Source organism: Pseudomonas sp. MWU15-20650, from assembly GCF_023242475.1.
Taxonomy (GTDB): Bacteria; Pseudomonadota; Gammaproteobacteria; order Pseudomonadales; family Pseudomonadaceae; genus Aquipseudomonas.
Genome location: NZ_JALJFG010000021.1, coordinates 55,606 through 97,531, shown reverse-complemented (window position 1 = coordinate 97,531; position 41,926 = coordinate 55,606). Strand labels below are relative to the sequence as shown.

At 58.4% G+C, this 41,926-nt stretch carries 35 protein-coding genes, 1 tRNA gene and 1 pseudogene (1 of these 37 cut by a window edge); 25 read left to right on the top strand and 12 right to left on the bottom strand.

Going from position 1 to position 41,926, the window contains the following annotated elements:
- Nucleotides 1-70: 70 nt before the first annotated feature.
- On the bottom strand, nucleotides 71-1,462 hold the full coding sequence (gabP, locus tag M5B43_RS17050) for a GABA permease (RefSeq protein WP_248751181.1): 1,392 nt from the start codon (nucleotides 1,460-1,462) through the stop codon (nucleotides 71-73).
- A 556-nt stretch (nucleotides 1,463-2,018) separates the two neighbouring features.
- Here gabP and M5B43_RS17045 point away from each other — a divergent pair.
- The 5 genes from M5B43_RS17045 to M5B43_RS17025 all read left to right on the top strand — a co-directional run bounded on the left by M5B43_RS17045 (nucleotide 2,019) and on the right by M5B43_RS17025 (nucleotide 6,224).
- Nucleotides 2,019-2,792: an ABC transporter ATP-binding protein gene (locus tag M5B43_RS17045; protein WP_248751180.1), complete on the top strand. Its 774-nt coding sequence runs from the start codon at nucleotides 2,019-2,021 to the stop codon at nucleotides 2,790-2,792.
- Between the two features lie 13 nt (nucleotides 2,793-2,805).
- Complete coding sequence (locus M5B43_RS17040) at nucleotides 2,806-3,558, top strand: ABC transporter substrate-binding protein (RefSeq protein ID WP_017138657.1); 753 nt, start codon at nucleotides 2,806-2,808, stop codon at nucleotides 3,556-3,558.
- 74 nt (nucleotides 3,559-3,632) lie between these two features.
- Nucleotides 3,633-4,328, top strand: coding sequence for an ABC transporter permease (locus M5B43_RS17035; protein WP_248751179.1), 696 nt, complete (start codon nucleotides 3,633-3,635; stop codon nucleotides 4,326-4,328).
- Nucleotides 4,329-4,366: 38 nt separating this feature from the next.
- Nucleotides 4,367-5,056 carry an ABC transporter permease gene (locus M5B43_RS17030; protein ID WP_248751183.1) on the top strand — a complete coding sequence of 230 codons (690 nt, stop codon included), beginning with the start codon at nucleotides 4,367-4,369 and terminating at the stop codon, nucleotides 5,054-5,056.
- Nucleotides 5,037-6,224 carry a methyltransferase gene (locus tag M5B43_RS17025; protein WP_248751178.1) on the top strand — a complete coding sequence of 396 codons (1,188 nt, stop codon included), beginning with the start codon at nucleotides 5,037-5,039 and terminating at the stop codon, nucleotides 6,222-6,224. Before M5B43_RS17030 ends, M5B43_RS17025 begins: the two co-directional genes overlap by 20 nt.
- 241 nt (nucleotides 6,225-6,465) lie before the next feature.
- Here M5B43_RS17025 and bcsQ read toward each other — a convergent pair whose 3' ends face one another.
- Complete coding sequence (bcsQ, locus tag M5B43_RS17020; RefSeq protein WP_248751177.1) at nucleotides 6,466-7,365, bottom strand: cellulose biosynthesis protein BcsQ; 900 nt, start codon at nucleotides 7,363-7,365, stop codon at nucleotides 6,466-6,468.
- Nucleotides 7,366-7,799: 434 nt separating this feature from the next.
- Between bcsQ and M5B43_RS17015 the strand changes: the two genes are divergently transcribed.
- The 7 genes from M5B43_RS17015 to M5B43_RS16985 all read left to right on the top strand — a co-directional run bounded on the left by M5B43_RS17015 (nucleotide 7,800) and on the right by M5B43_RS16985 (nucleotide 13,468).
- Nucleotides 7,800-7,875: transfer RNA gene (locus tag M5B43_RS17015), tRNA-Thr, on the top strand.
- 172 nt (nucleotides 7,876-8,047) lie between these two features.
- Nucleotides 8,048-9,382, top strand: a complete 1,335-nt coding sequence (locus M5B43_RS17010; RefSeq protein WP_248751176.1) for an integrase arm-type DNA-binding domain-containing protein — start codon at nucleotides 8,048-8,050, stop codon at nucleotides 9,380-9,382.
- A 1-nt stretch (nucleotide 9,383) separates the two neighbouring features.
- Complete coding sequence (locus M5B43_RS17005; protein WP_099602149.1) at nucleotides 9,384-9,713, top strand: hypothetical protein; 330 nt, start codon at nucleotides 9,384-9,386, stop codon at nucleotides 9,711-9,713.
- A gap of 894 nt (nucleotides 9,714-10,607) precedes the next feature.
- Nucleotides 10,608-11,591 carry an integrase domain-containing protein gene (locus M5B43_RS17000; protein ID WP_248751175.1) on the top strand — a complete coding sequence of 328 codons (984 nt, stop codon included), beginning with the start codon at nucleotides 10,608-10,610 and terminating at the stop codon, nucleotides 11,589-11,591.
- A complete protein-coding gene (locus M5B43_RS16995) occupies nucleotides 11,584-11,859 on the top strand; it encodes a hypothetical protein (RefSeq protein ID WP_223481381.1) in 276 nt (91 codons plus the stop codon). The genes M5B43_RS17000 and M5B43_RS16995 overlap by 8 nt, the downstream gene beginning before the upstream one ends.
- Nucleotides 11,860-12,039: 180 nt before the next feature.
- On the top strand, nucleotides 12,040-12,594 hold the full coding sequence (locus tag M5B43_RS16990; RefSeq protein ID WP_223481382.1) for a hypothetical protein: 555 nt from the start codon (nucleotides 12,040-12,042) through the stop codon (nucleotides 12,592-12,594).
- A 37-nt stretch (nucleotides 12,595-12,631) separates the two neighbouring features.
- On the top strand, nucleotides 12,632-13,468 hold the full coding sequence (locus M5B43_RS16985; RefSeq protein WP_248751174.1) for a macro domain-containing protein: 837 nt from the start codon (nucleotides 12,632-12,634) through the stop codon (nucleotides 13,466-13,468).
- Nucleotides 13,469-13,578: 110 nt separating this feature from the next.
- Here the strand turns inward: M5B43_RS16985 and M5B43_RS16980 are convergent, their stop codons facing one another.
- Nucleotides 13,579-14,517, bottom strand: a complete 939-nt coding sequence (locus M5B43_RS16980; RefSeq protein WP_283099511.1) for a toll/interleukin-1 receptor domain-containing protein — start codon at nucleotides 14,515-14,517, stop codon at nucleotides 13,579-13,581.
- Nucleotides 14,518-15,064: 547 nt separating this feature from the next.
- Between M5B43_RS16980 and M5B43_RS16975 the strand changes: the two genes are divergently transcribed.
- A complete protein-coding gene (locus M5B43_RS16975) occupies nucleotides 15,065-17,194 on the top strand; it encodes a M48 family metallopeptidase (protein ID WP_248751172.1) in 2,130 nt (709 codons plus the stop codon).
- 72 nt (nucleotides 17,195-17,266) lie between these two features.
- Here the strand turns inward: M5B43_RS16975 and M5B43_RS16970 are convergent, their stop codons facing one another.
- Nucleotides 17,267-18,553, bottom strand: a complete 1,287-nt coding sequence (locus M5B43_RS16970; RefSeq protein ID WP_248751171.1) for an OprD family porin — start codon at nucleotides 18,551-18,553, stop codon at nucleotides 17,267-17,269.
- A 411-nt stretch (nucleotides 18,554-18,964) separates the two neighbouring features.
- Here M5B43_RS16970 and M5B43_RS16965 point away from each other — a divergent pair, with 411 nt between their 5' ends.
- Nucleotides 18,965-21,052 carry a TonB-dependent siderophore receptor gene (locus tag M5B43_RS16965; protein ID WP_248751170.1) on the top strand — a complete coding sequence of 696 codons (2,088 nt, stop codon included), beginning with the start codon at nucleotides 18,965-18,967 and terminating at the stop codon, nucleotides 21,050-21,052.
- Nucleotides 21,053-21,072: 20 nt separating this feature from the next.
- On the opposite strand, the gene M5B43_RS16960 is transcribed toward M5B43_RS16965, so the two are convergent.
- The 3 genes from M5B43_RS16960 to M5B43_RS16950 all read right to left on the bottom strand — a co-directional run bounded on the left by M5B43_RS16960 (nucleotide 21,073) and on the right by M5B43_RS16950 (nucleotide 25,657).
- Entirely contained in the window at nucleotides 21,073-21,285 is a 213-nt protein-coding gene (locus M5B43_RS16960) for a hypothetical protein (RefSeq protein WP_248751169.1), read from the bottom strand.
- Nucleotides 21,286-21,519: 234 nt separating this feature from the next.
- Nucleotides 21,520-22,626 carry an agmatine deiminase gene (gene aguA, locus M5B43_RS16955; RefSeq protein WP_248751168.1) on the bottom strand — a complete coding sequence of 369 codons (1,107 nt, stop codon included), beginning with the start codon at nucleotides 22,624-22,626 and terminating at the stop codon, nucleotides 21,520-21,522.
- A 121-nt stretch (nucleotides 22,627-22,747) separates the two neighbouring features.
- Complete coding sequence (locus tag M5B43_RS16950) at nucleotides 22,748-25,657, bottom strand: aminotransferase (RefSeq protein ID WP_248751167.1); 2,910 nt, start codon at nucleotides 25,655-25,657, stop codon at nucleotides 22,748-22,750.
- Between the two features lie 151 nt (nucleotides 25,658-25,808).
- Between M5B43_RS16950 and rfbB the strand changes: the two genes are divergently transcribed.
- The 7 genes from rfbB to M5B43_RS16915 are packed head-to-tail and all read left to right on the top strand — an operon-like array spanning nucleotide 25,809 to nucleotide 32,892.
- Entirely contained in the window at nucleotides 25,809-26,891 is a 1,083-nt protein-coding gene (gene rfbB, locus M5B43_RS16945) for a dTDP-glucose 4,6-dehydratase (protein WP_248751166.1), read from the top strand.
- Nucleotides 26,888-27,763, top strand: coding sequence for a glucose-1-phosphate thymidylyltransferase RfbA (gene rfbA / locus M5B43_RS16940; protein ID WP_248751165.1), 876 nt, complete (start codon nucleotides 26,888-26,890; stop codon nucleotides 27,761-27,763). The genes rfbB and rfbA overlap by 4 nt, the downstream gene beginning before the upstream one ends.
- Nucleotides 27,760-28,305, top strand: coding sequence for a dTDP-4-dehydrorhamnose 3,5-epimerase (rfbC, locus tag M5B43_RS16935; RefSeq protein WP_248751164.1), 546 nt, complete (start codon nucleotides 27,760-27,762; stop codon nucleotides 28,303-28,305). Before rfbA ends, rfbC begins: the two co-directional genes overlap by 4 nt.
- Entirely contained in the window at nucleotides 28,302-29,183 is an 882-nt protein-coding gene (gene rfbD, locus M5B43_RS16930; RefSeq protein ID WP_248751163.1) for a dTDP-4-dehydrorhamnose reductase, read from the top strand. The genes rfbC and rfbD overlap by 4 nt, the downstream gene beginning before the upstream one ends.
- A 36-nt stretch (nucleotides 29,184-29,219) precedes the next feature.
- Nucleotides 29,220-31,028 carry an ATP-binding protein gene (locus tag M5B43_RS16925; RefSeq protein WP_248751162.1) on the top strand — a complete coding sequence of 603 codons (1,809 nt, stop codon included), beginning with the start codon at nucleotides 29,220-29,222 and terminating at the stop codon, nucleotides 31,026-31,028.
- Nucleotides 31,025-32,410, top strand: coding sequence for a sigma-54 dependent transcriptional regulator (locus M5B43_RS16920; protein WP_248751161.1), 1,386 nt, complete (start codon nucleotides 31,025-31,027; stop codon nucleotides 32,408-32,410). The genes M5B43_RS16925 and M5B43_RS16920 overlap by 4 nt, the downstream gene beginning before the upstream one ends.
- Nucleotides 32,411-32,436: 26 nt before the next feature.
- Nucleotides 32,437-32,892, top strand: a complete 456-nt coding sequence (locus M5B43_RS16915) for a thioesterase domain-containing protein (protein WP_248751160.1) — start codon at nucleotides 32,437-32,439, stop codon at nucleotides 32,890-32,892.
- A 755-nt stretch (nucleotides 32,893-33,647) separates the two neighbouring features.
- On the opposite strand, the gene cysQ is transcribed toward M5B43_RS16915, so the two are convergent.
- Both cysQ and nudE read right to left on the bottom strand, forming a co-directional pair.
- Entirely contained in the window at nucleotides 33,648-34,484 is an 837-nt protein-coding gene (gene cysQ / locus M5B43_RS16910) for a 3'(2'),5'-bisphosphate nucleotidase CysQ (protein WP_248751159.1), read from the bottom strand.
- The gene (gene nudE / locus M5B43_RS16905; protein ID WP_248751158.1) at nucleotides 34,481-35,047 is read right to left on the bottom strand and encodes an ADP compounds hydrolase NudE; all 567 of its coding nucleotides are present in this window, start codon (nucleotides 35,045-35,047) and stop codon (nucleotides 34,481-34,483) included. The genes cysQ and nudE overlap by 4 nt, the downstream gene beginning before the upstream one ends.
- Before the next feature lie 87 nt (nucleotides 35,048-35,134).
- Between nudE and yrfG the strand changes: the two genes are divergently transcribed.
- Nucleotides 35,135-35,797: a GMP/IMP nucleotidase gene (yrfG, locus tag M5B43_RS16900; protein WP_248751157.1), complete on the top strand. Its 663-nt coding sequence runs from the start codon at nucleotides 35,135-35,137 to the stop codon at nucleotides 35,795-35,797.
- A gap of 49 nt (nucleotides 35,798-35,846) precedes the next feature.
- Here yrfG and lysM read toward each other — a convergent pair whose 3' ends face one another.
- The gene (gene lysM, locus M5B43_RS16895; protein ID WP_248751156.1) at nucleotides 35,847-36,287 is read right to left on the bottom strand and encodes a peptidoglycan-binding protein LysM; all 441 of its coding nucleotides are present in this window, start codon (nucleotides 36,285-36,287) and stop codon (nucleotides 35,847-35,849) included.
- 277 nt (nucleotides 36,288-36,564) lie between these two features.
- Here lysM and M5B43_RS16890 point away from each other — a divergent pair.
- The 3 genes and pseudogenes from M5B43_RS16890 to M5B43_RS16880 form a co-directional block, all read left to right on the top strand.
- Nucleotides 36,565-36,756: pseudogene (locus M5B43_RS16890) on the top strand (sulfurtransferase FdhD); the annotation flags it as partial.
- Nucleotides 36,753-39,101, top strand: coding sequence for an FdhF/YdeP family oxidoreductase (locus M5B43_RS16885; protein WP_248751155.1), 2,349 nt, complete (start codon nucleotides 36,753-36,755; stop codon nucleotides 39,099-39,101). The pseudogene M5B43_RS16890 and the gene M5B43_RS16885, both read left to right, overlap by 4 nt.
- 203 nt (nucleotides 39,102-39,304) lie before the next feature.
- Nucleotides 39,305-39,784: a YMGG-like glycine zipper-containing protein gene (locus tag M5B43_RS16880; protein WP_248751154.1), complete on the top strand. Its 480-nt coding sequence runs from the start codon at nucleotides 39,305-39,307 to the stop codon at nucleotides 39,782-39,784.
- A gap of 40 nt (nucleotides 39,785-39,824) precedes the next feature.
- Here M5B43_RS16880 and M5B43_RS16875 read toward each other — a convergent pair whose 3' ends face one another.
- Both M5B43_RS16875 and M5B43_RS16870 read right to left on the bottom strand, forming a co-directional pair.
- On the bottom strand, nucleotides 39,825-40,256 hold the full coding sequence (locus M5B43_RS16875; RefSeq protein WP_248751153.1) for a thioesterase family protein: 432 nt from the start codon (nucleotides 40,254-40,256) through the stop codon (nucleotides 39,825-39,827).
- Between the two features lie 24 nt (nucleotides 40,257-40,280).
- Nucleotides 40,281-41,926, bottom strand: partial view of a RecQ family ATP-dependent DNA helicase gene (locus tag M5B43_RS16870; RefSeq protein WP_248751152.1) — the 3' portion only. 292 nt of this gene lie beyond the right edge of the window; the window shows 1,646 of its 1,938 coding nt (coding positions 293-1,938); the start codon falls outside the window, past its right edge; its stop codon occupies nucleotides 40,281-40,283.

Sequence of the window (41,926 nt, the reverse complement as noted above, 5' to 3'; positions counted from 1 at the left end):
CACATTGCCATCGGGAGCAAGCCCCCCCCACATTTGAACTGCAGCGCATTCAGCACTGCCTTCCATCACATCAGTTCAGCACTGCAGCGCCTAGCTTCTGGGCCTTGCGACGGCTCGCCACAAACAACCCCGCCAGCACCACCAGCAAGCTCAGGATCCCGGTCGCAATGATCTCGACCCGGTGCGCTTCCTGGAACAGCATGATGGTCAACGTCCCCACGATAAACACCATCACTGCATAGGTCAGGCCCGGGAACAGCCACATCTTGAAGACGATTTTCTCGCCCGCGGCCGTGCGCTTCTGGCGCATGCGCAGTTGCGACACCGCAATCACCAGGTACACCAGCAATGCAATGGCGCCGGAGCTGGCCAGCAGGAACTCGAACACCGCCGCAGGTGCCACGTAGTTGGCAAACACCGCCAGGAACGCTGCACCGGTGGACAGCAGTACCGCCCAGTAAGGCGTGCCGCTCTTGTTGGTGCGCTTGGACACGGCCGGTGCATCACCGCGTCGCCCCAGGGAGAACAGCATGCGCGACGCCGTGTACAGCGCCGAGTTGAGGCAGCTGGTCACGGCAACCAGGACCACCAGGTCGACGATCAGCTTGGCATTCGGAATGCCCATGCGTTCCAGCACTGTCTGGTAGGAGCCTACGGCGGCCAGGGTCGGATCGTTCCAAGGCACCAGGGACACTACGATGAAGATCGACAACAGATAGAACAAACCAATCCGCCAGATCACCGAATTGGTGGCCTTGGTGATTTGCTGGCCCGGGTTCTTCGATTCAGCCGCCGCGATGGTGACGATCTCAGTGCCCATGAACGAGAACATGGTGGTCAGGATCGCTGCCAATACCGCGCCCATGCCATTGGGCATGAAACCCTGGGTGTCGAACAGGTGCGAAACGCCGCTGACCTGGCTGGTGGGCAAGAAGCCGAAAATAGCCGCCAGGCCGAGGATGACAAAGCCCACAATCGCCACGACTTTGATCAGTGCAAACCAGAACTCGAATTCACCGTAGTTCTTCACACTGAACAAGTTAGTCGCCGTCAGCAGCAACGTAATGATCAGGGTAAAGGCCCAGATCGCCACGTCGGGAAACCAGGCATGCAGGATGGTTGCCGCAGCGTTGGCTTCCAACGGAATCACCAGCACCCAGAACCACCAGTACAACCAGCCGATGGTGAAACCGGCCCAGTGGCCAATCGCTCGGTCGGCATAAGTGGAGAACGAGCCCGTGTCCGGTGACGCAACGGCCATTTCGGCCAGCATCCGCATCACCAACACCACCAGCGTACCGGCAGCCGCATAGGCCAGCAGTACCGCAGGGCCGGCGGCAGCAATCGCGTGGCCGGAGCCTACAAACAAACCGGCGCCAATAACGCCGGCAATCGAGAGCATGGTGACGTGACGCGGTTTGAGCCCCTGTTCGAGGTCATTGGAGCTTTGCGTACTACTCATTGACACACCTTTACGAGGAATTGCGAAAACGGTCCGCCCGGCCTGGAGCCTTTCTCGTGAAAAGAATCCAACGGGGCGTTCTTTATTTTTTACGCAAGATTTGCGCCAAAATGTTACATCTCCACGATTGACGCGGGCTGTAGGATAATTCGTCAGCCATCGCAAGTCGTTGAGAACAATGGCATTCCGCTATAGCGTTACCGTGCGACCCACATTCAGGACGCCTGAGCGCACCAAAAACACACACAGAAAGTCAGTGACGCTCCATTAAAGGGCTGATATGGACCGTTTACCCGGTTAACCCTTCCAACACCCGGCCAAAGCTGGCACCATCGCGCCCTTTTTTACGCGAAGCCTGTGGATTTCTCGGGTTCAAACGTCTGTTAGGTTGTTGATGGCGCGACACACTCCTGCGCCGATGCGACACCCTGCCGCAGACCACCCGTTAACCGCCCGCAGCGCTGTTGGCTGCCATCCGAACGCTATGCTAGCTTGGCGCCTCGCCAGGAAGGCGGCCCAACAGCGTCGAACGCAATGAACACAATGAGGACCGCACATGGCCGAGGCCACGCCCGCGCTTGAAATCCGCAACTTGCATAAACGCTATGGTGAGCTGGAGGTACTCAAAGGTATCTCGCTGACCGCTCGCGACGGCGACGTGATCTCGATCCTGGGTTCTTCCGGTTCCGGCAAGTCCACCTTCCTGCGCTGCATCAACCTGCTGGAAAACCCGCACCAGGGCCAGATCCTGGTGGCTGGCGAAGAGCTCAAGCTCAAGGCGGCAAAAAACGGCGAATTGATGGCCGCCGACGGCAAGCAGATCAACCGCCTGCGCAGTGAAATCGGTTTTGTGTTTCAAAACTTTAACCTGTGGCCGCACATGAGCATCCTCGACAACATCATCGAGGCCCCCCGCCGCGTGCTTGGCCAAAGCAAGGCTGAGGCGATAGAAGTGGCCGAAGCCCTGCTGGCCAAGGTCGGCATTGCCGACAAGCGCCACGCTTACCCTGCTCAACTCTCCGGCGGCCAGCAACAACGGGCGGCGATTGCGCGTACGTTGGCGATGCAACCCAAAGTCATCTTGTTCGACGAGCCCACGTCGGCCCTTGACCCGGAAATGGTCCAGGAAGTACTTAATGTGATCCGCGCGCTGGCCGAAGAAGGCCGCACCATGCTGCTGGTCACCCATGAAATGGGCTTCGCCCGCCAAGTGTCCAGTGAAGTGGTGTTCCTGCACCAGGGCCTGGTCGAAGAGCAAGGATCGCCACAGCAGGTGTTTGACAACCCGCTTTCGGCGCGCTGCAAACAATTCATGTCCAGCAACCGCTAACGGAGCAACATGCATGCAGAACTATAAAAAATTCCTTCTGGCCGCGGCCGTTTCGATGGCGTTCAGCGCCACGGCCATGGCAGAAACCTTGAAGATGGGGATCGAAGCAGCCTACCCGCCCTTCAACAATAAAGACGCCAGCGGCAACGTCGTGGGCTTTGACAAAGACATCGGCGACGCCCTGTGCGCCAAGATGAAAGTCGAGAAGTGCGAAGTGTATGTGTCCGACTGGGACGGCATCATCCCGGCCCTGAATGCCAAGAAGTTCGACTTCCTGGTGTCCTCGCTGTCGATCACCGATGAGCGCAAGCAGGCCGTCGACTTCACCGACCCGTACTACTCCAACAAGCTGCAATTCATCGCACCGAAAGCCACTGCGGACTTCAAGACCGACGCTGGCTACCTGAAGGGCAAGATCATCGGTGCACAACGTGCAACGCTGGCCGGTACTTACCTGGAAGACAAGCTGCCGGACACGACCGCCAAGCTCTACGACACCCAGGAAAACGCCTACCTGGACCTGACATCCGGTCGCCTGGACGGCATCCTTGCCGACAAGTACGTGCAGTACGAATGGCTCAAGAGCAAAGACGGTTCCGCCTATGAATTCAAAGGCGACCCGGTTGTAGAAAGCGACAAGATCGGTATCGCCGTACGCAAAGGCGACCCACTGCGCGAGCGCCTGAACAAAGCCCTGGCAGAAATCAAGGCAGACGGCACCTACAAGAAGATCAACGACAAGTACTTCCCGTTCAGCATCGAATGATCTGAACGGCCTGCCCGGCGCGCTCCCTTGAGCGCGTCGGCTTTTAGCAATGCCTGCCGCGATATGAAAACACCATGAATTTCGATCTCTACGGATTCGGCCCCGCGCTTGCTGCCGGCGCGCTGATGACCGTCAAACTGGCGCTCACGGCCCTGTGCCTGGGCTTGGTGCTCGGCCTTGCCGGTGCCTTGGCCAAGACTTCGCCGTACAAGCCGTTGCAATGGCTGGGCGGTGCTTATTCGACCATCGTTCGCGGTATTCCCGAACTGCTGTGGGTACTGCTGATTTACTTCGGCACGGTCAACCTGATGCGTGCCCTCGGGGAGTTCTTTGGCAACCCCGACCTTTCGTTGAGTGCCTTTGCCGCCGGGGTCATCGCCCTGGGCCTGTGCTTTGGTGCCTACGCTACGGAAGTGTTCCGCGGCGCAATACTCGCCATTCCCAAGGGCCACCGCGAAGCCGGCGTGGCGTTGGGCTTGTCGAAATTTCGGATTTTCACTCGGTTGATCATGCCGCAGATGTGGCGCATCGCCCTGCCGGGCCTGGGCAACCTGTTCATGATCCTGATGAAAGACACCGCCCTGGTTTCGGTGATCGGCCTTGAAGAAATCATGCGCCACGCACAGATCGGCGTGACCGTCACCAAGCAGCCATTCACCTTCTTCATGGTGGCGGCATTCATGTACCTGGGCCTCACCGTGCTGGCGATGACCGGCATGCACCTGCTGGAAAAACGCGCCGGTCGTGGCTTTGCGAGGAGCACCCAATGAGCGGCGACTACAGCTGGCTGTCGCATTTCGACCTGGGCTTGAACTGGGCGGTGATTATCAAGTGGCTACCCAAATTGGCGCAGGGTGCGACCCTTACCCTCGAACTGGTGGCCATCGCCGTGATTGCCGGCCTGCTGCTGGCGATACCACTGGGTATCGCTCGCTCTTCACGCCGCTGGTATGTGCGCACTTTGCCTTATTGCTACATATTCTTCTTCCGTGGCACGCCGTTGCTGGTGCAGTTGTTCCTGGTCTACTACGGCCTGGCGCAATTCGATGCGGTGCGTGAGAGCTTCATGTGGCCGTACCTGCGCGATCCTTTCTGGTGTGCCACCGCCACCATGACCCTGCACACCGCCGCCTATATCGCCGAGATCCTGCGCGGTGCGATCCAGGCCATCCCGCCGGGTGAGATCGAAGCAGCGCGGGCCCTGGGTATGTCCAGGCCCAAAACGCTGTTCTATATCATCCTGCCGCGTGCCTCACGCATCGGCCTGCCGGCGTACAGCAACGAAGTGATCCTGATGCTCAAGGCCAGCGCGCTGGCCAGTACCGTGACCTTGCTGGAACTGACCGGCATGGCCCGGACCATCATTGCCCGCACCTACCTGCCGGTGGAGATCTTCTTTGCCGCCGGGCTGTTCTACCTGCTGATGGCCTACATCCTGGTGCGCGGCTTCAAACTGCTGGAACGCTGGCTGCGCGTCGATGCCTGCCAAGGACGTTGAGGCACGCTTCCAGGCACTGGATGCGTTCCTGATCGAGCACCAAGGGCTGTGGCGACCACGGCCCTTTACGCACCTGCAATTACCTTGGGAAACCCAGCATCCCGAGCTGGCCCAATGGCTACGCCGACGCTCACTGGCCGACGCCGAAGCCTGTCACAACCAACCACACAACCTGCCGGCACCCGCGCCGTTTCCAACACTGGCCGCGCAGGCCCTGCAACTCAGTGCTGTGGAAAAGTTACCGACACAGGCACTTGAACCGGCTCGCCATCGGCTGAATGTCGATGTGCCCGGCCGCAAGTGGCAACAGATCGAAGCCTTCGGCGCCGCGCTGCATTTTGCCCAACCGCCTGGACATTGGCTGGATTGGTGCGCCGGCAAAGGTCACCTTGGCCGCCGCCTGCTTCGCCCCGGCCAACAGCTGACCTGCCTGGAATACGACCCCGCCCTGATCGCCACCGGCAAAGCCTTGAGTGATCATCATGGCTTGCTTGTCACCCATCGCCTGCAAGACGTGATGGCCGATGTGGCGATCAGCGCCGAGCACACCCCCGTCGCCCTGCACGCCTGTGGTGACCTGCATGTGCGCCTGCTGCAATTGGCCAGTGCAGCAGGCTGTAAACAATTGGCACTGGCACCCTGCTGCTACAACCGTATCAGCACCGACCGTTACCAACCGCTGTCCGGTGCCGGCTGTGCTTCGGCGTTGCAGCTGTCGGTCGATGATCTCGGCCTGCCGCTCAGCGAAACCGTCACCGCCGGCCACCGCGTACGCCAGCAACGGGACACGTCCATGGCTCGGCGCCTGGGCTTTGACCGCTTGCAGCGGCAGCTACGGGGCTGTGACGAATACTTGCCGACACCGTCCCTGCCCACTCACTGGCTGCAGAAACCCTTCGCCGACTATTGCCGGGAGCTGGCGAGCCTCAAGGGTTTACCCACAGGCGAACAGGATTGGGCGGCGCTGGAAGCACACGGCTGGCATCGTCTGGCCGAAGTACGCAACCTGGAGTTGGTGCGAGGTCTGTTTCGGCGCCCGCTGGAAATGTGGCTGGTGCTGGATCGAGCACTGTTCCTGACAGAACAAGGCTACAAGGTTGAGATCGGCAGCTTCTGTGAAGCGACGCTGACACCACGCAACTTGATGGTGCTGGCCGAGCGCGATTAGGGGGCAAAATTTCCTACGCGTGCCCTGTGGATAACTCTGTTGATGAATTCTTTACAGAGGCTGTGGCTATAAGCGTTACGAGCCAAAAGCCATGCTGGTCATTTTTTGTTCACAAAATAAAACGCACGCAAAACAGGCAGTTGCAGCGTGTTGAGAGCCGCCGCACAAAATGGCTGTTTCGTGACAGCCTCCACCAACCAATTGTGCATAAGCATCTGGCGTCAAGCGTATAAACCGACCTTTACGCGTTTTTTTTCGGTGCCTTCAGCAGCAGGCACAATTCATTGATGTCATCACTGGCGAGCCGCTTCACCACGTTATCCAACGGGTCGGCAGCAAAGGCCAGCGCCTCGTTGATCGCCACATCACGATGAACTTCCAGCGGAGCTTTACCAAGGTGTTGTTTGAATGCCTCAACCATGTCCAGGCTGAACGCATTGCGCTCGTCCACCTGGTTGACCACCACATGCACAACGGGCGGCCGCTCGCCTTCAAGGTAGGGCGCAAGCAGGGTGTCCAGATGGTCCAGGGTGCCAAGACACGCCGCGTCAGCCTGCACAATGACCAGCACCACGTCGGCAACGCTCAACGCTTGATGGAAATAGACGTTATTACCGGCGGGCGTGTCGATGATCACCGTGTCCCGTTCGCTGAGGCCCAAGGACGAGAGACGACGCGCCAGCCAGCTCGGTTCATGCTTGAGCCAGCGCTCCAGGTTCTCTTGCTGTTGGATATCGATATCGCCGAAGGTAATCACCTGGCAGCCGGCAAAGCCCACCTGCTGCAACGGCCCCCATGCCCCATGCTCAAGACTGGTGCGCCCGATGCCCGGTAATGTGGAACTGACCCCGAAGTGATGGTGCAAGGCGTTCTGTGGGTCCAGGTCCAAAGCCACCACCGACTCGCCATGGCGCTGTAAACCGCTGCTCAAGGCCGTGGCCAAGGTGCTGCGGCCGACACCCCCATTGATCGACACCAATGCCACTATTTTCGGACGCAGCACAGGGGTCTCAATCAATTGTTGCGAGAGACTTTCGTCAGCAGGAACGCTGCCAAAAAAGTGCATCCGCGCATCAATGCCCTGGGCATCACGGATGACATTTTTACCGAATAACGCCAGAAGTTCTTCGCTAAGGCTCATAGCCTGCTCCTCACGACGCAGCTTAAAGACGTGAAGGTCGGCAAGCGGGTACTCACCGCAGGTCTTTTTATAGGCGTCACACTGACATGCATTCTGTGACAACCATGGCAAAGTGTCATTATTTTGATGTTTTTATCGATATTTTTTTAGATGAACGGTACAGCGTCAACTTAATGACCTGGCACCTTATTGGTCCCACACGGGAGGCATACCGCACCTCGAAAGAGCAGACCCAGGTGCAAGCGAACATGACGTCTACTGGCACTTACGGAGCCGGAAACTGCAGCCCCTGATGCGTGCAGATGCCCTACCACAGAGCACCCTCTCGACGACAAAAAAGCGTCCGCCACCAGAAAACCCCACCCTTTGTAAAAATAGTCAGAATTCAGGGGTTTACATAACCTTTCCAATCGCTATAATCGTCGCCCTAACACGCCGGTATAGCTCAGTTGGTAGAGCAACTGACTTGTAATCAGTAGGTCCCGGGTTCGACTCCTGGTGCCGGCACCATACAAGGTTCCATAGAAAGCTTTCAAAATCTCTGGAACCCCCGAAAAACCCGCCTTCTGGCGGGTTTTTTCGTTTTAGCGTTCCATCGGTTTCCGTCAGAAACTGGTGGATTCCAACCGTTTTAAGGGTAGAGTTTGGGATACAGGTCACTTCGATAAAAGGGAGTACCCTTATGTCGCGCACCACAGCTCCGCTCTCCGACGCAGCTTGCCGCTTGGCAAAACCTACAGACCGCGCCTACAAGCTTTTCGACGGCGATGGCCTCTACCTCCTAGTCCAACCCAATGGCCGCAAAGGCTGGCGGCTCCGTTACGTCAAACCTGACGGACGCGAAGGACTGACCTCGTTCGGCAACTATCCCGTCATTGGCCTCGCCGACGCGCGCCGCAAGCGCTTGGAGGTCAAGCGAATGCTGGCGGATGGCATTGATCCCATAGAGACCAAGCACCAAGCCAAGGCGGAAGCCGTGATCAAAGGCAGAACCTTTGAAAGCGTTGCGCTCGACTGGCACACGGAAATGTCGGCCAAGTGGGCACCAAGCCACTCCAAGACTGTGATGAGCCGCCTCAAAACCCACGTGTTCCCGCTGATCGGCGCTCGCGCCATTGTCGACCTCGACACCCATGACCTCATGCAGCCCTTGGAAGCGATCAAGAAGCGCGGGACGATCGACGTTGCTTTAAGGGTACAAAACTACCTGCAGAGCATCATGTGCGAGGCAAAGCGCCTCCGGCTTATCACCATAAACCCTGCTTACGATCTCGAAGGCTCGATCAAAGCCCCGCGGGTGGTACATCGCCCCGCTCTACCCTTATCGAGACTGCCGGAACTGCAGGAGCGGATCGACACCTATAAAGGCCGGGCACTTACCCGTCTGACGGTGATGCTGTCGTTGCATGTGTTTGTACGATCCAGCGAGCTGCGTTTCGCACGCTGGAGCGAGTTCGACCTCAAGCGCGGCACCTGGGAGATACCGGACACTCGACCCGCGTTGGAGGGAGTACCCTTTTCCACAAGGGGTACGAAGATGGCAGGGGATATCCATTTAGTACCCTTATCGCCGCAAGCAGTGGCGCTACTCGAAAAAATCCATGCACTCACAGGTAAATTCGCATTGGTCTTCGCAGGGGATGCCAACCCCTGGAAGCCCATGTCCGAAAATACCGTGAACAACGCGCTTCGGACGATGGGATATGACACCAAAACCGATATCTGCGGGCATGGGTTTCGTTCGATGGCCTGCAGCGCACTGATCGAGTCCGGACTGTGGTCCGAGACCGCCATTGAAAGGCAGATGAGCCACAAGGAACGCAGCAACGTCCGCGCCGCTTATATTCACAAGGCAGAGTTCATCGAGGAGCGCAGGCTGATCATGAACTGGTGGAGCCGGTACCTGGAGGCCAACCGGCAGGAGCATGTCACTCCACACGAATTCGCCAACCAGATTGGAGATAACGTTACTCGGATAAAGGCGAAGCCTGGCATTGGCGCAGAGAGGAGGAGTTGATATGGATATCTCAACCGCACAAAGCATCAAGCTCGCCATTGTGTCGGCAACTGGACTGTCAAAAGACGCGCTGCATATCTATTTGGGCATGGCGGTCTATTTGACGTTGATCGTTGGCACCCGACGATTCAGGCCATACCTTGGCTGGCTGGTTGTTTTCATCATTGCGTGTGCAGGCGAGTGGGTAGACCGGCGAGACGATATTGGAAGCTTCGGATACTGGCGCTGGCAGGCAAGCGCTCACGACATTCTCAACACGTTGTTTTGGCCGACGGTGCTGACACTGCTTTGGCTTTTAAAGTGCCGCAGTAAAGCAAGCGTACATCCGTAAGACTCTCGCAATCTGCTCTGCCACGCGGGTCCATCCAAACAGGGCTGCAAAGCCGCCCTGTTTGGATGGACCTCACCTAAAAAATCTAAAGCCCACGCAACTGTCTGTGGAAAACCACGGATTTCCACCGGTGGATAATTTCATCCACAGCCGTAGAACTCCCGAAAACTCGAGCCTTGACCAAAATTATCCACAGGCGTAGAAAAGATCGGGCAAAGAGCTGTCGTTGACAGCAACCCAGGTAGCCAGAACCTTAAAGGCTACGCCACACCGTGGTGGTTCTCCCAAAGTGCGATTAGCGTCCGGCGGCTCGCACGGTCACAACGATGTGATGGATGCCTACTTTTACCAGGGTGCCCACTGCGGCAACTCATCCCCCTTTCATAGCTGCTCTGCAGCAACCTATCCGCTTGGCCATTCCCGTGCGCCAACCTGCGCCCGTCTCTTTCTCCCGGAAAGAGACGGGCGCTCCTACCGCTGCTGCAACCCACCTCGTACAAGGCTTTGCGGCATTCCCCCTCGTGACAATCGGCGTGACAAACACCGAAGTCACCAGCAACAGCGATGCAGATGATGGTGCCGCAGCCTACGGAATGGACTGCACCTGACTGACAGTCAGGCACGCCCCGGTCATCGCTTCACTGCCTTCACCCGACTCAGGATCTCGCGGCGCCGGTCTCGTCAGCCAGCGTAGCCTCCACCCGCCCACTTCTTCGGAAGTGTTCAGGAGGCCAGATCATGAGATGCCCAAGCTCCCGGTCGTAAAGAGCCGCCAGTCCCGCGTTAGTGGACAACCCTCACAGGTCGCAGGGGCCTTGATCCCTGATAACACTCAACATCCTTTGCGGGATGACGTGGGGCGAGGATCGGAGAACGGGAGATGAGGTGATTGAGATGGCATTGGTGGGTAGACGCGATGGCCGCAATTTCGGCTACGGCAGGCAATTGAGCTACGCAGGACCGCAGGCATTGAAAGACATGTTCGGCGGCGGCCACTACGGCACGGTGAAGGCACACTGTGATCGGTGGCAGGCATTCGTGAAGTGGTGCCGCTCAGATCTGGGCCCCGGTATCAATGATGCGCGGCAGATTGATCGGAAGGTGTTGGCGGACTATGCGGCGTATCTGCGCGACGTGGTTAGGCGCGGTGACCTCGCCGTCAGCACCGCACAAAATCGGCTTTCCAGCGTTAACAGGACCATGGCGGCGCTTCGCGGTGATCAGTACGTGAAGTTGCCAAGTCCGAGCAAGGCGTTGGGTATGCAGCGTACCGGGGTCCGTCACTCGGTTCCGCAGGGCCAAGACCGCGAACAGGTTAAGCAGGTCGTCAATGTGCTTTGCAACCATCATCAGCTGTGGGCCGCCGCGATTGTTCTGTTGGCGCGAGCCACCGGCATGCGCTTGCGTGAGGCCATATTGGCTGACCTGCCACGGCTAAGCCGTGAAGCTAAGAACTTCGACAAGATCAATATCCAAGACGGTACGAAAGGTGGCCGCTCCGGCACCTCGGCGCCACGTTGGATTGCGGTGGATGACTATGTACTTGATGCGCTTGCATTGGCGGAGCAGGTGTCGCCTCTGGGTAGCCGCAACTTGATTGCGCCAAATGAAAGCTACTTGAACGTGTTGCAGGAAGTCGTCCGCCCGGCGCGGGACATCCTTCATGCACAGAATCTTAAAGCCCTCCACGAGTTACGAGCAGCGTTCGCATGTGAAAGCTATGAACGGATCACCCATCACCGCGCACCTATCAACGGCGGTGATTGCTCTCGGATAGATCGGCGCCTTCATTTTGAGGCTCTGAGGCAAATCAGCTATGAGCTGGGACACGGTCGAATCGACGTGGTCGCCGCCTACATTGGGGGTAGGCATGAGTAAGCCATTCGATATGGAGATATTTTTAGCTGGGGTATTGACCGGGTCACACGCGACGCGTGAACGTCATTTGCGTCAGTCCAAGATTATCCAAGCAGAGATTGCAGAACGCTGGCAGCGGCTGACGCCATGGACTTGGCAGAGAAAGCATGTTGCGTGGTTTCTCGATCATCGGCTAGGTCGGCGCAGTGAGGCGACACGGTATTACTATTTACTGACTGTACGTCTGCTCACTCGTCGTTTAGCAAAATCATGGGTTTTCAAACTCTGAGTGAGATTCAGGTTTGGATAGTTACGGACGACAGCAATAGACCCAGCGATGACACTACCGCCAAGCAAAATGATGACCTACAGGGAAGCTAAGGGTAGTCACAATTCGTCCCCTTACTCGGTGTTTCCGTCTACGAAAGGAGCTATATTGTGATTTCCACCCTTTCAACCTGGATGAACGATGACGAACCGAAATGGAAATTACTGCGCGTTCTATGTTGCAGAGCCGTTCAACGAAAGCTCACTTAAAGCTCACGCCACTCCCGACTTTGTTTATTACAACATGTTGCGTGCATGGAAGGGTAAAGACTCAGCCTTCCCTTTCAACGACTCGCATGCCAAAACCTATAGCGTCAGGGACGGCAGTGACTGGGAAGCTACTTTGAAGCCTAGATTGCGCCAGCGCCTACAGGTTTCGAAAAACATCATTCTATTTCTAAGCAACTCCACTATTGAGTCGAAAGCGCTTAAGGAAGAAATCGAGTATGGTATCAGCAACCAAGGACTGCCGGTGATAGTCGCATATCCTGGATTTGATCTGCTCTTGAGCAATGGAAGTTTGAAAAAAGAAGTCAAAGATCTTTGGAATAAGCTTCCAACATTCAAGAGACTGATGGACGGAGTGCCAACACTTCACATTCCTTTGCAAAAAGACGCAATCACAAAGGCTTTAAGCAACTCTAATTTCTCGCTCTCGACTAAGTGCAAACCTAGCATCTATCGCTATGACGAATGATGACTGAGCTAAATTGGCGACTGCTTAGGAGAGCATTGTGAAAAAAGTAGATTTTTTTGATCGGCAATTGGTAAAGGATTTTAAAGAAAGAATTTCAACGGTGAGTACTGTCTTCTCACTTTTTTTGATTTTCGTAGAGATCCCTTCTGACAAAAAAGCTGCTGCGGGATGTATTTTTGTTTTAGCCCTAATTATTTTATATATAATTCTGTGGCAGCGCGCGAACAAGCTAAACCTGGTTGAGCTTGACATTGAAGGAAGCAAAGTAACAATAAAAAGCGGCGATATTTTTTCGGAGCGCGGACTTAAGGTTATTGCCTTTAATGAATATTTTGACACAGTGGTTGACGACAAAATAATCTCTGCACACTCTTTAAATGGTGTATTCATAAATCACCACTTACCTGCAACACTAGCAAAACTCGACCAACACATAGAGAACTATGCATTTGATGCGGATGAGCTTGCCGAACGCAATGATGCACGAGCGGAGGGCAAGAAGCAACGCTACAACATAGGCACTCTATGTGTATATGACGATTTCATTCTCGCTGCCTTTTCAAAATTTGATAAGAGCAATCGTGCGGTTTTGACTATGCCAGAATACTTAGAATTTTTAATTAATTTCTGGGATAGGATAAATAAGGTCTACGCCCAACAAAGCGTGTCCACGCCAGTGTTCGGCTCGGGAATCACCAGAATAAAAGAACATAAAAATATTACGGACGAAGATCTTCTGAAAATAATGCTGTGGACTTTTCGAATTAGTGAAATGCGCTTCAAATACCCGGCAAAACTTACCATCGTCGTTCACAAAGACAAAATGGCCAGTATTAACCTTCTTGATATTAAGTCAGTAAGAAACGGAATATAAGAAACTCAGAGACGATACCATCACTGGCATTCGCTTAAGCCTTAGTATCCTCTTCTGGGTGAAAGCAGCCATTTTCAAAATGGCTGCCTCCGAATCATAACTAATTATTGCTATTGCAAGGTTCTACGCAATGAAGGCGAGACATTACTGATCGCGCAGTCTCCACCGATAAACCAGGTGACGGAAATTTTTCGCCCACCCGCAAGAATTCTCAAGCAGTGCTCAATCAGAAACGGGGTCAAGTCAAGACACTTTTTAATTTGTGAAAAACTCGTGCAACCATTGTTCACAATCGCGGAAACAACTGAGCTAAAAACAGCGTCATAATTGCTCACATGCTCACGAGCATACAATTCAAATCCTGCATCAGTGAGCGCTATGGACGGCATTTCGCCTCCAAGAAAATGCTGAAGTTCAAACGTGCCGTGTTCACCGAGAAACTCAATGGAGTCTCTAAGCTGGTGCTCAGGCATAACCAACTCGCCATCCTTGCAAAATGCTGAAATGTTTATGTGTCTCGAGCCTGTTTTTATCGCGAAATCACATGCAAGCTTGCACACCAAGCTGTCCACGTTATTATGCCCCGCGACACTTACACCGAAGCTGCCCACGTATGCTGGTGGCTTACCCAAAGCTGGCTTGTCTGAAACACCAAAGATTGAAGCAATAATGCGCTCAAGACTTGATTGATAGGATGCAGTATCTTCAATACTCTCCCAAAGTGTAGACTTTAACGCTTCAGGAACTTCGCAATCGTCAATTACGACAGGAATCAACTTACTTCCAGTATTGATTCGCTTTACACAAGCAGCATCGAGCTCATACTTAACCCAAGGTTTACTAACGCTATTTTTTGAGAGAACTACAATTACTGCCTGAGCATCTTTGATCCCCTCGTCAAATATCTTTGTAACAAGGCTGTCGCCAGGAAGCATCTCCCACTTATCGAGCCATGCGTCAACTCCATGGGCTCTGAGCTGCTTCGCAAAGTCCAACACGAACCGATCCTTATCCTCACTCGCGTGACTTACAAAAACCTTGGGAGACATATCCATTCTCGTGTTTTGATGATTGCGAATTATGAGCACAATTGGTGAAAAATCGCTACAAAATAGCACTCCTAGGTTAGCGTAGCGTTCTCAGCGCGTCGGATGCGAAGCGCGGTAGGCAGAACGCGCTCAGTTGGAGGTGACGACTGCTGTGGATTGTACCAACTGCATCTTTGAGTCCCTTGCTACTTGCCGTGCCCCAATAATGAAGGCGCGAGAGGCTGTCGTGTGTGGAGGGCAACCGCCCCTTAGTTAAGCTTTTCTTGCATGTATGAAAGCTCGGGCGAGGTATGAAAGGGTAGTTTTAGAGATAGCGCTCCATGCCTTTAAATATAAAACGCCTATAAATCATGTAGTTATGAACATTTTCGACTCCTGGTGCCGCCCCATATAAAACAAAGCCCTCGCAAAAATGCGAGGGCTTTGTTGTTTCTGGGATTTGGCCCTTCCCTTCCCTTCCCTTCCCTTCCCTTCCCTACCTCCTCCCCTATCCGCCCCACGCGCTTTTTCGGTATAACCGAGCTCCCAGCGTTGTGAACGGACTCCCATGAACGCCCTGAAGCTAATCTGCCTGCTTGTCATCTTCCCCCTGGCGCTGGCCGCCCTGGGAAGTTGGGAACGTCAGCGTGCTGCCGATACCAGCACGGCGGTGATTGATTACAGCGCCAACCTGCTCATCGCCAAACATCAACTGCAGGTGCTGGCAGCTCAGGACCCGGCCGCTGTGGTCGACTTGGGCAAAGAAAAAATCGGCGTACAACTGGCGCTCTCGCGACTGGACAAGATTGAAGCCGAGGTGCCCACCGCGTTTCGTGTCAACCGCGTAATGCTCGAGCTGGCGCCGTGGGTGATCGGCCTTGGGTTGCTCGCCAGCTTCATCGGCCTCGCCGCACTCGTCGGCACACAGTGGGCGGGGCAACGTGCGCAGCAGTCGCGGGAAAAATTGTTGCAGGTGTTCACCTTGGGTAGCCGCCTTTTGCCCTATGTGCTGGTGAGCCACGTTGTGGCGATCGCGGCGACGGTGGCGTTGGTGCTGAGTTACGAAGGCTTGGCGATGTGGCATGTGGGCCGGCTGGGCAGCGGTGAAGTCAAGCTGATGGCGGTGCTGGGCGTGATTGCCGCGTTCTGCGTGTATTCGATCGGGTTGCTGCTTAAACAACTGCGCCACATGTTGGGCATCTTCAAGCCCGAACCGCTCGAGATGTTCGGCCAGGTGGTGACGCCTGAGCAGGCCCCGGGGTTATGGCGGCATGTGCGTGAGCTGGCGAGCAAACTGGGCGCGTTGCCGCCGGATCATATTGTGGTGAGCTTGACCCAAGGCTTTTACGTGACCTCCAGCCCCGCCAAGGTGATGCTGGCCGGGACGCCATTGAGCGGGCGCACCCTGCATGTACCGCTGCTGCACCTAGGCCTGCTGAATCCCGAAGAAATCGGGGCGGTGATCGGCCATGAGCTGGCGCATTTTGCCGGTGACGATACCGAGTACAGCCTGCACTTCCTGCCGATCTACGACGGCGTCAACCGTAGCCTGGGTGCGTTGATGACCACGATGATGGGCAGCGACCTGATCCAGGGTTGGCTGATGCGGCCGTCGTTCATGTTCGGCGTGTTTTTCATGCAGCGTTTTGACCACGCCGTGAATCACTGGAGCCGAGAACGGGAATTGCTGGCAGACGCTGCGGGGGCCCGGTTGGTGGGCAATGCGGCGGCGGCTTCGGCGTTGTTGCGAGTGTCGGTGCTGCATACCCATCTCGAGGATTCAGTGGTGGCGTTATGTGACGCGGCAACAGAGGGCGATTTGCCCGGCGCCGTGCTCGCCGCATTGCGAGAGCGTGAGTTGCAGTTGCCGCCCGAAGCGCTGGGCATTCATCAGCCACCCCCCACCGATTCGCACCCGTCGAATGGCGAACGCCTTAAGGCACTGCAGGTGCACTTGCAGGACGCCGTGCACAGCGCCACCCGCGCCGTGGACGTGGAAAGTGCGAATGCGCAAATCGACGCGTATTTCAGCACACCGCAGGCTGTGCGCGAACAGCTGTCTCTCGAACTGATGGCGGTGTCGGTATCCGAAAACGCGGCACACACTCATATGCTGGAAGCCATGGCCGCCTCGACCGAGGGCGAGCGCGCACTGCATGAAGGGGGCCGATGGCGCGGTACGCTGATGGCGGTGTTGGCGCTGCCGTTCGTGCTGTTGGGACTGGCCATCATGAGCCGGCCCTGGCTTTCCCCCGAGCGCTTGAAAGGCACCCCGCTGTCGGCCGTCGGCGCCGGGGCGGCTATCGGCAGCATCGCGCTGATCTTTCTGTGGATGGGTATCCGCCGCTTCAAACGCGCGCCGCAGACTGCGTTGCGCCTGACGCCGGAGCATTTTGTGTTCGCCAATCTGGTGAAACCACTCCCCATCGAGCATATCGCCAATGTGCGGTTGCAGTTTGCCCAGGGTATCTGGGTAACCGTGGAACTGACGCCGCAAGCGCCATTGCCCGAGCGACGTAAAACCGCGTTCGGCGTGCCGGGTGCACGGGTCAACAAGAAGAAGCGCCTGGTGCTGCTGCAAATGGCGCAACTGTGCATAGACAACCAGAAAATCGAGCCTTACGAAGGGCTGTCGTTAATGCTCGACTACGTGAACGCGTCCGCAGCCCGCAAGATTTTGCATGACCGCCAAGGCTGATGCGCCGACATAAAAAAACCCCGAACCAGTCGGGGTTTTTATCGCCTGGCATCAGGCGCGACGTACGATCAATTAGAAAACGTTGATCGGGTAGTCGGCGAACAGGCGAATTTCGTTACCGCCAACGTTGTAGTTGCTGGCGTTGTTGGAAACGCGCAACCACGAGGCGCGAGCACGCAGGCTCAGGTCTTTGGCTGGGCCGCTCTGAACGACGTATTTGAATTGGTTGAAGATTTCACGCTCGGTGCCACTGCCGCGGTTGGAACCGTCGTCAATGTTGGTACCGCGCACGTAAGCGATGTTGTAGGTCAGGCCAGGCACGCCGAAGGCGCTGAAGTCCAGGCCGTAGCCTGCTTGCCAGGAACGCTCGTCCTTACCATTGAAGTCAGACCAGTAGGAGTTGGCCAACAGGATGGTGTTGCCGCCGTCGCCGACACCGCCAGCATTGCGGTAGCCGCCGTACAGGTAGCCCGTGTCGCCGGTGCTGCGCTGGTGAGCGAGGGTGAAGCTGTGCGGACCAACGGCCCATGTAGCGCCCAAGCTCCAGATTTTGTTGTCGCGAGCGTCCGCATCACCTTGGTTTTCCAGGGCGAAGCTGCGGTCCAGCTTGGTTTTGTAGCCGTTGAAGTCAAACGTCAGCGATTGTTTTTCTGGCAGGGCCAGCACGTAGTTGACGTTAACGTATTGCTTCTTCAGTACGTCCTGCATGTTGGAGGCGTACAAAGCCGCCGACAGGCTTTCGGTGAATTTGTAGCTACCACCGATGTAGTCGATGCTTTTCAGGGCACCGCTGTCGCTGCCTTCGGCGCTCTTGCGAGCTTCCTTGGTGAAGTGACCGGCGTCCAGTTGCAGACCGGCGATCTCTTTGGAAACGATCGAGGTGCCCTCGTAGGTTTCCGACAACAGACGGGAGTTATCGTATTGCAGGACCGGCACGGCTGGCATTTGCTGGCCGTACTTGATCACGGTGTTGGAGATGCGTGCCTTGACCGCTGCGCCGCCTTTGGCCAGGTCGCTGGCTGCTTCGCCGCTGTCGCCTTGCTTGAAGAAGTCGATACCGCCAGCGCCGCTGCGACCTTTACCACCGTCCAGGCGGATCGCGTATTGGCCGATGACGTCCACACCCACACCTACGGTGCCTTGGGTGAAGCCGGACTCGAACTTGCCGATGAAGCCTTGGCCCCACTCGGCTTTGTCTTGCTTGCCGTTTTTGTAGTCACGGCTGATGTAGGCGTTACGTGCTGCGATGTTCAGGTGGCTGTCTTCAACGAAACCCTTGGATTGCTCCTGGTCGTTAGCCATTGCCTGAGTAGCGCTCAAAATCCCCAGAGCGATCAGACCCATCCGTTGCTTCAACATTTTCTTATATTCCTTATTACTGGTTGAGTACGCACTGTGACACCAGGCTCCGTGTTGCTTTTCTGGTGTCGACTTTTCCCGGAAAAGAGAAAGCCCGCGAACGACTGAACGCCGCGGGCCTTTTCTTATTTTTGAGTGAGTCATGGCGGTGAGCCACAGGCGTTGGGCGCAATCCTATGCGCGCGCGGAACTATGTGTCAATTTCGTGAATCGTCTGTATTTAGGCGAAATAATTCTAAGCATTGACCGACAGCGCTTCGGCGAAAGTCTGTAAAACGCCTCTCGCCCCCTCAAAAACACATCAAGTAACAAACTCAGCAGCACTATTTTTGTGAATGAACAACTCACGCAAATGCAAAGCATTATCATTGGCGCGCAATTTCTTCTCACATATTCTGGATACATTCCCTTATGCCTGCCCCTCGCCTGGCGCCCATGACCCTTGGGCTCTCTGTCTTGTTGTCTGCCGGATTTACCTGTGCGGCTACGGTCTTGCCCGAAACCTCGATCAGTGCCGAAATTGACCAAGACGACCCACGTGTCAGGGAAAGCAGCACCGCCACCCGCACCTCGACCTCCGTACGTTATGTGCCGCAAGCGATCGACTCCGTGAAGACCGAAAGCCTGCGTTCCTACGGCACCAACGACCTGGGCCAGGCGTTAAGTGGCATCCCCAACGTGAGCAGCGGCGCAGACACACGCTTCGACAGCCTGCGCATCCGTGGTTTCGACGCGAGCAATGACTTCTACCTGGACGGCATTCGCGACGACAGCCAATACGTGCGCGACCTGCATAACATCGAGCGTATCGAAGTACTCAAAGGTCCGGCAGCGGTACTTTACGGGCGAGGCGGCCAAGGAGGCATCGTCAACCGTGTGAGCAAATTGCCAATGCCCGGCCATCCGTCGAGCATCGAAGCCCAAGGCGGCAGTCATGATCTGCGTAGCCTCTATGCAGACCTCAGCACCGACCCTAGCGACACCATCAGCCTGCGCTTGAACATGGGCAACCAGGACAACAACAGCTTTCGCGACGGCGTCAGTGGCAACCGCCAGTTGTTTGCACCGTCGATGAGCTGGCAGCTCACACCTGTCCTGAACTGGCTGGTGCAATACGAATACAGCCGCTACAACCGCACCCCGGATCGCGGTATTCCCGGGGTCAACGGTCGCCCGGCGGATGTAGGCCGCGGCACCACCTACTTTGATAGCCGCGATTACATCGACGACAAATCCCAGTCCCTGCGTTCCAAGCTCGCCTATGAGCTCAACGACAACTGGCAACTGCGTCACACCCTCGGTGTGTTCAAACTCGACAGCGATTTCGATAACACCTACCAAACCGGCTATGACCCGAAAACCGATAAAGTCACGCGCCAGCGCTGGCAGCAGGACCTGGCCACCCGCAACGTGTTTAACAACCTGGAGTTAGAAGGTGGTTTCGACACCTTCGGCCTGGAACACCGCCTGCTCAGCGGCCTGGAGCTGGGCAGCCAACGTCGCGATCCCAAGCTGTACTCCGCCACCGCGGTCAATCGGGGCGGTCAGGCCGTACCGGGCCTGGACCTCAACCGACCCAACCGCCACCTGAGCCACACCGGGCGCATGAGTCTTTCCAGTAACAACCACACCGAAGTCGAAAGCCGCGCCCTCTACGTGCAGGACCAATTGCGCCTGAATGACCAGTGGCAACTCGTGGGCGGGCTGCGTTACGACCAGTTCGAAGTGGACACCACCAACCAGCTGCTCAATATCCAGCAAAACGTTAAGAGCCACAGCACCAGCCCACGCGTTGGCCTGGTCTGGACGCCGCTGGAACATCACTCGTTCTACGCCTCGTGGAGCAAGACCTTCTCCCCGGCGGGTGGTGGCTTGATCGGCATCACCCCGAATGCCGCCGGCAATGTCAACGACCTGAGCCCCGAGCTGACCAGGCAGAAGGAAATCGGCGTAAAAAGCGACTGGCTCGACGACCGCCTCAGCACCACCCTGGCCCTGTACGAACTGGAACTCTACAACCGCCGTACCACCGACCCGCTGGACCGCACCGTCACCCTGCTCACAGGGGAGCAACGTTCGCGTGGTGTGGAACTGACCGCGACCGGCAAGGTCGTCGGCAATTGGTATGTGCGCGGAGGTATCGGCCTGCAAGATGCCAAGGTCGAGAAGGACAACAACGGCTTCGAAGGCAAGCGCATCAGCGATGTCGCCAAGCGCAACGCCAGCCTGTTTATTACCTGGAAACCGGAAATGGGCTGGTACGCGGAATCGGGCCTGACGCTGGTGGGCGACCGTTATGCTGACAACCTCAACACCGTGGAGCTGCCAGGTTACGGGCGCTGGGACGCGTTAGTGGGCTTGCGTCAGAAAGAATGGGACGTACGCGCGGCGCTGAACAATATCGCCGACAAGCGCTACTACGCCTCGGCAACCAGCGCGGCGCAGATTCAGCCGGGCGAGCCGCGTAGCCTGGTCGTCACAGGCACCTACAGTTTTTAAGCCAACGCCTGCTAGAGGGGTCAGTGGTTCAAGAGCTCGCACAACGCACGCACTTCATCCTCACTGAACAACCCCGCCGGGTAACGTTCACTCATCACGCTGCGCAGGTCGGCTTGCCTGGCCTGTCGCGAGCCGTTTGCCTTCAACCAGAGCGCCAACGCATGGATCGCCTCTCCGTTGACCCGTGTCGGGTGGAACGGGCGCGTGTAGATAAGGTTGATATCGGCATTCATTTCAGCGCTCTCTCCTACTGCGTGAGCGGCTAACTTACTTAAGGTTTGTGACAGAACTGTGCAGTCACCACCTTGGGACACTCTGGCAACACAGATACAAGAGCTATGCCAATGTCCCGTGTTTATAGGCATCAGGACACAAAAAAGCCCGCAACCTAGCTAGGCTGCGGGCTTGCTGTGAACGCTATCTACGGCTCGCGCTCGGTGATCACTCAGACGCTGTTACAACTGCACTCAACTTTTGTGAGGGGCGGGTTGCTGTTGGGTCAGGCAATGGATATTGCCTCCACCCAGTAACAGTTCGCGGCCCGGCACCATCACCACTTCGTGCTGGGGGAACAGGTTCTGCAGGATTTCCTTGGCCTGGTTGTCCAGCGGGTCATCGAAACTCGGCGCGATAATGCCACCGTTGACGATAAGGAAGTTGACGTAGGAACCAGCCAACCGCACGGTCGGATTACGCTCCTGGCTACCGTCCACCGGATCTACACCCGCACATTCTTCCTCGGTGGCATACAACGGCCCCGGGATCGGCATTTTATGCACCGTGAACGCGCGGCCCTGGGCGTCAGTGCTGCTTTGCAGCACGTCCATGGCGGCGTGGCAACGCGCATAGTTCGGGTCTTGCGGGTCGTCAGTCCAGGCCAGCAAGACTTCGCCTGGGCGCACGTAGCAGCAGAAGTTATCCACATGGCCGTCGGTTTCGTCGTTGAATAGCCCCTCCGGTAACCAGATGATCTTATCCACAGCCAGGTGATCGCTGAGCACCGCTTCGATGGCTGCACGATCGAGGTGCGGGTTGCGATTGCGGTTCAACAGGCATTCTTCGGTGGTGATCAGCGTGCCTTCGCCATCGACGTGAATCGAACCGCCTTCGAGCACAAAGCCTTCGGTGCGGTAACGCGGTGCGCGCTCGATCTCAAGGATCTTGCCGCCCACCTGCGAGTCACGGTTCCAGGGCGAATACAGGCCACCGTCGAAACCACCCCAGGCGTTGAAGTCCCAATTCACCCCGCGTACTTCACCCCGGTTGTTGATCACGAAGGTCGGCCCGGTATCCCGTACCCAAGCGTCGTCGTTGGACATTTCCACCAGGCGGATATTGGGCACGTCCAGGCGGGCACGGGCGTTTTCGTATTGCCCGGCGGACACCGCCACGGTCACCGGTTCAAACCGTGCGATGGCCTTGGCCACGGCCACGTGGGCGGCTTGTGCCGGCTTGCCACCCAAGCGCCAGTTGTCCGGACGCTCGGGCCAGATCATCCAGGTTTGGGTCTGGGGTGCCCATTCGGCGGGCATATGGAAGCCATCGGCGCGAGGTGTGCTGTGCAGGGTGGTCATGGCGATCAGGACTCCGAATGGGGTGAAGGCCGACTTTATAACGGATAAAAATCGGCTTTAAAAGCGCCCAAAGATCTTGAGCGATAAATATGACAATAAATAACCGATAAGAATCGATTAACTACAGCTGCTCATCCAGCACCTTCGACAGCATGTCGACAAAGAAATCCACGCTGCGCCTGGAAGTGACCATCGGTGGCTTGATCTTGAGGATGTTCAGATAGTCGCCGGTAGGCTGCATGAAAATCCCCAGTTCGCGCAGGCGATCACACAACTGTGCGGTTTCCTGCGTCGCCGGCTCCAGGGTTTGCCGATCGCGTACCAGCTCCAGGCCCAGATAGAAGCCGGAACCATGCACCGCACCCACCAAGGGATGATGCTCGATCAGCGCCTCCAGGCGGGCCTTGAAATGCCCGCCCACTATCCGCGCGTTTTCCCACAGTTTTTCTTCCTCCATCACGTCCAACACGGCCATTCCGATCCGACAACTGACCGGGCTCCCTCCCGACGACGAGAAGAAATAGCCCTCGGCCTCCAACGCTTCGGCAATCTCTCGACGGGTAATCACCGCGCCCAACGGCTGACCGTTACCCATGCCTTTGGCCATGGTGATGATGTCCGGCACCACCCCTTGCTCTTCAAAACCCCAGAAGAAATGCCCCATGCGGCCGTAGCCGACCTGCACTTCGTCAGCGATGCACACGCCTCCTTGGGCGCGCACCCGCGCATACACCTGCTGCAAATAGCCCGCCGGCAATGAGATTCCCCCGGCGTTGCCATACACCGGCTCGCAAATGAACCCGGCCAGTTGGCGTTTGTTCGCGGCGATTTTCGCCAGGTTATGCTCCACGCTTCGCACGTAGTCCGGCGCGCTGTCCGGCCCACGGAACTCGCCTCGATAGGTATTCGGTGCGGTCACCGGGTGCACCCAGTCCGGGCGGCTGCTCAATGCCTGGGGGTTATCGGCAATTGACGTGGATACCGCATCCGCCGCCACTGACCAGCCGTGGTACGCCTCCAGCACACTGAGCATGTCGCGCCCGCCGCTGTAGGCCCAGGCCAGGCGGATAGCCAGGTCATTGGCCTCGGTGCCGCTGTTGACCAGGAACACCCGGTCCATGCCCTCCGGCGCCAGTGCCAGCAGGCGCTCGGAAAACTCGGCAATCGCCGCATAGTGAAAACGTGAGTTGGTGTTGAGCAACGACCATTGCCGCGCCGCCACCGCGGCCATGCGCGGGTGGCCATGGCCCAGCACGGCCACGTTGTTGAGCATGTCCAGGTAGGATCGGCCCTGCATATCGATCAGATGATTACGCCAACCCCGCTCGATACGCGGCGGGTCAACGTAGTAATGCTTCTGCGAACGCGCGAAACTGGCATCGCGCCGGGCCAGCAGGGCCTCAGGGCCCAGCTCTGGTTCAGCATCACAGGCCAGCCCGAGCAGCATCGCCGGTGAGGGGCACAACGCCTGCCACGCCAATGCCCTGGAGGGTGTGCAGAACAACGGCGGCTCAAGGTCGGCGCGGCACAACTGCACGATCAACGGGCCGTGGACCTCACCCAGTATTTGCCCTTTCACCACCAAGGCACCGGGGTGGAGCAACGTTTTCACGCCCCACATACGCACACTCAGCCGGGGATCGTACACACACAGGAAACCGTCGCTCCCTTCACGCAATTCACCGGCAAAGGGGGCCTCCAGCACGGTGCCATGGGGAAGGTGCAGTTCAACGTGAAGGGGGAACGTGTCCGGTTCTACAGCACTGTCGGGACAGGTACGCGACAACCGATATTGCCCGTAACGACTGGCCGCCAGCCCATGGACTGTGGCCGCTTCATCCAGCAACCGCCGGTCTATGCCCGAGGTTTCCCAATTGCCCGCCTCGAAATGCGGGCTGAGAACGCCCAGGTCGATCAGCGCGAACTCACGCCCCACCAGTCCCGGTAGCAGCGGCGCGAAATCCAGGCTGGCTATCGATGGCAGCGCCTCACCGACGCCACTCAGAATCGCCGCTTCCATCAGTTCAAACGGCACCGATGTGGCTATGCGGAAGATTTCCCACTCATGTTCAGCGTTTTTCAATAGATAGGTGTTATCGGGGTCCAGGCGTTGCTGTTGTTCACTGCTGAGCACCAACACCGCCGCGCGGGCGACAATCAGTGGCCACAACACCTGCAGTTCTTCGCGCTGCAAAGGCGTAACCGCATGACACGCCTGGATCGCCGGCAGGATGGCAAACGGATCGCCGTCGGCATGGTGCAACAGGGCGGCGCAGGTCACCGACAAGTCGGCAATACGCCAGGTGCGCACCAGATCGCCAAAGTCGATCACACCCTGAATGCGCCAATACCGCTGGGCATCACGCTGCCACACCACGTTGTCATCGGTAATATCCATGTGTACCGCTTGCCAGGGCAGGTGTGCAGCCAACGGACGGACACGCGCTTCGACCTGCGTGGCGACCTGCTCCAATTCGGTGCGGTGGGGCAGGTTCTGCAAGGTCGCCAGCAGGTGGGTGATCAGTTCGTGGGCATGGCGTGGGTCCCATTGCAGGGTACGCTCCAGGCCTGGATGCTCGAAACCTGCCAGTGCACGGCTCATCTGCCCGCACAACGCACCGAAACCTGCGATCACGTCGCGACCCAGGTGAGGCCTATGGGTTAAAGGTTGACCGTCGATGTAATCCAATAGCCGAAGGTGCAGGGTTTGTCCCTCGACGCTCACCGTCAGCAACGCCTCGCCACTCAGGGCCTTGATGACCTTGGGTACACGTACATGGGCGTGGCTCTGCAGTTCGTTGAGGGCCGCATGCTGGGCCTGGAGTTCCACGGCAGCGTAGTCACCCCGGCAGATCTTCAGAACGAAGCGGCCATGTTCGCTGTCGATCTTATAGTTGAGGTCTTGTTGGCTGCCCAATGAATGCAACGTGCCAGCAATGCCATAATGCCGCTCCAGTAAGTAAGCCGCCTGGCCGGGGCTCACTTGGGGGCAGGGCAAACTGGCACGGTGAATCAACGTGGCAAGCAACATTGTGACGACCTCTGTTTTTTCAGGCGTCTATATCGCCATTGTTCAGGGGCGATAATCAACCCCTTATGCTCGCCGCGCTTGCACCAGCCCGATTCACAACTCAAGCTATGCTTCTTTCGCTAAATGTCCGTCTAAGGAAAAGGCCCTCGACATGCGCATTCTTATCACCGGCGGTGCCGGATTCATTGGCTCCGCCCTGATCCGCCACCTGATTGAACACACTGAGCATGAAGTGCTCAACCTGGACAAGCTCACTTACGCCGGTAACCTCGAGTCGCTGGCCAGCATCGCGTCCAACAGCCGCTATGAGTTCGTCCAGGCGGATATCATCGACCAGGCCACCGTCAGCGCGTTACTGGCACGCTTCGAGCCCCAGGCGATCATGCACTTGGCGGCCGAGTCCCATGTCGACCGTTCCATCGACGGCCCGTCGGATTTTATCCAGACCAACATCGTCGGCACTTATAGCCTGCTCGAAGCTACCCGGGCCTATTGGCAGAAGCTGGCAGAACCCGCCAAAAGCGCGTTCCGCTTCCACCACATCTCCACTGACGAGGTGTACGGTGACCTGCACGGCGTAGACGATCTCTTCACCGAAACCACGCCTTATGCACCCAGCTCGCCCTACTCCGCGAGCAAGGCGGCCTCCGACCACCTGGTACGCGCCTGGCAGCGCACATATGGCCTGCCTGTACTGCTGACCAACTGCTCGAACAACTACGGGCCGTTCCACTTCCCCGAAAAGTTGATCCCACTGGTCATTCTCAACGCCCTCGCGGGCAAGCCACTGCCAGTCTACGGCGATGGTTTGCAAGTGCGTGACTGGCTGTTCGTCGAAGACCATGCCCGCGCGCTGCTGAAAGTCGTGACCACTGGCGTAGTAGGCGAAACCTACAACATCGGTGGCCATAACGAGCAGAAGAACATCGACGTGGTGCGCGGTATCTGCGCCCTGCTGGAAGAACTGGCACCACAACGTCCAGCCGGCGTGGAAAAATTCACCGATCTGATTACCTTCGTCAAGGATCGCCCGGGTCACGACCAACGCTACGCGATCGACGCCAGCAAAATCGAACGCGAACTGGGCTGGACTCCGGAAGAAACCTTTGAGACCGGCCTGCGCAAAACCGTACAGTGGTACCTCGATAACCTGGAATGGTGCCGCAGGGTCCAGGATGGCAGTTATCAAGGTGAACGACTCGGCAATACTGACGCTAAGGATCTGATCGCATGATGAAGGGTATTGTATTGGCCGGCGGTTCCGGCACCCGTTTGCACCCCATTACCCTGGGCGTGTCCAAACAGCTGTTGCCGGTGTATGACAAGCCGATGATCTACTACCCGATCTCGGTGCTGATGTTGGCGGGGATCAAGGACATCCTGGTGATCTCCACCCCCGTGGACCTGCCGCAATACCGTAACCTGCTAGGCGACGGTAGCCAGTTTGGTGTGCGCATCAGCTATGCGGAGCAGCCTTCGCCGGATGGGCTGGCCCAAGCGTTCATCATCGGCGAGGAGTTCATTGGCACTGACCCGGTGTGCCTGATCCTGGGGGACAACATCTTCCACGGCCAGCATTTCAGCGATCAATTGCGCGGCGCGGCCGAACGCCCGTCGGGTGCCACCGTGTTCGGCTACTGGGTCAAAGACCCGGAACGTTTCGGCGTAATCGACTTCGATGACGAGGGCCGCGCCCTGTCCATCGAAGAAAAACCGCTGAAGCCTAAGTCCCACTACGCCGTGACCGGCCTGTATTTCTACGACAACGACGTGATCAAGATCGCCAAGGCGGTCAAGCCTTCGCCGCGCGGCGAGCTGGAAATCACCGACATCAACAATGCTTATCTCCAGCGCGGTGATCTGCACGTAGAGCGGTTCGGCCGTGGTTTCGCCTGGCTTGACACTGGCACCCATGACAGCCTGCTGGAAGCGTCAACTTACGTTCAAACTATCGAACACCGTCAGGGCCTGAAAGTAGCCTGCCTCGAAGAAATCGCCTACGAAAATGGCTGGATCGATCGAGACTACCTGCTGGAACGCGCCAAATACTTCGGCAAAACCGGCTATGGTCAGTATTTGTACATGCTGGCCGAGGACACTAAATGAATGTGATCGCCACTGAGCTGCCCGATGTATTGATCATCGAGCCGAAAGTTTTTGGCGATGAGCGCGGCTTTTTCTACGAAAGTTTCAATGCCCGGGAATTTGCCCAGATCAGCGGCCTGCAACTGCAGTTCGTGCAGGACAACCACTCGCGGTCGCAAAAAGGCGTGCTGCGTGGCTTGCACTACCAGATAGAACACGCCCAGGGGAAACTGGTGCGTGTGACCGCCGGTGAAGTATTGGACGTGGCGGTGGACATCCGCCGCAGCTCCCCTCATTTTGGCAAATGGGCCAGCGTGCACCTGTCTGCCGAAAATAACCGTCAGCTGTGGATTCCACCGGGGTTCGCCCACGGTTTCGTCGTGCTCAGCGACTCCGCCGAGTTCCTCTACAAGACCACGGATTACTACACGCCGTCTGCCGAGCGTTGTATCCGCTGGGACGACACGGAACTCAATATCGATTGGCAGCTCAATGGCACGCCGACCTTGTCCGCCAAGGACCAGAACGGTAAGAGCCTGAAAGAGGCAGACCTGTTCCCATGACCGCGTCCCTGAAAATCCTCATCACCGGCCAACACGGCCAGGTCTCCCGGGAGCTGCAACAGCGGCTCCAGGGCCTGGGCGAACTCATCGTACTGGGCCGCGACCAGCTGGACCTCGCGGACGCAGACCTCATCCGCCAGCAGGTGCGTGCCCATCGCCCAAGCCTGATCATCAACGCCGCAGCCCACACTGCCGTCGATCTGGCCGAGAGCGAGCCCGACTCAGCGTTTGCCATCAACGCCATCGCCCCCGGCATCCTCGCCGAGGAAGCCAAGGCGTTGGGTATCCCGCTGATTCACTACTCGACCGACTACGTGTTCGATGGCAGCAAGCCTGCGCCGTACACCGAAAACGACAAGCCAAACCCCTTGGGCGTCTATGGCCAGAGCAAACTGGCGGGTGAACAGGCGATTGCAGCCGTTGGCGGCGAATACCTGATTTTGCGTACCAGTTGGGTGTATTCGAGCCACGGCAAGAATTTCCTGCTGACCATGCAGCGTCTACTGCAGGAAAAACCGCAGATGCGCATCGTCGCCGACCAGATTGGTGCGCCGACCTGGGCCGGAACCATCGCCAACAGCACCCGAGCGTTGATCGAGCGCTGGCAAGCGGGTAACGCTGGGGATTGGGGCGTTTACCACCTCACCGCCCAGGGTGAAACCTCGTGGTTCGGCTTTGCCGAAGCGATTGGCGAGCAGCTTCGTGCCAGCGGCCGTGCCTGCGCAGAGCTGGAGGCGATCCCTTCCAGCGCCTACCCGACACCCGCCAAGCGCCCGCTGAACTCGCGCCTCGATTGCAGCCGTCTGCAACAGCAATGGCACGTCAGCCAGCCGCAGTGGCAAGACGCACTGCACGAGTGTCTTGCGCAGCAGCACTAGGCATAATGCGCCTGTCCCCACAGGCGCATGATCCTCATGACTCCACCCCTTCCGCGAAGACCCCGCTGGCGCAGCCTCGCCCTGCTGGCATTGTGCCTGGCGCCGCTGCTGTGGCCGCTGGAGCACTTGGCCGAGCGCTACTACCGCAGCGAACTGGCCGGGCAAAACCGCCAGACCCTCGACCTGTACGTCGCGAACCTGCTGGGCACGCTGCACCGCTATGAAGTGCTGCCGCAGATCCTCGGTGACTTGCCCGCCCTGCGTACCGCATTGGCCGCGCCTCACGTCAGCACCAACCTGGCCAACGCCAACCTGCTGCTCAAGGACGTCGCCGCCCAGGCCGGGGTGGAAGTGATGTACCTGATGGACGCCACCGGTAAAACCCTCGCCGCGTCCAACTGGGATAAACAAGACAGCTTTGTCGGGCGCAACTTTTCGTTCCGACCGTATTTCAGTGAAGCCATGGCCGGGCACCTGGGGCGGTTTTTCGGCCTGGGCACCACCTCGGCCAAACGCGGCTACTTTTTCGCCGCTGCCGTGCGCGATGGCAACACAATCATCGGCGTGCTGGTGGTGAAGGTCGACCTGGACCACACCGAAAGCCTGTGGGGCAAAACCCCGGAACAACTATTGGTCACCGACCACAATGGCGTGGTGATCCTCACCTCGCGCCCGCAATGGCGATTCCGCGCTACCCGCCCGCTGACCGCTGAAGAGCGCCAGGCCATCATTGCCATCCAGCCCTACCCAACCCGCGACCCACAACCGCTGAGCCTCAGCAACAGCGCCTGGCTGCGCCAATCCACGGCCATTGCCGAGACCGGCTGGACCGTGGAAATTCTCGCCCCGCGCTCGCTGATCAACCGACCGGTGCGCACAGTGGTGGCCGTCGGTGGCGCGACGCTGTTGGTGCTGATGCTGTTGCTGGGATTAATGATGCAGCGCCGCCGCCATTACCTGGAACGCATCGCCTTCGAAGCCAAGGCGCGCCGCGAGCTGGAAATGCGCGTGATCGAGCGTACCAGCGATCTGGAGGGCCTTAACCGGCGCCTGAAACAGGAAGTGCTGGAGCGTGAACACGCCCAGCAAGAATTGGTGCGCGCCCAGGATGACCTGGTACAGGCCGGCAAACTCTCGGCACTGGGGACCATGTCCGCGAGTATCAGCCATGAACTGAATCAACCACTGGCGGCGATCCGCAGCTACGCGGAAAACGCCGAAATCCTGCTCGACCATGAGCGCACCAACGACGCCCGCGGCAACCTCAAGTTGATCAGCGAACTGACCGGGCGCATGGCCTCGATTATCGCCCACCTGCGCGCCTTTGCCCGGCGCGACCGCCACGCGCCGGAGAGCGTGGCCCTGCAACCGGCGCTGGATGACGCCTTGGCGTTGCTGGCCAAACGGCGACGCTCGATGGAGGTGGAGTTGATCCGCGATTTGCCTGAGGCAACCCTGTGGGTGCAAGCCGGTGAAACTCGCTTGCGCCAAGTGCTGGGCAACTTGCTGGCCAATGCCCTCGACGCCCTCACCGAAAAAGGCCCACCCCGTAAACTCTGGCTGAGTGCCGAAACCACCGCACAGGGCGTCAACCTGTACATTCGCGACAATGGCCCAGGCTTTTGCATGGAAGCCCTGGGTCGCGCGAGCGAGCCGTTCTACACCACCAAGACGCGCACCCAGGGCCTGGGGCTGGGCCTCGCGATCTGCGACACCCTGATGCGTGCCTTCGGCGGCGAGCTGTTGTTCGCCAACCACAAGGAAGGCGGCGCATTGTTAACCTTGAAATTGCGTGCCGGCTCGCCGGGCGTCAGTCTGCAACCGTCCGAGGACCGCAGTGTATGAGTATCGATAACCAGATTCAGGTGGTGTTGATCGACGACGACCCACACCTGCGTCAGGCCCTGTGCCAGACCCTGGACCTGGCCGGGCTGAACGTCCTGACGCTGGGCGAAGCCACCGGCCTCACCGAGCGCCTGTCGCGGGACTGGCCAGGTGTGGTGGTCAGCGATATCCGCATGCCCGGCATGGACGGTCTGGAACTGCTGGCCCAATTGCATGGCCAGGACCCAGACTTGCCGGTGCTGCTGATCACCGGCCACGGCGACGTACCACTGGCGGTGCAAGCCATGCGTGCCGGCGCCTATGACTTCCTTGAAAAACCCTTTGCCAGCGACGCCTTGCTCGATAGCGTGCGGCGCGCCCTGGCCCTGCGCCGGCTGGTGCTGGACAACCGCAGCTTGCGCCTGGCCCTCAGCGATCGCCAGCAACTGAGCACGCGCCTGGTGGGGCACTCGCCGCAAATGCTGCGCCTGCGCGAGCAAATCGGTGCCCTGGCCGCCACCCGCGCCGATGTGCTGATTCTTGGCGAAACCGGGGCGGGCAAAGAAGTCGTCGCCCGCGCGCTGCATGACCTGTCGAGCCGACGCAACGGGCCGTTTGTGGCAATCAACGCGGGTGCCCTGGCTGAGTCCGTGGTCGAAAGCGAGCTGTTCGGCCATGAGCCCGGCGCGTTTACCGGCGCGCAGAAGCGCCGTATCGGCAAGTTCGAATTCGCCAACGGTGGCACGCTGTTCCTGGATGAAATCGAGAGCATGAGCCTGGATGTGCAGGTCAAGTTACTGCGCCTGTTGCAGGAGCGTGTGGTGGAACGCCTGGGCGGCAATCAACTGATCCCGCTGGATATCCGCATTATCGCCGCCACCAAGGAAGACTTGCGCCAAGCCGCTGACCAAGGCCGTTTTCGGGCCGACTTGTATTACCGCCTCAACGTCGCGCCGCTGCGCATTCCGCCACTGCGCGAGCGTGGGGAAGATGCGTTGATGCTGTTCCAGCACTTCGCCGACGAAGCCAGCAGCCGTCACGGCCTGCCTTTGCACGAACTGCAACCGGGCCAGCGGGCGCTGCTGTTGCGCCACAGCTGGCCGGGTAATGTCCGCGAACTGCAGAACGCCGCAGAGCGCTTTGCCCTGGGCCTGGAGTTGGCGCTGGATGCCACGGCGGACAATCCTGCCACTGGCGTGCTGACCTCCACGCCCGGCGGCCTGAGCGAACAAGTCGAACAGTTCGAAAAAAGCCTGATCGCCGCCGAACTGACCCGCCCCCACAGCTCGGTGCGCAGCCTCGCCGAAGCCTTGGGCATACCGCGCAAGACCTTGCACGACAAACTGCGCAAACACGGTCTGAACTTCGCCGACAGCGCCAGCCATAGCGCTGATGACGAATGACATCCCATTCCCGCCAAGAGGCCGCCATGAGCCGCGACAGCCGTTACCTGGAATCCATCCTGCACCATGACATCCCCCTTACCCGGGAAATGGGCCTCAAGGTGCTCGACTGGCAACACAGCCAACTGCAACTGCATCTGCCCTTGGCAGCCAATATCAACCATAAGAGCACCATGTTTGGCGGCAGCCTCTATTGCGGCGCCGTACTGGCAGGCTGGGGTTGGCTACACCTGAAGTTGCGTGAAGAAGGGGTTGAAGACGGGCATATCGTGATTCAGGAAGGGCAGATCAGTTATCCACTGCCGGTGACGCAGGACGCAACGGTGGTGTGCCAGGCGCCGGAGGAGAAGATATGGAAACGCTTCGTGGCGACGTACAAGCGCTATGGGCGGGCGCGGCTGACGCTGGAAACCTGGGTTGTGAATGAGGGCAGTAAGGAGCACGCGGTGACGTTTACCGGGCAGTACGTCCTCCACAGCTAGCCGCCACTACACAAAACAAATGTGGAAGGGGGCTTGCTCCCGATTACTGTGCATCAGTCACAGCATTTTTGACTGACACGCCGTCATCGGGAGCAAGCCCCCTCCCACACGTTGATATGCCATGGCCTTGAGAACGGGCCAAGGTCAACAAGCGCCCACGCCACGCCGCCTAGCCGCCACTACACAAAACAAATGTGGGAGGGGGCTTGCCCGATTACTGTGCATCAGTCACAGCATTTTTGACTGACACGCCGTCATCGGGAGCAAGCCCCCTCCCACACGTTGATATGCCGTGGCCTTGAGAACGGGCCAAGGTCAACAAACGCCCACGCCACGCCGCCTAGCCGCCACTACACAAAACAAATGTGGGAGGGGGCTTGCTCCCTCCCACACGTTGATATGCCGTGGCCTTGAGAACAGGCCAAGGTCAACAAACGCCCACGCCACGCCGCCTAGCCGCCACTACACAAAACAAATGTGGGAGGGGGCTTGCTCCCGATTACTGTGCATCAGTCACAGCATTTTTGACTGACACGCCGTCATCGGGAGCAAGCCCCCTCCCACGCATTGATATGCCGTGGCCTTGAGAACGGGCCAAGGTCAACAAGCGCTCACGCCACGCCGCCTAGCCGCCACTACACAAAACAAATGTGGGAGGGGGCTTGCTCCCGATTACTGTGCATCAGTCACGGCATTTTTGACTGACACGCCGTCATCGGGATCAAGCCCCTCCCACACGTTGATATGCCGTGGCCTTAAGAACGGGCCAGGGCCAACAAGCGCTCACGCCACGCCGCCTTCGCCGGCAACGCCAAGAAGAACGGATTCAATAACGATGCCCGTGCCGGATAAGTGAACGGCGCGCCATTCAACTCCAGCACTTCACCACCCGCCCCTTCCAGCACACCTTGGGCGGCGGCGGTATCCCACTGCGACGTCGGCGCCAGGCGCGGATAGCAATCGGCACTTCCCTCGGCCAACAGGCAGAACTTCAGGGAACTGCCGATATTCGCCAGTTTCAACGCACCCAAACCTTCGCTCAAGCCCTCCAGCAAACGTTCTTGCTCAGGGCTCGAATGCCGACGGCTAGCCACCACGGTAAACGACTCACCCGCCGCGGGCGCCTCGCGCACCTGAATCGGCTTGGGCGCCTCGTTCACATCGGAACGCCAGGCCCCTAAGCCCGCACCGCCAAAGTAGCAACGGCCACTGGTGGGTATCGACACCACACCAAACACCACACGCCCCTGTTCGATCAGGGCGATATTGACGGTGAACTCTTCACTGCCGGCGATAAACTCCTTGGTGCCATCCAACGGGTCCACCAGCCACCAGCGCTGCCAACCGGCACGTACGCTCTGGTCGATATTCGCGTCCTCTTCAGACAGCACCGGAATGTTCGGATCAAGTGCGGTGAGGCCCGCCAGAATCAAGTGGTGAGCCGCCAAGTCCGCCGCCGTCACCGGAGAATCATCGGCTTTGGCGGCCACCGCCACATCAGCGCGCCAATACGGCAGGATGGCTTCGCCGGCCTGGCGCGCCAGCTCGATCACAGGGGCGATAAACGGGTGGCCTAAAAACAGCTCGCTCATGCGCTGAACGCTCCACGTTGGGTCAACAGGTCGCGTACCAGATACAGGGCGGCAAGCGCTCGACCTTCACTGAACTGCTCGTTTTGCGCCAACTGCGAGAGCTCACGCAGATTGACCTTGTCCACGCGCATCGGCTCAGGTTCGTCGCCTTCCAGGCGTTCTTCGTAGAGATCGGTGGCCAGGACCACCTGGATTTTCTGGCTCATGTAACCCGGCGACAGCGAAAGCTCGGTGATGTGCTCCAACTGGCGTGCGCCATAGCCGGCCTCTTCCTTGAGCTCGCGGTCTGCCGCCGCCAACACATCCTCACCCGGTTCAATCAGCCCTTTGGGCAAGGACAGCTCATACGCGTCGGTGCCGCCGCAGTACTCTTCGACCAGCAAGGCATGGTCCTCGTCGACCATCGCCACAATCATCACCGCGCCGTAGCCGGCACCGCGGCCCACAAGACGCTCGTAGGTCCGTTCAACGCCGTTGGAAAAGCGCAATTGCACTTCCTCCACGCGGAACAAACGACTACTGGCGACTATTTCGCGGGCGAGGACGGTGGGTTTCTGGCGCATAAGCGGCTCCTTGGCGTGATCGGGTTACTATACCGTGGCTTTTCCGATTGTCTGTGTCGGATATCTTTACTTACATGAGAACGCCCTATGCCCTCTATGCCCTGGCATGCCATCGACACTGTCCTGCTGGACATGGACGGCACCTTGCTCGACCTGCATTTCGACAACCACTTCTGGATGGAGCACCTGCCCCAGCGATACGCCGAGCTGCATGGCGTGAGTCGGGCCATGGCCGAGTTGGAATTGCAGCCTCTGTTCGAGCGTAACGCCGGACAGTTGCAATGGTATTGCCTGGATTTCTGGAGCACGGAGCTGAAGATCCCGGTGCGCGAACTCAAGTTGGAGACCGCCCACTTGATCGCCCTGCGCCCGGATGCCGATACTTTCCTGGCGGCAATCAAACAGGCCGGCAAACGCGTGATCCTGATCACCAACGCTCATCGTGACTCACTGTCGTTGAAGTTGGAGCGCATTGAGCTGGCGCCTTATTTCGAACGGTTGATCAGCTCCCACGACTACGGCTTTCCCAAGGAAAACCCGCAATTCTGGGACGCCCTGCAAGCCGATATCCACTTCGACCCAGCCCGTAGCCTGTTTATCGATGACACATTGCCGATCCTGCGCAGTGCTCGGGATTTTGGCGTGGGGCATTTGCTGGCGGTGAAAGAGCCGGACAGTCAGAAAGGACCTAAGGACACAGGGGAGTTTGCGGCAGTCGAGGACTACAGAGACCTCATTCACGGACTCTAAACGACAGTGGAAGGGGGATTGCCCCCCTTCCACAATTTTTCCCCGCGTATTACTCAGGGATACGCAGTGTCTGGCCTGGGTAAATTTTGTTCACATCTTTGAGCAACGGCTTGTTTGCCTCAAAAATTCTGTTGTACTGGTTGGCGTTACCGTACACCGCCAAGGAGATCGCGCTGAGGGTATCGCCTTTCTTCACCACGACGAAGCGAGCAGCGACAGCCGCTGGGCCGGTCACAGTGATCTGGTCATCAACGCTGGCCACACCGGCGATATTGCCCGCCGCCAGAATGATTTTTTCTTTCTCTTCCTGACTGGCCACTTCACCGGTAATCGTGACCTTGTCACCGTCAACCGTGGCATGCACGTTCGGGTTACCCAGCCCGACGTCCTCGATATGTTTTTTCAGCTCATCGCTCGCGTTTGCGTTACCCGGCGTCAACAGATCGATCAACTTCTCGCCAGCTTCCTTAACAAAACTCAAAATACTCATGGTGCGCTCTCCTTGGGATTTAATTTCCAGATGCCCAAGACTAGACCAGTCCTACAGACTTGGGTTCCAGCCCGGCTAAAGACTCAAAAACACCGCAAGCATCCGCCATTGGAATAAGCCCACAGCGAGCAGGCCCGGCGGCCTTGATCGACGCCATCTATCGGTAGATCAATACTGCCGATTAGACGCGACCCTTTGTCGCGCCTAGTCTAAACATTGGTTAATCCGCTGGTGGTACTGCCCCATGAACGCCAAGCGCCCAGTCTGCGCGGCGCCCGCCCTGGACAAGCTGGCCGACGTACTCAACCACGAAAAAATTCCGACCGACGGCACGCAGCCCCTGGCCAGCCTGCCATCGCCCACCGGCCTGGCCCTGCGATGGGCCCGCCGGTACAACCTCAATCTCATCCACCTGCCGCGAACAAGCGCGCTGCGGGCCTACAGCCCTGCGATGGAGCACCAGCCATGAGCCTTCACCACCAAGCCGACCAAACCCCATCCCCACGCTACAAGCCTTACAAAGGCCCGGCGGGCGGCTGGGGCGCACTGATCAGCGTGGCGCAAGCCTGGCTGACCAGCGATAACGCGCTGAAAAACCTGCGCATGATGCTCAAGACCAACCAGAACGGCGGCTTCGATTGCCCGGGTTGCGCCTGGGGCGACTCGCCGGAAAGCGGCATGGTCAAGTTCTGCGAAAACGGCGCCAAGGCGGTCAATTGGGAAGCGACCAAGCGCCGCGTCGACGCTGCGTTCTTCGCCAAGCACAGCGTCACGGCATTGCTGGAGCAAAGTGACTATTGGCTGGAATACCAAGGGCGCCTCACCGAGCCGATGCGCTATGACGCCGAGACCGACCGCTATACGCCCATCAGCTGGGAAGCGGCATTCGACTTGGTCGGCAAGCACCTCAACGCACTGCCCAACCCGAGCATGGCCGAGTTCTACACCTCCGGTCGCGCCAGCAACGAAGCCGCCTACCTGTATCAGCTGTTTGTGCGTGCCTACGGTACGAACAACTTCCCGGACTGCTCGAACATGTGCCATGAAGCCAGCGGCGTGGCCCTGGCTCAGAGTGTGGGCGTTGGCAAAGGCACCGTGACCTTTGATGACTTTGAACATGCCGACGCCATTTTCGTCTGGGGCCAAAACCCCGGCACCAACCATCCACGCATGCTCGAACCCCTGCGCGAAGCAGTAAAACGCGGCGCCCAGGTGGTCTGTATCAACCCGTTGAAAGAGCGTGGCCTGGAACGCTTCCAGCACCCGCAACACCCGCTGGAAATGCTCACCAACGGCGACAAGCCGACCAACACCGCGTATTTCCGCCCGGCGCTGGGCGGCGACATGGCCATCCTGCGCGGCATGGCCAAATTCCTGCTGCTGTGGGAGCGCCAAGCCCTCGCCGAAGGCAAAGAAGCGGTGTTCGACCACGACTTCCTCAATGAACACACCGCCAACGTACTGGACTATCTGGGCACCATCGATGACACCTCCTGGGAAGAAATCGTCGAGCAATCCGGCCTGACCCTGGTCGAAATCGAGCAAGCGGCGCGTATGTACGCCAAAGGCAAGAACGTGATCATGTGCTGGGCGATGGGCATCACCCAGCACCGCCACTCGGTACCGACCATCCAGGAAATCGCCAACCTGATGCTGCTACGCGGCAATATTGGCCGCCCGGGTGCCGGCCTGTGCCCAGTACGTGGCCACAGTAACGTGCAGGGCGACCGCACCATGGGCATCAACGAACGCCCACCGGTGGCGTTCCTCGATAGCCTGGAACGTCGCTTCCAGTTCCAGGTACCGCGGGAAAACGGCCACAACGTCGTGGAAGCGATTCACGCCATGCTCGAAGGCCGCGCCAAAGTATTTATCGGCCTGGGCGGCAACTTCGCCCAAGCCACGCCAGACAGTCCGCGAACCTTCGAAGCGCTGCGTAATTGCGACCTGACCGTGCAAATCAGCACCAAGCTCAACCGCAGCCACCTGATGCACGGTAAAGACGCGCTGATCCTGCCATGCCTGGGCCGTACCGATATCGACATCCAGGCCGATGGCCCGCAAGCGGTCACGGTGGAAGACTCCTTCAGCATGGTGCACGGCTCCAACGGCCAACTGCAGCCGTTGTCGAAACTGATGAAATCCGAGCCTGCCATCCTGGCCGGCATCGCCGCCGCCACCCTGGGCAGTAAACCCGTGGATTGGAACTGGCTGGTGGCTGACTACGGGCGTATCCGCGACCTGATCGCCGATACCATCCCGGGCTTCAAGGACTTCAACGAGCGCATCAAACACCCCGGTGGGTTCTACCTCGGCAACGCGGCCGGTGCGCGTCGCTGGAGCACACCCTCGGGCCGCGCCAACTTCCGTCCGAACATCCTGCCCAAAGACCTGATTCATGAACGCACCCATGCCACCGGCCGGGTGCCGGACCTGATCATGCAGTCGATGCGCTCCCACGATCAGTACAACACCACTATCTATGGCCTGGACGACCGTTATCGCGGGGTCAAAGGCCAACGTGACGTGCTGTTCGTCAACGAGGCCGACATCATCCGCCTGGGCTTCAAGCCGGGGCAGAAGGCTGACATCGTGTCGTTGTGGGAAGACGGCCGCGAGCGCCGCGTGAAGGGCTTTACCCTGTTGGCGTTTGATATTCCCGCCGGACAAGCAGCGGCTTACTACCCGGAAGTGAACCCACTGGTGCCATTGGAAAGCATCGGTGATGGCAGCCATACACCCACGTCCAAGTTCGTTGCGATTTGCTTGGAAGCGGCGAGTGACAACGGGCTGATCACAGCCAGGTCCGCCTAAAGTCTTCGGGCACAAAAAAGGCCGCTTTTGCATAAAAGCGGCCATTCCGTAAGTAGCTAAAGACCTGTAAAATCAACTTAAGTTCCCCATAAAAAACAGCAACTTATAAAATTGTATACAACTACTGCCGCTGGTCGGATTTCCATTGTCAGCGTCTCGATACAACCTCAGGATCGCGCCGTCATCCTCTTGAGGTCTCCCTAATGAAGTTCTCCTCGATTCTCTTGCTGTCCCTTGGCCTGGTCAGTGGCGCAGCCATGGCGGGTGGCACCGCCGAAGCCGGCGTGGGCGGCGCATTGGGCGGGGTTCTAGGTTCGGTCGTTGGCCAGCAGCTAGGCGGCAACACCGGCTCGACCATCGGTGCAGCCCTGGGTGGCGCGGGCGGCAGTGCGGTCGGTGCCGACAAACGCAGCCGCGGCGAAGCCGCTATTGGCGGTGCCTTGGGCGCGGCAGGCGGCAACGTTGTAGGCCGTAGTGTCGGCGGCAGCACCGGAGCCCTGGTCGGCGCAGCCGCCGGCGGTGGCGCAGGTGGTGCGCTGGGCAACTACATGGGCAACGAGAGTAATCGCGACGACCGCCACTACCGTGGGCGCGATAACCGTCGCTATGACCGTGATGACCATCGTGGCCGTGGCCACGCCTATGGACATCGCAAGAACAAGCATCACGACCGCTATGATTGATAAAGCCTGACCGTCCCAGGCCGGGTGTAGGCGTTCGCGCCTACACCACCAACTGCTGCAACGCCTCGCGCAACCTCCCCGGTATCGGTACAGGCTGGTTCGACGCCCTGTCCACAAACACATGCACAAAGCGCCCCGCCGCACAGGCTTCCTCGTCGCCTGCCTTGAACACCGCCAACTCATATTGCACCGAACTGTTGCCCAGCTTGCCCACCCGCAGGCCAACTTCAATGCGTTCGGGAAAGGCGATCGACGCAAAGTAATCACACGCTGAACTCACGACAAACCCCACTACCTCACCGTCATGAATATCCAGCCCGCCTTGTTCAATCAGGTAGGTATTCACTGCTGTGTCGAAAAAGCTGTAGTAGGTAACGTTGTTCACATGGCCATAGACATCGTTGTCGTGCCATCGCGTCGTGATCGGCTGGTAGTGGCGGTAATCGGCGCGCAGCGGCATAGCGTCAGGCATGGGTCAGTCTCATCAATGTGGTTTTCACAGGTCCCGCAACCGGGCTTGGGCCCACTCGCGCACTTCGGTGTAGGGGTAGTCCTCCAGCGCAGCAAAACCGGGAATACCCCGCGCCTTCAATTTGGTAAACAATGGCACGCTGATCCCCCCCAGGAAACGTGTCAGCCGCTCCGCATCCGGCAGGCAGCCGGTATGCTCATGATGCCTGTGGATAAAATCACCGCACAGCCCCATGAAGTTTTTATCCACAAGGGGTGACAGGCCCGGCGGAGCTGGCAGCTGGGTGACGTCGCCGTGGCACACCGAACAATGCCCACACTGCTGAGGCGCATTTTCATCACCGAAATACTGCGCCAGACGCTGCCCAAGACAATACTCGGTGGCGAACAAGTCGAGCATCGCGTGAATCCGCGCGACTTCCGTCACTTCGTGGTGCTTGAAGCCTGTGTATAACTCAGCGCTCAACACCTGTGGATCGAAGTCGGTATCCAGCAGGCTGTAGACCTCGGTCATCTGCTTGCTTTCCAACTCGATCAGCCCCTGCTCCTGGAAGTAGTCCAGTGCCTTCACCACCCGGTTGCGCTCGGCATTGTGCTGTTGATAAAGCGTATCGAAATCCACCGTTGCCCAAGTTTTCGCGCGCTTGCATACCTGCACAATCGCCGCGACAAACTGCTGCCGCTCGCCGGAAAACCGCGCCAGCAAGGCGTCAGGTTCCACCAGGTACTTGAAGCGGTACTCGGCATAAAACGCATAGCGCGGCGCAATCACGCCCTTGAGTTCCAACTGCACCAACAGGGTCTTGAGCGGCAGCTCGCGGATATTGCTGTGGTCCGACAGCGACCTGAGCAGGAACTCCCACTGCCCCTCGCTGCGCGCGCCCTGCAACTCGTCCAGCACACGGCGAATGCCTTCCTGCTCGGGGGTGTCACCGTACACGAAGTTTTCCAACACATTGAGGCTGTCGCGGTTAGCCAGCACCAAGCAATCCGAGGGCTGCCCATCACGCCCCGCGCGGCCGATTTCCTGGCTGTAGTTCTCGATGGATTTGGGCAGGTCGAAATGCACCACATTGCGGATGTCGCTCTTGTCGATACCCATGCCAAACGCGATGGTCGCGACAATGCAATTGGAACGCCCAGTCATGAAACGTTGCTGAATGCCCTCGCGCTTATCGTGGGGCAACCCTGCGTGATAGGCCTCGGCCTGAATGCCATTACGATTCAGATGCTCGGCAATCTGCTCGGCGGTTTTCTGCAAGGTGACATAGACGATACTCGGTTGGTCAGCCCGCTCGGTCATCCACTCCACCAGCCTGCGGCGCTTGTCCTGGCCGCTGACCGGCTCCACCAGCAGGTTGAGGTTGGGCCGGTAGAAGCCGGTGGTAATCACATCCCCGGGGGCAATCGCGAACTTGGCCTGCATATCGGCGATCACCTTGGGCGTCGCCGTAGCCGTCAGCAGCAGCGCCTGTGGGATATTGAATTGACGCTGATAGTCCGGCAGCTTCAAATAGTCCGGACGGAAGTTGTGGCCCCATTCGGAAATACAGTGCGCTTCGTCCACCACCAGCAGCGAGATCTGCACGCTTTGCAGGAAGTTACGGAAGCGCTCGTTCTTCAAGCGCTCCACGGAAATCATCAGTATTTTCAGCTCACCCGAACGCGCAC

Excerpts from the sequence above, each read along its gene's own strand:
- gabP (WP_248751181.1), bottom strand. The coding sequence starts at position 1,462 with ATGAGTAGTACGCAAAGCTCCAATGACCTCGAACAGGGGCTCAAACCG.
- M5B43_RS17045 (WP_248751180.1), top strand. The coding sequence starts at position 2,019 with ATGGCCGAGGCCACGCCCGCGCTTGAAATCCGCAACTTGCATAAACGC.
- M5B43_RS17040 (WP_017138657.1), top strand. The coding sequence starts at position 2,806 with ATGCAGAACTATAAAAAATTCCTTCTGGCCGCGGCCGTTTCGATGGCG.
- M5B43_RS17035 (WP_248751179.1), top strand. The coding sequence starts at position 3,633 with ATGAATTTCGATCTCTACGGATTCGGCCCCGCGCTTGCTGCCGGCGCG.
- M5B43_RS17025 (WP_248751178.1), top strand. The coding sequence starts at position 5,037 with ATGCCTGCCAAGGACGTTGAGGCACGCTTCCAGGCACTGGATGCGTTC.
- bcsQ (WP_248751177.1), bottom strand. The coding sequence starts at position 7,365 with ATGAGCCTTAGCGAAGAACTTCTGGCGTTATTCGGTAAAAATGTCATC.
- M5B43_RS17010 (WP_248751176.1), top strand. The coding sequence starts at position 8,048 with ATGTCGCGCACCACAGCTCCGCTCTCCGACGCAGCTTGCCGCTTGGCA.
- M5B43_RS17005 (WP_099602149.1), top strand. The coding sequence starts at position 9,384 with ATGGATATCTCAACCGCACAAAGCATCAAGCTCGCCATTGTGTCGGCA.
- M5B43_RS17000 (WP_248751175.1), top strand. The coding sequence starts at position 10,608 with ATGGCATTGGTGGGTAGACGCGATGGCCGCAATTTCGGCTACGGCAGG.
- M5B43_RS16995 (WP_223481381.1), top strand. The coding sequence starts at position 11,584 with ATGAGTAAGCCATTCGATATGGAGATATTTTTAGCTGGGGTATTGACC.
- M5B43_RS16990 (WP_223481382.1), top strand. The coding sequence starts at position 12,040 with ATGACGAACCGAAATGGAAATTACTGCGCGTTCTATGTTGCAGAGCCG.
- M5B43_RS16980 (WP_283099511.1), bottom strand. The coding sequence starts at position 14,517 with ATGTCTCCCAAGGTTTTTGTAAGTCACGCGAGTGAGGATAAGGATCGG.
- M5B43_RS16975 (WP_248751172.1), top strand. The coding sequence starts at position 15,065 with ATGAACGCCCTGAAGCTAATCTGCCTGCTTGTCATCTTCCCCCTGGCG.
- M5B43_RS16970 (WP_248751171.1), bottom strand. The coding sequence starts at position 18,553 with ATGTTGAAGCAACGGATGGGTCTGATCGCTCTGGGGATTTTGAGCGCT.
- M5B43_RS16965 (WP_248751170.1), top strand. The coding sequence starts at position 18,965 with ATGCCTGCCCCTCGCCTGGCGCCCATGACCCTTGGGCTCTCTGTCTTG.
- M5B43_RS16960 (WP_248751169.1), bottom strand. The coding sequence starts at position 21,285 with ATGAATGCCGATATCAACCTTATCTACACGCGCCCGTTCCACCCGACA.
- aguA (WP_248751168.1), bottom strand. The coding sequence starts at position 22,626 with ATGACCACCCTGCACAGCACACCTCGCGCCGATGGCTTCCATATGCCC.
- M5B43_RS16950 (WP_248751167.1), bottom strand. The coding sequence starts at position 25,657 with ATGTTGCTTGCCACGTTGATTCACCGTGCCAGTTTGCCCTGCCCCCAA.
- rfbB (WP_248751166.1), top strand. The coding sequence starts at position 25,809 with ATGCGCATTCTTATCACCGGCGGTGCCGGATTCATTGGCTCCGCCCTG.
- rfbA (WP_248751165.1), top strand. The coding sequence starts at position 26,888 with ATGATGAAGGGTATTGTATTGGCCGGCGGTTCCGGCACCCGTTTGCAC.
- rfbC (WP_248751164.1), top strand. The coding sequence starts at position 27,760 with ATGAATGTGATCGCCACTGAGCTGCCCGATGTATTGATCATCGAGCCG.
- rfbD (WP_248751163.1), top strand. The coding sequence starts at position 28,302 with ATGACCGCGTCCCTGAAAATCCTCATCACCGGCCAACACGGCCAGGTC.
- M5B43_RS16925 (WP_248751162.1), top strand. The coding sequence starts at position 29,220 with ATGACTCCACCCCTTCCGCGAAGACCCCGCTGGCGCAGCCTCGCCCTG.
- M5B43_RS16920 (WP_248751161.1), top strand. The coding sequence starts at position 31,025 with ATGAGTATCGATAACCAGATTCAGGTGGTGTTGATCGACGACGACCCA.
- M5B43_RS16915 (WP_248751160.1), top strand. The coding sequence starts at position 32,437 with ATGAGCCGCGACAGCCGTTACCTGGAATCCATCCTGCACCATGACATC.
- cysQ (WP_248751159.1), bottom strand. The coding sequence starts at position 34,484 with ATGAGCGAGCTGTTTTTAGGCCACCCGTTTATCGCCCCTGTGATCGAG.
- nudE (WP_248751158.1), bottom strand. The coding sequence starts at position 35,047 with ATGCGCCAGAAACCCACCGTCCTCGCCCGCGAAATAGTCGCCAGTAGT.
- yrfG (WP_248751157.1), top strand. The coding sequence starts at position 35,135 with ATGCCCTCTATGCCCTGGCATGCCATCGACACTGTCCTGCTGGACATG.
- lysM (WP_248751156.1), bottom strand. The coding sequence starts at position 36,287 with ATGAGTATTTTGAGTTTTGTTAAGGAAGCTGGCGAGAAGTTGATCGAT.
- M5B43_RS16885 (WP_248751155.1), top strand. The coding sequence starts at position 36,753 with ATGAGCCTTCACCACCAAGCCGACCAAACCCCATCCCCACGCTACAAG.
- M5B43_RS16880 (WP_248751154.1), top strand. The coding sequence starts at position 39,305 with ATGAAGTTCTCCTCGATTCTCTTGCTGTCCCTTGGCCTGGTCAGTGGC.
- M5B43_RS16875 (WP_248751153.1), bottom strand. The coding sequence starts at position 40,256 with ATGCCTGACGCTATGCCGCTGCGCGCCGATTACCGCCACTACCAGCCG.